The organism is Nitratidesulfovibrio sp. D1, from assembly GCF_051133415.1.
Lineage (GTDB): Bacteria > Desulfobacterota > Desulfovibrionia > Desulfovibrionales > Desulfovibrionaceae > Cupidesulfovibrio.
In genome coordinates this window covers 57,672-114,831 of the sequence record NZ_JBPGNZ010000004.1, presented here as the reverse complement: position 1 = coordinate 114,831, position 57,160 = coordinate 57,672, and the positions used below count along the sequence as shown (strand labels likewise).

At 68.9% G+C, this 57,160-nt stretch carries 46 protein-coding genes and 1 pseudogene (1 of these 47 running past the window's edge); 31 read left to right on the top strand and 16 right to left on the bottom strand.

Annotated elements, in window-relative coordinates:
• Together ACR4XJ_RS08595 and ACR4XJ_RS08590 are read left to right on the top strand one after the other, a co-directional pair.
• A protein-coding gene (locus ACR4XJ_RS08595; RefSeq protein WP_434754841.1) for an AMP-binding protein crosses the window boundary here: on the top strand, nt 1-1,302 show its final stretch. The gene continues 2,133 nt to the left of window position 1, outside the view; only the last 1,302 of its 3,435 coding nucleotides appear in the window; its start codon lies off the left edge, out of view; it ends in the stop codon at nt 1,300-1,302.
• Nucleotides 1,295-2,458: a serine hydrolase domain-containing protein gene (locus ACR4XJ_RS08590; protein WP_434754840.1), complete on the top strand. Its 1,164-nt coding sequence runs from the start codon at nt 1,295-1,297 to the stop codon at nt 2,456-2,458. The genes ACR4XJ_RS08595 and ACR4XJ_RS08590 overlap by 8 nt, the downstream gene beginning before the upstream one ends.
• A gap of 23 nt (nt 2,459-2,481) precedes the next feature.
• On the opposite strand, the gene ACR4XJ_RS08585 is transcribed toward ACR4XJ_RS08590, so the two are convergent.
• The 5 genes from ACR4XJ_RS08585 to ACR4XJ_RS08565 form a co-directional block, all read right to left on the bottom strand.
• Nucleotides 2,482-3,000: a cupin domain-containing protein gene (locus ACR4XJ_RS08585; protein WP_434754839.1), complete on the bottom strand. Its 519-nt coding sequence runs from the start codon at nt 2,998-3,000 to the stop codon at nt 2,482-2,484.
• 105 nt (nt 3,001-3,105) lie between these two features.
• Nucleotides 3,106-4,257 (bottom strand): GGDEF domain-containing protein, encoded by a 1,152-nt coding sequence (locus ACR4XJ_RS08580; RefSeq protein WP_434754838.1) that lies wholly within the window; start codon nt 4,255-4,257, stop codon nt 3,106-3,108.
• 146 nt (nt 4,258-4,403) lie between these two features.
• A complete protein-coding gene (locus tag ACR4XJ_RS08575) occupies nt 4,404-6,032 on the bottom strand; it encodes a Mur ligase family protein (protein ID WP_434754837.1) in 1,629 nt (542 codons plus the stop codon).
• On the bottom strand, nt 6,025-6,903 hold the full coding sequence (locus ACR4XJ_RS08570) for an alpha/beta fold hydrolase (RefSeq protein WP_434754836.1): 879 nt from the start codon (nt 6,901-6,903) through the stop codon (nt 6,025-6,027). The genes ACR4XJ_RS08575 and ACR4XJ_RS08570 overlap by 8 nt, the downstream gene beginning before the upstream one ends.
• Nucleotides 6,904-7,355: 452 nt before the next feature.
• Entirely contained in the window at nt 7,356-8,576 is a 1,221-nt protein-coding gene (locus tag ACR4XJ_RS08565) for a D-alanine--D-alanine ligase (RefSeq protein ID WP_434754835.1), read from the bottom strand.
• A 353-nt stretch (nt 8,577-8,929) separates the two neighbouring features.
• Between ACR4XJ_RS08565 and ACR4XJ_RS08560 the strand changes: the two genes are divergently transcribed.
• Nucleotides 8,930-11,737 carry a molybdopterin-dependent oxidoreductase gene (locus ACR4XJ_RS08560; RefSeq protein WP_434754834.1) on the top strand — a complete coding sequence of 936 codons (2,808 nt, stop codon included), beginning with the start codon at nt 8,930-8,932 and terminating at the stop codon, nt 11,735-11,737.
• Nucleotides 11,738-11,945: 208 nt separating this feature from the next.
• On the opposite strand, the gene ACR4XJ_RS08555 is transcribed toward ACR4XJ_RS08560, so the two are convergent.
• Entirely contained in the window at nt 11,946-13,388 is a 1,443-nt protein-coding gene (locus ACR4XJ_RS08555) for a catalase (protein WP_434754833.1), read from the bottom strand.
• 198 nt (nt 13,389-13,586) lie between these two features.
• A complete protein-coding gene (locus ACR4XJ_RS08550) occupies nt 13,587-14,108 on the bottom strand; it encodes a Fur family transcriptional regulator (RefSeq protein WP_434754832.1) in 522 nt (173 codons plus the stop codon).
• 324 nt (nt 14,109-14,432) lie between these two features.
• Between ACR4XJ_RS08550 and ACR4XJ_RS08545 the strand changes: the two genes are divergently transcribed.
• The 4 genes from ACR4XJ_RS08545 (at nt 14,433) to ACR4XJ_RS08530 (ending at nt 17,884) form a co-directional block, all read left to right on the top strand.
• Entirely contained in the window at nt 14,433-14,558 is a 126-nt protein-coding gene (locus ACR4XJ_RS08545) for a hypothetical protein (protein WP_333506471.1), read from the top strand.
• Between the two features lie 579 nt (nt 14,559-15,137).
• Nucleotides 15,138-15,497, top strand: a complete 360-nt coding sequence (locus ACR4XJ_RS08540; RefSeq protein WP_333506470.1) for a TraR/DksA family transcriptional regulator — start codon at nt 15,138-15,140, stop codon at nt 15,495-15,497.
• A gap of 215 nt (nt 15,498-15,712) precedes the next feature.
• Nucleotides 15,713-17,260, top strand: coding sequence for a fused MFS/spermidine synthase (locus ACR4XJ_RS08535; protein WP_434754831.1), 1,548 nt, complete (start codon nt 15,713-15,715; stop codon nt 17,258-17,260).
• 84 nt (nt 17,261-17,344) lie between these two features.
• Complete coding sequence (locus ACR4XJ_RS08530; protein ID WP_434754830.1) at nt 17,345-17,884, top strand: CreA family protein; 540 nt, start codon at nt 17,345-17,347, stop codon at nt 17,882-17,884.
• Between the two features lie 101 nt (nt 17,885-17,985).
• On the opposite strand, the gene ACR4XJ_RS08525 is transcribed toward ACR4XJ_RS08530, so the two are convergent.
• Together ACR4XJ_RS08525 and msrB are read right to left on the bottom strand one after the other, a co-directional pair.
• Complete coding sequence (locus ACR4XJ_RS08525; RefSeq protein WP_434754829.1) at nt 17,986-18,273, bottom strand: DUF5334 domain-containing protein; 288 nt, start codon at nt 18,271-18,273, stop codon at nt 17,986-17,988.
• A 55-nt stretch (nt 18,274-18,328) separates the two neighbouring features.
• Complete coding sequence (gene msrB / locus ACR4XJ_RS08520; protein ID WP_434754828.1) at nt 18,329-19,183, bottom strand: peptide-methionine (R)-S-oxide reductase MsrB; 855 nt, start codon at nt 19,181-19,183, stop codon at nt 18,329-18,331.
• Between the two features lie 381 nt (nt 19,184-19,564).
• Between msrB and ACR4XJ_RS08515 the strand changes: the two genes are divergently transcribed.
• From ACR4XJ_RS08515 to moaA, 4 genes are all read left to right on the top strand, one after another.
• Nucleotides 19,565-20,500, top strand: a complete 936-nt coding sequence (locus ACR4XJ_RS08515; protein WP_434754827.1) for a formate dehydrogenase accessory protein FdhE — start codon at nt 19,565-19,567, stop codon at nt 20,498-20,500.
• Nucleotides 20,501-21,328, top strand: coding sequence for a formate dehydrogenase accessory sulfurtransferase FdhD (locus ACR4XJ_RS08510; RefSeq protein ID WP_434754826.1), 828 nt, complete (start codon nt 20,501-20,503; stop codon nt 21,326-21,328).
• Nucleotides 21,325-22,092 (top strand): molybdenum cofactor guanylyltransferase, encoded by a 768-nt coding sequence (gene mobA / locus ACR4XJ_RS08505; protein WP_434754825.1) that lies wholly within the window; start codon nt 21,325-21,327, stop codon nt 22,090-22,092. The genes ACR4XJ_RS08510 and mobA overlap by 4 nt, the downstream gene beginning before the upstream one ends.
• Before the next feature lie 83 nt (nt 22,093-22,175).
• Complete coding sequence (moaA, locus tag ACR4XJ_RS08500; protein ID WP_434754824.1) at nt 22,176-23,324, top strand: GTP 3',8-cyclase MoaA; 1,149 nt, start codon at nt 22,176-22,178, stop codon at nt 23,322-23,324.
• Between the two features lie 156 nt (nt 23,325-23,480).
• On the opposite strand, the gene ACR4XJ_RS08495 is transcribed toward moaA, so the two are convergent.
• The 6 genes from ACR4XJ_RS08495 to ACR4XJ_RS08470 form a co-directional block, all read right to left on the bottom strand.
• The gene (locus tag ACR4XJ_RS08495; RefSeq protein ID WP_434754823.1) at nt 23,481-25,292 is read right to left on the bottom strand and encodes a carbon starvation CstA family protein; all 1,812 of its coding nucleotides are present in this window, start codon (nt 25,290-25,292) and stop codon (nt 23,481-23,483) included.
• 375 nt (nt 25,293-25,667) lie between these two features.
• Nucleotides 25,668-27,488, bottom strand: a complete 1,821-nt coding sequence (locus ACR4XJ_RS08490; RefSeq protein ID WP_434754822.1) for a LytS/YhcK type 5TM receptor domain-containing protein — start codon at nt 27,486-27,488, stop codon at nt 25,668-25,670.
• A gap of 12 nt (nt 27,489-27,500) precedes the next feature.
• Nucleotides 27,501-28,283, bottom strand: a complete 783-nt coding sequence (locus ACR4XJ_RS08485; RefSeq protein WP_434754821.1) for a LytR/AlgR family response regulator transcription factor — start codon at nt 28,281-28,283, stop codon at nt 27,501-27,503.
• Nucleotides 28,284-28,478: 195 nt separating this feature from the next.
• Complete coding sequence (locus ACR4XJ_RS08480) at nt 28,479-29,222, bottom strand: response regulator (protein ID WP_434754820.1); 744 nt, start codon at nt 29,220-29,222, stop codon at nt 28,479-28,481.
• Complete coding sequence (locus ACR4XJ_RS08475) at nt 29,203-31,257, bottom strand: ATP-binding protein (protein ID WP_434754819.1); 2,055 nt, start codon at nt 31,255-31,257, stop codon at nt 29,203-29,205. The genes ACR4XJ_RS08480 and ACR4XJ_RS08475 overlap by 20 nt, the downstream gene beginning before the upstream one ends.
• The gene (locus ACR4XJ_RS08470; protein ID WP_434754818.1) at nt 31,254-32,639 is read right to left on the bottom strand and encodes an ABC transporter substrate-binding protein; all 1,386 of its coding nucleotides are present in this window, start codon (nt 32,637-32,639) and stop codon (nt 31,254-31,256) included. The genes ACR4XJ_RS08475 and ACR4XJ_RS08470 overlap by 4 nt, the downstream gene beginning before the upstream one ends.
• 338 nt (nt 32,640-32,977) lie before the next feature.
• On the opposite strand from ACR4XJ_RS08470, the gene ACR4XJ_RS08465 reads away from it, so the two are divergent.
• From ACR4XJ_RS08465 to ACR4XJ_RS08440, 6 genes and pseudogenes are all read left to right on the top strand, one after another.
• Nucleotides 32,978-33,679 carry a TlpA disulfide reductase family protein gene (locus ACR4XJ_RS08465; RefSeq protein ID WP_434754817.1) on the top strand — a complete coding sequence of 234 codons (702 nt, stop codon included), beginning with the start codon at nt 32,978-32,980 and terminating at the stop codon, nt 33,677-33,679.
• Between the two features lie 98 nt (nt 33,680-33,777).
• Nucleotides 33,778-34,659, top strand: a complete 882-nt coding sequence (locus tag ACR4XJ_RS08460; protein ID WP_434755167.1) for a transposase — start codon at nt 33,778-33,780, stop codon at nt 34,657-34,659.
• A 718-nt stretch (nt 34,660-35,377) separates the two neighbouring features.
• The gene (locus ACR4XJ_RS08455; RefSeq protein WP_434754816.1) at nt 35,378-35,614 is read left to right on the top strand and encodes a hypothetical protein; all 237 of its coding nucleotides are present in this window, start codon (nt 35,378-35,380) and stop codon (nt 35,612-35,614) included.
• 74 nt (nt 35,615-35,688) lie between these two features.
• Nucleotides 35,689-38,715: a formate dehydrogenase-N subunit alpha gene (gene fdnG, locus ACR4XJ_RS08450; protein ID WP_434754815.1), complete on the top strand. Its 3,027-nt coding sequence runs from the start codon at nt 35,689-35,691 to the stop codon at nt 38,713-38,715.
• A 2-nt stretch (nt 38,716-38,717) separates the two neighbouring features.
• A complete protein-coding gene (locus ACR4XJ_RS08445; RefSeq protein ID WP_434754814.1) occupies nt 38,718-39,425 on the top strand; it encodes a 4Fe-4S dicluster domain-containing protein in 708 nt (235 codons plus the stop codon).
• 305 nt (nt 39,426-39,730) lie between these two features.
• A pseudogene (locus ACR4XJ_RS08440) lies at nt 39,731-40,450 on the top strand (molybdopterin-guanine dinucleotide biosynthesis protein MobB); the annotation flags it as partial.
• A 629-nt stretch (nt 40,451-41,079) separates the two neighbouring features.
• Here the strand turns inward: ACR4XJ_RS08440 and ACR4XJ_RS08435 are convergent.
• Complete coding sequence (locus ACR4XJ_RS08435) at nt 41,080-42,732, bottom strand: methyl-accepting chemotaxis protein (RefSeq protein ID WP_434754813.1); 1,653 nt, start codon at nt 42,730-42,732, stop codon at nt 41,080-41,082.
• Between the two features lie 293 nt (nt 42,733-43,025).
• On the opposite strand from ACR4XJ_RS08435, the gene ACR4XJ_RS08430 reads away from it, so the two are divergent.
• The 14 genes from ACR4XJ_RS08430 to dctP all read left to right on the top strand — a co-directional run bounded on the left by ACR4XJ_RS08430 (nt 43,026) and on the right by dctP (nt 57,078).
• Nucleotides 43,026-44,519, top strand: a complete 1,494-nt coding sequence (locus ACR4XJ_RS08430; RefSeq protein ID WP_434754812.1) for a sigma-54 interaction domain-containing protein — start codon at nt 43,026-43,028, stop codon at nt 44,517-44,519.
• Nucleotides 44,520-44,572: 53 nt separating this feature from the next.
• Entirely contained in the window at nt 44,573-44,911 is a 339-nt protein-coding gene (locus ACR4XJ_RS08425) for a dinitrogenase iron-molybdenum cofactor biosynthesis protein (RefSeq protein ID WP_333505445.1), read from the top strand.
• A 363-nt stretch (nt 44,912-45,274) separates the two neighbouring features.
• Nucleotides 45,275-45,703, top strand: coding sequence for a histidine kinase (locus tag ACR4XJ_RS08420; RefSeq protein ID WP_434754811.1), 429 nt, complete (start codon nt 45,275-45,277; stop codon nt 45,701-45,703).
• 164 nt (nt 45,704-45,867) lie between these two features.
• Nucleotides 45,868-46,176, top strand: a complete 309-nt coding sequence (locus ACR4XJ_RS08415; protein ID WP_333505443.1) for a hypothetical protein — start codon at nt 45,868-45,870, stop codon at nt 46,174-46,176.
• Between the two features lie 195 nt (nt 46,177-46,371).
• The gene (locus ACR4XJ_RS08410) at nt 46,372-48,351 is read left to right on the top strand and encodes a HAMP domain-containing methyl-accepting chemotaxis protein (protein ID WP_434754810.1); all 1,980 of its coding nucleotides are present in this window, start codon (nt 46,372-46,374) and stop codon (nt 48,349-48,351) included.
• A 295-nt stretch (nt 48,352-48,646) separates the two neighbouring features.
• Nucleotides 48,647-49,168, top strand: a complete 522-nt coding sequence (locus tag ACR4XJ_RS08405; RefSeq protein ID WP_434754809.1) for a chemotaxis protein CheW — start codon at nt 48,647-48,649, stop codon at nt 49,166-49,168.
• 355 nt (nt 49,169-49,523) lie between these two features.
• Complete coding sequence (locus tag ACR4XJ_RS08400) at nt 49,524-49,835, top strand: ArsR/SmtB family transcription factor (protein WP_434755166.1); 312 nt, start codon at nt 49,524-49,526, stop codon at nt 49,833-49,835.
• Between the two features lie 26 nt (nt 49,836-49,861).
• Nucleotides 49,862-50,449, top strand: coding sequence for a DUF3124 domain-containing protein (locus ACR4XJ_RS08395; protein WP_434754808.1), 588 nt, complete (start codon nt 49,862-49,864; stop codon nt 50,447-50,449).
• Between the two features lie 460 nt (nt 50,450-50,909).
• Nucleotides 50,910-51,626 (top strand): FadR/GntR family transcriptional regulator, encoded by a 717-nt coding sequence (locus ACR4XJ_RS08390; protein ID WP_434754807.1) that lies wholly within the window; start codon nt 50,910-50,912, stop codon nt 51,624-51,626.
• Between the two features lie 179 nt (nt 51,627-51,805).
• Entirely contained in the window at nt 51,806-52,825 is a 1,020-nt protein-coding gene (locus ACR4XJ_RS08385) for an alpha-hydroxy-acid oxidizing protein (RefSeq protein WP_434755165.1), read from the top strand.
• Nucleotides 52,826-53,173: 348 nt separating this feature from the next.
• Nucleotides 53,174-53,971, top strand: coding sequence for a sulfite exporter TauE/SafE family protein (locus tag ACR4XJ_RS08380; RefSeq protein WP_434754806.1), 798 nt, complete (start codon nt 53,174-53,176; stop codon nt 53,969-53,971).
• 249 nt (nt 53,972-54,220) lie between these two features.
• A complete protein-coding gene (locus tag ACR4XJ_RS08375) occupies nt 54,221-54,727 on the top strand; it encodes a hypothetical protein (RefSeq protein ID WP_434754805.1) in 507 nt (168 codons plus the stop codon).
• A 334-nt stretch (nt 54,728-55,061) separates the two neighbouring features.
• The gene (locus ACR4XJ_RS08370) at nt 55,062-55,925 is read left to right on the top strand and encodes a YitT family protein (protein ID WP_434754804.1); all 864 of its coding nucleotides are present in this window, start codon (nt 55,062-55,064) and stop codon (nt 55,923-55,925) included.
• Nucleotides 55,926-55,992: 67 nt separating this feature from the next.
• Nucleotides 55,993-57,078, top strand: a complete 1,086-nt coding sequence (gene dctP / locus ACR4XJ_RS08365) for a TRAP transporter substrate-binding protein DctP (protein WP_434754803.1) — start codon at nt 55,993-55,995, stop codon at nt 57,076-57,078.
• Nucleotides 57,079-57,160: the final 82 nt, after the last annotated feature.

Sequence of the window (57,160 nt, the reverse complement as noted above, 5' to 3'; positions counted from 1 at the left end):
GTGCGGCAGGTGGCGGTGGTGGCCGACACCTTCAGCGCCCAGGAGGGCAGGAGCCTTGCGGCCTACGTGGTGGGCGGCGTGGACGCGGCCGCGCTGCGCGTCTACCTGGAAGGGCAGCTGCCCCCGTACTGCGTGCCGGCCCATTACGTGCCCATGGTGGAACTGCCCTTTTCCGTCAACCGCAAGGTGGACAGAAGGGCGCTGCCGTCGCCGCTCGCCGTCAGGCGGACCGTGGAAGGGCGCAGGCCGGAGGGCGCCGTGGAGGAAAAGCTGGCGGTCATCTGGAAACGCCTGCTGGGCGTGGACGTGGCCGATGCCGACGCCAGTTTCTTCACCTTGGGCGGCAACAGCATCATGGCCATCCGCCTCGTGGCCATGGTGGAAAAGGAACTGGGCGTCCACGTGGCCGTCAGCGAGCTGTTCACGCATCCCAGCATCGCGGGGCTGGCCGGGTTCATCGCGGGCAAGGGCGGCGCGCAGGACGGCCCGGTGATCCGGCTGTGCCGCCGCGAGGGGGGAAAGAACCTGTTCCTGTTCCACCCGGTGGGCGGCAGCGTGTTCTGCTACAGCCACCTCGCGGAAATGCTGGGCGGCGTCTGCTCGGTCTACGCCGTGGAGGCGGCGGGGTTCCGGGCGGAACGGACGGCGCTGAACACCGAACTGCACCGGGTGGAAGACCTTGCCGAATACTACCTGGGGGAAATCCTGAAGGTGGAGAGCAGGGACATCATCTTCGGCGGGTGGAGCTTCGGCGGGCTGCTGGCCTACGAGGCCACATGCCGGTACGCGGCCATGGGCAACGATCCGGGGCCGGTGCTGGCGCTGGATTCCGTGGCGGACAACAGCCGGGCCAGGCGCATCGCGGCCAGGGACGACGTGGAACTGCTGAAGATTCTGCTGCGGGACGCCCTGGCCTTCGACGAGGACGTGTTGCGGTCGCTCCCGCGCGAGGGAAAGCTGTCCTACCTCGTCCAGTGCGGCGAGCGCACCGGGCTGCTGCCCGCCGGGTTCAGCGCCGTGCAGATGGACAACCTGTTGCAGACCTACCGGGGCAATGCCATCGCCACGGCGCGGTATGACCGGCCCACGCCGTCGGACCTGCGGGTGCTGCTGGTGCGGGCCCTTGATTTCGCGGGCAATCCGCAGATCGTGCCCGATGACGAATACCAGGGCTGGAGCCGCTTCCTGCGGCGGGAAAACATCACGCTGCGCTGGACCGAGGGGACGCACGAAAGCATGCTTTCTCCCGGCCTTGCGGGCAGTGTGGCCAGACACATACTGGAGTATCTCGGCCATGCGTAGCGTTCCGAAATCCCGTGGCGTTCCCGCCCCGGCGCTTGTTCTGGCGCTTGTTCTGGCGCTGTGCGCGGCGTGCGGCAGCGCCCATGCCCGCCATGACGCGGAACGCCTGCGCCGGGTTGTCACGGAACTGGGCGGCAGGGCCGCCGCCGACCCCGCCATTCCCGGCCTGTCCATAGCGGTGCTGCAAAAGGGCGGGGACGACCCGGTGGCGGTGGCCTTCGGCGTCGCGTGCATCGAGAACGCCACCCCCATGACCACGCAGTCCCGCTTCAAGATCGGGTCGGTCACCAAAGTGTTCACCGGTGCGCTGGTCCATCGGTTCATCGAGGAAGGCAGGCTGTCCTACGACACGGCCATCGACCGGTTTTTCCCCGGTTTTCCCGACGGCGGGGCCATAACCGTGCGCCACCTGCTGGAACACACCTCCGGCATCCTCGACATGTTCGGGCTTGCGGAGGTGCTCGCCAATCCGGCCCGGCAATGGACCCCGGAAGAACTGGTGGCCCTGGTGGAAAAGCAGCCCCTGGCGTTCCGGCCCGGCACGCGGCAGTCCTACTCCAATACCGGGTTCCTCATGCTTGCCGTCATCTGCGAGCGCGTTTCCGGCAGGACGTACGAGGACCTGGTGCGAGAGACGTTCGCCGAAGGGCTGGGCATGAAATCCCTGCTGCCGGGCAACGACACCGCCATCGTCCCCCGTCTGTCGTGCGGCTATGCCGGCGGCCCTGACAACGCGGACAAGGGGGAGTTGCGGCTTCCCGTGCCGGCCAGCCTGACCACGGCAAAGGGCACGGGCAACCTTCAGGCGGCCCCGGCCGACGTGGTGCGGCTGGTCAACCTGGACCGGCTGCTGCGGAACGACGTGCTGGATACCGTGGCGCTGGAACCGCTGCGCTTGCCGGATGGGCAGGTTGCCCTGAAGCCCGATCGGAGCGGGGCCTTCAGCCTGGGTGAACTGGACGGCTGCTCGCTGCTGCTGTTCCGCGAACCTGAAATGGCGCTGGTGGGCAAGCTGGGCCTGTTTCCGGGGTTCGGCACGGCATATCTCTACGACCGCCGGACCCGGATCGCCGTGGCCATCAGCGTGAACAACGAGGGGGCCATGACCGGCATCGTGGAGCTTGGGGCGGCGATACTGAACGCGCTGCGGGACTGACCGTCCGCGTTCAGGCGGCGCGGCTACGGCTCCTGCTTGACGGCCAGCGGAGTGCCCGCCTGCCCGGCGTAGAAGACGATGATCTCGGCGGGCTCGCTGCCGGGGTTGAAGCCTTGATGCGGGGTGTCCACCACCTCCACGATGGGATCGCCCGCCGCGAGGCGCAGTTCCCTGCCGTCTTCCGTGACCACCACCAGTTGCCCGCGCGTCAGCACCCCGGCGTTGATCACCGGATGGCGGTGCAGCGGCAGGCGCGCCCCGGCCGGAATGGTGATGCGCAGGATGGTGACCTGCGGCTGCTCCTGCGGATAGGCGGGCAGCATGACGCCGTCCCAACTGCGTTCCGACTGGACCAACTGGACGGTGCGCACGGCCTGGTAACCGGCCTGCTGACCGGTCTGGACGGCGGCGGGAGATGATTGTGCGTTGGTCTGATGTGCCGCGCAGCCGCCGGTCAACAGCAGGGCGGTCAGCATCAGGGTGGCCAGCATCGGGGTGGAAAGGACGACGGGGCCAGGGAAGGAAGCGTGGGGAGTACGCATGCTGCTCCCGGAAGTACGTTCAGGTGCTGGCCCGGAGCGTGGAACCGGCGGACGGCCGCCTGCCACGCCGGAGCCGTGAAGCCGCCAGGACCGCCCCGGAGGCGGTCAGGCGGCGGTCGCGTCCGCCTTGAGGTGCTTCTGCCGTTTGCGGTCGTACATCAGCGTGTCGCACCGCTTCAACAGGGCATCGACGTCTTCGCCGTCGCGCGAGCAGGCCAGCCCGTAGCTGAAGGCCACGCGGTACGGCCTGCCGGAGGCCGCATCCTGCGCCGCCAGGGTGCTTTCAAGGGCGCAGAGCTTCTCGCAGAGCGCGGTGGGGTCGTTGTCGAACTGGACCACGGCAAACTCGTCGCCGCCGAAGCGCATCACGCGGAACCCTTCACCGAAGGTTGTCCGCAGTCCTTCCGCAAGCGTCAGCAGCGCCAGGTCCCCGGCCGCATGCCCGTACCTGTCGTTGATGGATTTCAGGCCGTCCATGTCCAGCAGGGCCACGCACATCTTCAGTTCCCGCATGCGGCGGGCCTTTGCGATGGCGTTGCGGTACGCTGTCCGGTTGGCCAGCTTGGTCAGTTCGTCGCGCTCGGATGAATTGATGAAGACGGTCACCAGCAGGATGATGCACGAGATGGCCCAGCTGCTCCACATGGTAAGAACTATGAAATATTCCAGCTGGAAGGTCGCCGTGATGGCGGGCAGGGCCAGGGCCGTGGCGAACAGGACCGTTTCTTCCGTCCTCAACCGGTTGCGCTGGCGGATCAGGAAGCCCGCCGCCAGGGCCAGGTAGCCGTAGAACATGGCCGGGGACACGGCGAACCACGGCCCGCGCGAGTAGGTGTTGTCGGGGGCGATGGAGAACAGGAGGCCCGCGTCGTAGCTGAGCACGGCCAGCACCGCGTTGCACGCGAGGGGAAGCGCCCAGGGCAGGGCGGACGACGCGGCAAGGCGCACGCCGGTCCAGTGGTGCAGGAACGTCCACGTCAGGAAGGCGGGCACGGGCACCAGCAGAAAGCCGATGCTGTTCACCAGCTTGCCGAAGGGGACAAGCCGCGCGCTGTCGCGGATCGTGTCGTTGAAGTTGGAATCCAGGACGACACTGGAAACTTCAAGCACCAGCAGCGTGAGGACGCTGGTCATGACCGCAACGAGATGCCTGTGCGCGGAGATGCTTCCGTCAAGTTTCAGGATCGCCACCGCAAGGGCGGGCAGCAACGCGAGGCACATCAGGATATCAACGTGGATCGTGGTCAGGTACGTCATGGAGTGTGTGCCTGTTGTGCGTACGGGGCCAGGTTCCGTTTGCGGGGCCGGATGTTCGTCGCGGAAGGGGCGGCCTTGCTGGCGCTGGTCACCCCGCAAGACCTTGGGTTCCGGAGTGCCGGCTTCTTCCGGCATGTGCGCCCCTGTTACACCCGCACCTTCTTTTCGTAGAGGTCGGGCAGGTCGTTCTCCAGCAGCACGGCGTCGCCGGGGCCGATGTTGGCGGCCAGCCAGGCGCGGGCGGCGGCGAAGTCGGCGCATTCCACCACCAGTTGGTCCGGCCCGGCGGCGGCGCGGAAGGACTCCACCAGGGTGGGAATGCGGGCCGGGGCCACGGCCAGCAGCACGTCGGCGCAGGCCGCGGCGCGCGCGCCCAGTTCCGCGTGGGCGCTGTCGTGCAGGGCGCCCAGTTCCACCATGCCGGGGGTCACCAGCACGCCGCGCCGCCCGGCCTTGCGATATAAATCCAGCAGGTCGAGGGCGGAGGCGAAGCCCGAGGGGTTGGAGTTGTAGGCGTCGTCGATGAGCACGGAGCCGTCGGGCTGGGGCTTCACCTCCAGCCGGTGGGCGATCTGCGGCAGGCTGCGCAGGGCGCTGACCACCCGCTGCGGCTCCACGCCCACCCCGCACGCGGCGGCAAAGGCCAGGGCCACGTTGTCCACGTGGTGCATGCCGTGGATGGGCGCGCGCACCTCGTATTCCTGATCCCGGTACAGCAGGCGGGCGTGGATGCCGGAAAGGTCCTGCCCGGCCTCCAGCACGCGCACTGAGGGTTCACCGCCCACCGTGGCGGGTGCGGTCACGTCCGTTCCCGCGCACAGCAGCACCGCGCCCGCGTTGGCGGCGGCGAAGTCGCGCGCGTGGTCGTATTCCAGCAGGGCGGCGGGCAGCACCACCCGGCCGCCACGGGCCACGGTGGCGTGCGCCAGTTCGAACTTGGCCCGCACCACGGTGGTCAGGTCCTTGAAGCGTTCGTAGTGCGCCGGGCCCACGTTGGTGATGATGGCGAAATCGGGCGGGGCCAGCCTGCACAGCCGTTCGATGGAGCCGATGCCGTAGGCCCCCATTTCCGCGATGAAGAAGCGGTGCGCGTCGGTCAGCTTTTCCCGGATGATGCGCGAGATGCCCATGGGCGTGTTGATGCTGCCCGGCGTCATCAGCGTGGGGTGGTAGCAGCCCAGCACGTGGGCCAGGATGTGCTTCACGCTGGTCTTGCCGTACGAGCCGGTGACCGCCACGACCGTGGGCGCGAGGCGCAGCAGCTTTTGGTGGGCCTCGTTCCAGAAGCCCTGCTGGATGCGCGCCTCCACCGGGGCCAGCGATGCGTTGGCCGCCACCAGCGCCACCGGCAGCGCCTGCACCCCCATGATCCAGAACGGCAGCAGCGCAGCGGGGGAGGCCGGGCACAGGGCCAGGGCCACGGCGTACGCCGCCGTCAGCGCCAGCGCCACGGACAGGATGCGCTTGACCCGCGCGGTGAGCACCAGCTTCTTCTTGGCCGCCCGTAGCGGGTTGTCCTCCACGGCGGCAACGCCCAGCAGGACGAGCCCCGCAGCCCATGCGGCGTAGGCGGCGTGCTCGGGGGCGGCCAGCGCCGCGCCCCAGCAGGCCAGCAGGGGCAGGGTGGCGCGCTTGTCGAAGGCGCGGGCGGCGGCCATCCAGCGGAAGAAGCGCGGGCCGTCGTATTCTTCCTGCTGGAAGATGTGCAGGTAGGTCAGGCAGCGCCGCACGGCGAACACCAGGAACGCCGCGCCGAGAAACAGGGAGCTAGCCACCGAAGGTTTCCTCGCAGAAGGTGTCCAGGGCGTACACGGCCTGATGGCCGCCCGCCGTGAGAATGTCCAGATGCCCGAAGCGCGGCAGCACCTGCAACCGTGCGTGCGGCAGCAGCCGGACGAAGTCTTGCCCCATGGAGGGCGGGGTTTCCGTGTCGTTTTCGCCGTACAGCAGGTGCACGGGGCAGGCCACGCGCGCGGCCACGCCGGACAGGTTTTCGTTGACCACGCTGACGAACACCGGGCGCAGTTCCCCGGCGCTGGCGTAGTCCGCACTGCCGAAGAACCGGCGCACCCGCTCCGCGCCAAAGCCCAGCCAGTGCAGGCGCTTCAGCGTCTTGAACGCGGCGATGCGGCACCCCCGCGTGAACCGTTCCATGGGCGTGCGGCGGCGGGGCAGCCCGGCGGCGGCCATCAGGAACAGCCCGTCCACCAGGTCCGGGTGGCGGGCCGCCAGTTGCAGGCCCACCCGGCAGCCGAAGGAATGCCCCACCCATACCCGCCTGCCGCGCGGCAGGGTGCGCAGCCATACGGCGGCGTGGTCGGCGTAGTCCTGCGTGCCCCAGGTGGCGGGCGGCATGCCGGAGCGGCCGAAGCCGGGCATGTCCAGCAGGTAGTTGTCGCGCCCGTGGGTGCAGGTGGCGGCCAGCGGCAGCAGGTTGGCGTGGGTGTGCATCCAGCCGTGCGCCCAAATGATCTGGGGGGCGATTTGCGGGGCGACGGGTGCGGCGGCCCCGGCGTCCGCGTCGCCGCCGTTGGCCGGTTTATGGCGGACGGGCGCGGCATTGGGCAGGTGCACCACGTGCATGTACGGCCCCGTGGCGGCGGAAGGGGCGGATTGCGGGGTGGCGGTCTGGGGGGCGGAATCCATGCTGGCCTCGGGTGGTGTGTTCGGCGTGGCGCGCCCCGTGGTGTACACCGGGGGCGCGCGAAGGGGCAAGGGGCGGGCGGGCAAGCGAAACGCGCGCCGCCCGGTGGGGACGGCGCGCGCTGCATGCGGGTGAAGGCAGGGGGACACGTATGCCCCAGGCAGTGGCTATTGCCAGAGCGTCAGCTTGTTCGTTGGCAAGGAAAACGAGCCTGCCATGAGGGAGTGCCTCAGCCGTTAGGCGAGCGCGTAGCGCGAGTCTTACGGATGAGGACCGCAGAGCGCGGCAGCCGTTATGCGAGTCTTCGAGCATTACGGATGGCGACCGCAGAGCGTACTCTTATCGTATTCGACCGAGCCTTAGCCGTTAGGTGAGCTTGCGAACCTTACGGATAAGGACAGCAAAGCTATGGCAGGCGAAGCTTGACGTAGCCAACGGGCAAGCTGACGCTCGGCTACCGGCGGGGGAACAGCCGTGCGGCCTCGGGGGTCGGATCCTCCGGGCAGGCGGTGTGGCGGGCCATGGCCCGCGCCTCGTCGATCATCAGCGAGAGCAGCCGGGTGAAGCGCACCGGGGTTTCCGCCGCCTCCCACAGGAAGAAGGCGAACGAGCCGGGGATGGGGTTCACCTCGTTCAGCCACACCTCGTCGCGGGCGGCGTCGTACATGAAGTCCATGCGCGGCACGCCGGTGCCGTCGAAGGCCGCGTAGGTGCGCACGGCAAGGTCGCGGATGCGGCCTTCCAGGTCGGCGGGCAGGTCGGGGTTGATCTCGCGCGTCAGCGAAAGCATGCCCGCGCTGCCGGAATCGCCCGCGCTCTTGGCGCCGCCGCCCGCCTTGCCGCCGGTTTTTCCGCCGGACGACAGGTACTTCTGGCGAAAGTCCAGCAGTTCGCTGTCGCGCTTGGGCCGCTCGATGGCCGAGGTCGCGTGGCCCTCGCCGTCGCGCCGCACCGAAATGTTGTATTCCACGCAGCCGTCCAGGTACGGCTCCACGATGGCCACGGTGTCGTTTTTGAACAGGCCGGGCAGCACCGCCTCGATTTCCTCGATGGAATTCACCTTGGCCACGCCGATGCTGCTGCCGAGGTGCGCGGGCTTCAGGCAGCCGGGCAGGGTGACGCCCGCCAGCGCGGCCTCGATTTCGGCGCGCGGGGGCAGCAGGCCGCCCACCGGTTTGCGCAGCACCGCGCAGGGCAGCATGGGGATGCCCGTGCCGGAAAGGGCCTGCTTGGTGGCCGCCTTGTCCATGAAGATGGCGGAGGCCAGTACGCGCATGCCGGTGTAGGGAATGCCCGCGGCCTCGAACAGGCCCTGCATGCCGCCGTCTTCGCCGTAGGGGCCGTGGAAGGCGGGGATGGCCACGTCGAAGGGGATGCGCCTGGGCTTGCCGAACAGCCTGGACGTCTGCTCCACCAGCATGCCGCCCTTGCCGGGGGCGATTTCCAGCGACACGGCGGGCAGGCCGTCGGCGTCGCGGGCGGGGATGTAGGTGGCGCGGTCCAGCAGCCTTTCGCCGGTGCGCCAGACGCCGCAGCGGTCCACGTAGACGGGCACGGGTTCGTAGAGCGCGGCGTCCAGGGCCTGGATGACCTGCAACCCGGTGACGATGCTGACGTCATGCTCGGGCGAACGCCCGCCGAAGAAGACCGCGACGCGGATTTTGCCGTTGGACATGATGGCTTCCTGTATGGTTTGCGGGCGCGGCGCGTGGCCGGGCGGCCCGCCATGTGGATGATGACGATGATGACAATGGCGGCGGTGATGCGCGGCGCGCGGGACAGCACGGCCGCCGTCATGGTTGTAGCGCCGGGACGCTCCCTTCACAAGGGGATGGCGCATCCCGGACGGGTGGGGGAGGACGGCTGCGGGGCGGACGGCGGTAAGGAGAGGGCGGTTACGCGGGGCACGGGGCCGCTTGCCCCGCCGGGCGGGCTGTGCCATGAACGGGACTGCGGACGCGCGGGCAGGGCGCGCCCATTCCGGCCTTCGGGCCGCCATCCGGGGTTGCGCCACGGGATGGAAACGACATGAACCGCACATCAGTCCGTGCGAGCGGCGCTATTTCGGGGCGTGCTTCCGGCCATGAGCACGGCAAGACCTCCGGCGAGAAACGCATCATCACCAGTTGCACCCGCGACTGCCCCAACAGCTGCGGCCTTGTCGCCACCGTGCGCGATGGCCGCCTGGTCAGGCTGGCGGGCGACCCGGACCACCCGCTGACGCGGGGCAGGGCCTGCGTCAAGGCGCAGCGCTACGTGAAGCGGGTGTACAGCCCGGAACGCATCGTCCATCCGCTGCTGCGCGACCACCGCCACCAGCCCTGGCGTCGCGCCGCGTGGGACGAGGCGCTGGACCGCATCGCCGCGCGCATGGCCGCCATCCGCGACGAATCGGGCACGGAAGCCATCCTGTACTACCAGGGCTACGGCGAACGCACCGCGCTCAAGCTGCTGAACCGCTACTTCTTCAACCTGTTCGGCGGGGTGACCACCCTGCGCGGCTCGTTGTGCGGCGGGACGGGGCAGGGCGCGCAAAACCTCGACTTCGGCCAGCGCGTCTCGCACGACCCGCTGGACCACCACAACAGCAAGTCGCTCATCCTGTGGGGCCGCAACCCGGCGTCCACCCAGATCAGCCTGGTGCCCATCCTGCGCGATATCCGCAAAAGGGGGGCCACGGTGGTGCTGGTGGACCCGGCCCGCAACCGCTCGGCCCCGCTGGCCGACCGGCACATCGCCCCCCGCGCGGGGGCCGACGCCTTTCTGGCCATGGCCGTGACCAGGCTGATCCTGCGCGCCGGGGGCGAGGACCGCGCGTTCATGGAACGCCATGCCGAGGGCGCGGCCGAATACCTGCGCATTCTCGAACGGTACCCGGTGGACGACCTGTGCGCCCGCTGCGGCGTACCCGTGGCCGACGCGGAATTTCTGGCGGACATGATGCTGCGCCAGCGCCCCACGGCCATTCTGCTGGGCTGGGGCATGCACCGGCACGAGGCGGCGCACCTGTCCATCCGCGCCGTGGATGCGCTGGGGGCCATCAGCGGCAACATCGGCGTGCCGGGCGGCGGCGTCAGCCAGGGCTTCGAGGAATACGGCCCCTACGACCAGCAGTACTGGGGCGACGGGCTGAACCCGCCCCGGCGCACCCTGTTGCTGCCCGAGATAGGCCGCGAGATCCTTGCGGCGCGCGATCCGGAAATCCGCATGATCATGGTCACGGCGGGCAATCCGGCCTGCATGGCGGCCGATGCCGGGGCCGTGGCCCGGGCCTTCCGCAAGGCGGAATTCGTGGTCTATTCCGGCCACTTCATGGACGACACGGCGGACCTGTCCCACGTGTTCCTGCCCGCCACGACCTTTGTGGAAGAGGACGACGTCATGGCCAGCTACGGCCACAACTACGTGGGGCCGGTGAACAGGGCCATCGAGCCGGTGGGCGAGTGCCGCCCGGAATTCATGATGTTTCATGACCTCGCGGCGCGCTTTCCCTTTGCCGACAGGTTCCGGCGCGGCGTGGACGAATGGCTGCGCGACCTGTGCGCGCCCATATGGGCACAGGGCTGCACGCCGGAGGCGTTGCGCGGGGGGGCCTTCCGGCTGGATGCGCCCATGGCGCCCTACGCGGACAGGACCTTTTCCACGCCGTCCGGCAAGTTCCGGTTCATGACCGGCTTCGACCCCGCCGGGCTCGGCGCGGTGGACCCGGACTACCCCTACCGCCTGCTGACCATCGCCCCGCACGGGCACATCTGCTCCGAGCGCACCATGGCCGGGCACGACGCCCTGCCCGAGGTTGTGCTGGCCACGTCCGAGGCCGCCCGCCTGGGCTTGGCCGACGGCGCGGTGGTGCGGGTGGAAAGCGGGGTGGGCGCGGTGAAGGCCGTCCTGCGCACCGGGGACGGCCAGCGGCCGGACATCCTGGTGGCCGAGCGGGGCGGCTGGAACAAGGCCGGGCACGGGCTGAACCTGCTCACCCGCGCCCTGTCCAGCAGGGTGGGGCGCGGCACGCCGTACTACGAGACCTGCGTGCGGGTGGCCCCGTGGCCCGACGACGGGCTGACCGGCCTGCGCGTGCTGGAGGTGCTGCACAGCGACGACGCCCCCGGCGGCAACTTCCGCAAGGAACTGGTGCGCTGCGGCGCGGTGTTGACCACCCTGCGACCGGGACAGGGTGATGTCTTGCCTGCGGCGGGCGACACGCTGCCGTCTCTCGACGAAGCCCTGGCCGGGTACGACGCGCTGGTGGTCCTGGGCGGCCCGCAGCACTGCTGGGACGACGCAGGCTCGCCCCATTTCCCGCACCTGATGGACATGCTGCGCGCCTTCGACGCTGCGGGCAGGCCGGTGGCGGGCATCTGCCTGGGGGCGCAGTTGCTGGCGCGCGCCCACGGCGGCAGGCCGTGGACCATGGACGCGCCGGAGTTCGGCTTCGTGGCCTTCAGCCCCACCGGAGCGGGCCTGGCCGACCCTGTGCTGTCTGGCGCGCTGCCCCTGCCGCGCCTGATGTCCTTCCACGAGGACACCTTCGACCTGCCGACAGGGGCCACCCTGCTGGTGCGGGGCGACCGGTGCCGCAACCAGTGCTTCCGCGTGGGCAACGCCTCCTACGGGTTCCAGTTCCATCTGGAGGCGGATTCCGCCATCGTGGAGAACTGGGTGGACGTCTTTCAAAAAGGGCGCAAGGAGCGCAGGGGGGAATACGCCGCCTGCCGGGAAACGTTCGACGACGCGTACTTCGAGGACTTGGCCCACGACATGCCCCTGCTGGTGGAGCGAGCAGAGGCGTTCTGCCGCAAGGTGGCGGCGGCGTGGCTGGCCCTTGCCCGCGCATGACGTACAAGGCCCCCGGCTGACGCCGGGGGCCTTTCCGCGTGGCCGTGCAGGGTGGCCCGCGGGACAGGAGGATGCATCAAGGAACGGATGCATCACGGATACTCCGGCCGGCATTCCGCCGGGCGCGGGATGCAGCCTGCGCCGCCGGACCGCCGGGCCTCCGGAGCCATGGTGCGCGCCCGGCCGATGGGGCCGGGCGGCCTGCGCGCTACATCTTCAGGCCCAGGGCCTTGGCCACGCCCGCGCCGTAGGCCGGGTCGGCCTTGGCGCAGTTGCCCACGTGGCGGCGCTTGATCTCTTCCGGCGCGTCGCCCATGGCGCGGGCGGTGTTCTGGAACAGGGCGTCCTGCTGTTCCGGGGTCATCAGGCGGAACAGGCGGCCCGGCTGGTCGTAGTAGTCGGCGTCGTCCTCGCGGTAGTTCCAGTGCGCGGCGTCGCCCTTGATGGCCAGGGGCGGCTCGGCGAAGTCGGGCTGCTCCTGCCATTCGCCGTAGCTGTTGGGCTCGTAGGCCAGGGTGCTGCCGTGGTTGCCGTCCACGCGCATCATCCCGTCGCGGTGGTAGCTGTGCACCGGGCAGCGCGCGGAGTTGACCGGGATCAGGTGGTGGTTGACGCCCAGGCGGTAGCGGTGCGCGTCACCATAGGAGAACAGGCGGCCCTGCAACATCTTGTCGGGCGAAAAGCTGATGCCCGGCACCACGTTGGCGGGGTTGAACGCGGCCTGCTCCACTTCGGCGAAGTAGTTTTCGGGGTTGCGGTTCAGTTCCAGCACGCCCACCTCGATGAGCGGGTAGTCCTTGTGGAACCACACCTTGGTCAGGTCGAAGGGGTGGTAGGGGCAGGTGTCCGCGTCCTTTTCGGGCATGACCTGCACGTACATGGTCCAGCGCGGGAAGTCGCCGCGCTCGATGCTGTCGTACAGGTCGCGCTGGTGGCTTTCGCGGTCCTTGGCCACGATGGCCTCGGCCTCGGCGTCGGTCAGGTTCTTGATGCCCTGCTGGGTGCGCAGGTGGAACTTCACCCAGTAGCGCTTGTTGTCCGGGCTGATGAAGCTGAAGGTGTGGCTGCCGAAGCCGTGCATGTGCCGGTAGGTGGCGGGAATGCCCCGGTCGCTCATGACCACGGTGACCTGGTGCAGCGCTTCGGGCAGCGAGGACCAGAAGTCCCAGTTGTTTTTGGCGCTGCGCATGTTGGTGCGCGGGTCGCGCTTCACGGCGTGGTTCAGGTCGGGGAACTTCAGCGGGTCGCGCAGGAAGAAGACCGGGGTGTTGTTGCCCACCAGGTCCCAGTTGCCCTGTTCGGTGTAGAACTTGACGGCGAACCCGCGGATGTCGCGTTCCGCGTCGGCCGCGCCGCGTTCGCCCGCCACGGTGGAAAAGCGCACGAACAGGTCGGTCTTCTTGCCGATTTTCGAGAACAGGGCGGCCTTGGTGTACTTGGTGATGTCGTGGGTGACGGTGAAGGTGCCGTACGCGCCGGACCCCTTGGCGTGCATGCGCCGCTCGGGGATCACCTCGCGGTCGAAGTGGGCCAGCTTTTCCAGGAACCACACGTCCTGGAGCAGCATGGGGCCGCGCGGCCCGGCGGTCATGGCGTTCTGGTTGTCGGGTACCGGGGCGCCCGCATTGGTGGTGAGCTTTTGCTTTGTCATGGAATCCTCCTGTTGGGGGCCTGTTGGGGGGAAGTGTGCTGTGATTGATGATAAAAATACTTTTGTAATAATCATTATCCACGAGAGAGGGAATCTGTCAACGAAAATGCAAAGGCCCGGCGAGACCGGGCCTGATTTTTTGTGAAAGAGCACGGAAAATGTATGGATGTTGCCTGGATGTACGGCGCGGGCTGGCGGTCAGCAGGGGCGGTGGTGCCCCGCGCAGGGGGCGGCGGCCCTCGTTTCATCCCGTGCCCTGTCCCGTGCCTCGCCGGGGGACTGCCCGGCGGCGGCGCGGCAGGCCGGGCACAGCCCGAACATGTCGAAGCGGTGGGTGTCCACGGAAAAGCCGGTTTCCGCAGCCATGCGCGCCACCAGTTCGTCCAGCCCCTGCGGCGAATAGTCGGCTATGACGCCGCAGCGGGTGCAGATCAGATGGGGGTGGGGCTCCGGGTGCCTGCCGTCGTAGCGGCTGCCCAGTTCCCCAAAGCCCAGTTCCAGCACCTCGCCGTCCTCCTTGAGCATGGCGATGGTCTTGTACACCGTGGCCAGGCTGGTTGTGGGAAAATCCGACAGGATGGCCTGGTGCAGCTGTTCCACCGTGGGGTGCCCGTCGTGCTCCACCAGGGCGCGGATGATGGCCACGCGCTGGGGGGTGAGCCGGTGCCCGTTGTCGCGCAGGCGGTCCAGCAGGGTGGCGAGGCGGGTGTGGTTGTCCATGCGGGGCTTCCAGGTATTGCGGTGCCGGGCGGGGCCTAGCCCGTAGCGGTTCGCCAAAGGGAAAATGGTTGTTTGCGGATAAAAGATATTCCCGGGCGGTGAGGCTGTCAACGCAGGCATGCGGGCGGGGCGGAAGCAATGGCGGAAGGCGAGCCGCCATCTCATTGCGCAATGTTTTGCACCATGCGGGCAAAAAACGCATTTTGTCTTGCGTGACAGGGCGTCCCGGACTATAGCGCTAGCAACGGGGACCGTATTGCGCTGGCGGGCGTCCTGTGCGCCGCGCCTCGCCACCTTCAACCGTCGCAGAAGGATGTCCGTTCGATGAGGTACTTGTTGCTGGCCATCATCATTCTCACCTCGGCCCTGTTCACTTTCGTCCATGCGCAGAACGAGGTGGCGCGCGGCGCCGCCGCATCCGCGCCCTTCGCGGCCACGCAGGATCGCTGAGCCAGCCGGCGTCCCACGCCGGGCGTGCGCGCCGATTGGCCATGGGGCCGGTCGGCGCGTTCCGTTTTTTCCGGGACGGGGACGCTGCATCGCCGGGCAGGTGTACTGCGCGCCCATCCGAACGCAAGATAATTCATGCTGTTGTGCGAAACCGGCGCGGAACGGCGCGACGCCGGAAAAACGTTGCGCACCGGGACTTGCATTGCCCGCAGGATGATGTATATTGAAACCGTTGCGTCCGAAAAATTTTCTTCGTGAAGCAGACGCACTTCGTCACCAGCAGATGAACAAGGAAGCTCCCATGCGTTTTGTCACCCTTTCCGTCCGCGCCACCGCATTCACCGGCTCCGACCGGTCTTTTGCCCGTGGTGAACGCGTCACCGGGACAGGGGGGGGCGCATAGCGGCAGCATTCCGCACGCACACGCGACACGCGGCCCCGTCCACCACCTGGTAGACGGGGCCTTTTCTTTCACCCCACTTACCCCATTTACCCAACTGGCCCCAAGGGGCATCCGGCGCATGGCCGCCCCCCGCGCACCGCGCGGGCAGGGCCGGGCCGCGCCGAAGGAGGACCGAGATGCGCGAAGAAACCATTGCCGTGGTACGGCGCAGGCTGAAGCAGGAAATCCGCGACCTGCGCGAAGCCCTGGACCGCTGGCGCGGCCTGCAGGGCGTGGAGGACGCCAGCGACCCCGAAGGGCTGCCCGATGTGGAAGGCATGACCTACCGTTCGTGGAAGCAGCGCACCGAGGCGCGCCTGCAGGTGCTGCGCGCTACGCTGGAACGGCTGGACGACGAGGACTTCGGCTATTGCGACGACTGCGGGAACGAGATTCCCGCCGCACGGCTGCTGGCCGTGCCCACCACCACCCGCTGCGTGCACTGCATGTCCGCGCGCGAAGAGCGCGGCGCGCAGGCCCGCCCCGTGGTGTTCTGATAGGGGCTCCGCGCATGCGGAGCCCCCGCCGGGGGCATTGTTGCGAGGGGTTCCGCCATGGCGGAACCCCTTTTGCGTGGGCGGCGGCCTGCCCGCCCGTCCCGTCTTTCCTGCCCGTTCGGCGTTGCCTCGCCGCCCCGCCCCCTGTTACAGCGGAACCACGGCATCTCCGCGCTTCCGCCATCCCTCCCCTTCCCGCCCCTTCAGGAGGCCTCATGCTCGACGCCATCATGTTCCTGTCCGGCACCATGGTCATGGTGCTCGAAATGGTGGGGGCGCGCCTGCTGGCCCCGCACTTGGGCACCTCGGTCATCGTCTGGACCAGCCTCATCGGCGTGGTGCTGGCCAGCCTGAGCGCGGGCTACTGGCTGGGCGGCCGCCTGGCCGACCGCACCCTGTCGCGGCGCACCCTGTCGCGCATCCTGGCCGGGGCCGCGCTTTCCGTGCTGGCCGTGGCCCTGGCGCACGGCAGGGTCGTGGGCTGGGTGGCCGGGGGGCTGGATTCGCTGTACGTGGCCGCCGTGGTGGCCGCCGTGGTGTTGTTCGCCGTGCCGGGCGTGCTGTGCGGCATGGTGTCGCCCTACGTGGTGCGGCTGGCCCTGTCGGACATGGACACCTCCGGCGCGGTGGTGGGGCGGCTGTACGCCGTGTCCACGGCGGGCAGCATCCTGGGCACCTTTCTGGGCGGCATGGTGCTGGTCTCGTGGTTCGGCAGCACGCTGATCCTGCACGGGGTGGCGGCCTGCCTGCTGGGGGCCTCGCTGTTGGCCCACCCCCGCGCGCCGCTGGCCCGGCTGGCCCTGCTGGCCGGGGTGGGCGCGCTGGCCTGGGCCTCGCACGCCTACGCCGCCTTTGCCGAGCGCTATTACGGCGTGCGGGTGACCGAGACCCCGTACAACCACATCCGCGTCTACGACGCCACCCAGGCCGGGCGGCCCCTGCGTCTGCTGGCCACGGATCCCGGCCGCTACCAGTCCGCCGCCTACCCCGACGACATGGCCGAACTGGCCCTGCCGTATACCCGGTTCTACGCCCTGGGACCGGCGCTGGTGCCCGGCGCGCAACGGGTGCTCATGCTGGGCGGCGGCGGGTATTCCGTGCCCAAGTGGCTGCTGTCGGGCCGGGCGGGGCTGGATGCCGGGGGGCTGCGGGTGGACGTGGTGGAACTGGACCCCGGCATGACCGAGGTGGCCCGCCGCCACTTCGGCCTTGCGGACGACGCGCGGCTGCGCATCTTCCACGAGGACGCGCGGGCCTTCCTGAACCGGCGGGCGGCGCGGATCGGGGCGGGAGCAAGCGGAAAAGAGGCCGGCGATGGCCGCTACGACCTGATCTTCACCGACATCTTCAACTCGTACTACTCCGTGCCCTTCCACGTGGGCACGGTGGAGGCGGCCCGCCACATGCGCGCGCTGCTGGCCGACGACGGGGCCGTGGTCATGAACATCATCTCCGCCGCCGGGGGCGAGGACGGGCGGTTGTTCCGGGCCATTCGCGCGGCCTTTGCCGCCTCGTTCGCGGACGTGCGGGTGTACGCCGTGGCCACGGCCGATTCGCAGGACTACGTGCAGAACCTGATGCTGGTGGCGCGCCCGGCGGCGGGGCTGCCGGAGGTGCCCGCCGCGTTCCTGGCGCCGGAGGTGCGCGAAATGCTGGCCCGCCGCCTGAATCTCACCGATGCGGCAAACAACGGCGTGCCGCCCCTGACCGACGAGTACGCTCCGGTGGAGCGGTATGCGCTTGGGCTGGTGCGCTGGCGGTAGGGATACCTTGCATCGTCCGCGCGATGCGTTATCCTGAAAGCTGGTTGCGTTCACCCGACGTCACGAAGCCCAAGGAGCACCGCCATGCACCCCCGTATCCGCACCGTCCGCCCCCGCGCCGTGGCCATTGCCGCCACCCGCGACGACAATGTTTCCGCTTTCCTGCCTGCCTTCATCGTCCTGCTTCTGCTGCTGGGCATGCTGGCGCTGGCCGCGCCCGCGCGCGCCGACGACAGCGAGGTGGGCTGCGTGACCACCGAATGGAAGCTGCTGGGCGCCAACCATCAGGTGTGCGTCTTCGCCTTCCAGGACCCGCGCATTCCCGGCGTGTCGTGCTTCATCAGCCAGGCCAAGACCGGCGGCATCAGCGGCAGCCTGGGCCTGGCCGAGGACCCCTCCAACTTCTCCGTCTCGTGCAGCCAGACCGGGTCCATCGTCATTCCCGACAAGCTGCCCGCCAAGGAAAACGTGTTCAAGGAATCGACCTCGGTGTTCTTCAAGGCCACCCGGGTCACCCGGCTGTGGGACAAGGAGCGCAACACCCTGGTCTACCTGGCGGTAAGCCGCAAGATCATCGACGGCTCGCCGTACAACTCCGTCTCCACGGTGCCCGTGCGGCCGTAGCGCCGTAGCGCCTTGTCCGGCCATACCCGCGAAAAAAAGCCCGTCGCGCAAGCGGCGGGCTTTCATCGTCCAGGGCGGGGAACAGGCAGGCGGGAAGGTTTCTAGCGGGCTTCCATCACCAGGATGCGCGTGCGCCCGGTGTCGGACTCGCGCACGGTGATCTCCACGGTGCGGGCGTTGTTCCTCACGGCGTCCACCATCAGCGTGGCCGTCTCCTTGGTGTCGCAGTCGTACACGTCGATGATCTCGCCGCGCATGGGCACGGCATCCACATCGACTTCCACGAGATGGCCCGATTCGGTGTCGAAACCGTCCCACGCCATGGCGGCGCAGGGCAGGGCAAGGGACAGCAGCGCGGTGAGGACGAGCGGGCGGATGGTGTGCTTCATCCGGCCCGTGTAGCAGAGCCGGAACGGGGCGGCAAGCGCCTATTGTCCCACGCGGTTACGGAAGCATTTTGAGGAAATCCCCGTATCCCTCGGCCTGCATGGCCTCTCGCGGGACGAACCGTAGCGCGGCCGAGTTCATGCAATAGCGCAGTCCCGTGGGGGCGGGGCCGTCGGTGAACACGTGCCCCAGATGCGACCCGGCGATGCGGCTGCGCACCTCGGTGCGCACCATCCACAGGGTGCGGTCCACGTGCTCGGTCACCGCGTCCCGGTCCACGGGCCGGGTGAAGCTGGGCCAGCCGGTGCCCGAATCGTACTTGTCGGACGAAAGGAACAACGGCTCGCCGGATACCACGTCCACGTAGATGCCCTCGCGCTTTTCGTCCCAGTATTCGTTGCGGAAGGCGGGTTCGGTGCCTTCCTGCTGGGTGACCTCGTATTGCAGCGGGGTAAGGCGGGCGTGCAGTTCCTTGTCCGCGGGTTTGGCAAAACCTTGCCATGGTGCGGGTGCGGTCATGGCGGTATCTCCCGTGGCCCCTGGCGCGCCGGGGGCGGCGGAGCCTTGCGTCTGGAGGGTTGCGGCGACGGTGCCCGATGTGGCTGATGCGCCGGATGCACCGGACGCGTCCGGACCGGCAAGGGTCGGCTGCCCGGCCAGCAGGGCGAACAGCAGCACGGCCAGCACCAGCCACAGCAGGTCCGGCAGGCCGTCGCGCCCGCGAATGCGGCGGTATCCGGCGCGGGGTGCGGGCGGGGCCGCCGGTTCCGGATGTTCGGGGCGGGGCCGCCGGGCACGCGGCAATCGGGCGGCAACACGCGAGAGCAGGCGGGGCAGGGCGCCCGGCGTGCGGCACACGCGACCCGCCGCCGAGCGGCAAACGCGAAGCGCACTGACACGTGGAATGGGCATGACGGCCTCCCGGCGGCGCGTCCGCGCCGTCTCCGGATGCCCGCGCGCGAACCGGTGATGTATTCCCGAACCGGTGACGTATTCCCAACGCGGCGGGCCTCTCCGAAACAGGTAGAGCTTGCCGGGGGCGTGTCAAGACGGGCAGGCGGACTGGCTGGTTCGGGCGGGAAATACGCCGGGATGGTTCACAGGGGCGCGGAACATGGTTACCGTAACCTTCCGGACCGGAGACGGACCACCCGGAGCGGAGCCGGTCCGGTGCAAGACCTTGCGCAGGAACCCCGGTCATTGAAGGGGGACGCCAAGGGCGCTAGGGTGATTTCCAACGGGTGCACCGCCTGCCGGCACCGCACCCCGTTCACGTTCCACTCAGGAGAACGCATGACCGCCGATTTCGACCGCGAACTGCAACGCCTTGAGGGCAAGCTGAAGGCCCTGCGCAGCAAGGAATACATCCCCGACGCCCTGCTGGAGATCGTGGCGCGCACCGCCGCCATCCAGTTGGAGGCGCGCGCCGCTGCCCAGGCGGACCAGCCCGCCGTTTCTTCCACCGAACTGGCCGCCGGGCTGGCCACGCCGGAAGCCCACGCCCAGGGCGCGCCGCTGCTCCCGCGCGACGCCTTCACCTACGACCGGGCGCGCACGGCGGCCACCTTCGGCCGCCTGCTGGCCATGATGCGCGCCGCCGGGGGCAGCCTGGGGGCCGCCGCCGAAGTGGTGCGCGAGGCCATGGAAAAGGGCGAACTGGCTGTGGAGGACGCCTGCGACGCGGCCCTGCGCGACGACGTGGCCTGGTTCGACGCCTGGGCCCTGCGCCTGAACGACGCGCCCAGCCTGGTCCGCTTCCTGGCCATGGGCAGCGTGGTGCCTTCGGTGGAGGCGCTGGCCTTGGCGGTGGCGGCGGAACACGCCCGCCGTACGGGCGCGGACCAGCCGGGAGCCACCCCGGTGGTCTGGCAGCACGGCCACTGTCCGGTGTGCGGCAGCGCGCCGCTGGTTGGGCGGCTGGTGGGCAAGGAAGGGGCGCTGCACCACACCTGCTCGTTCTGCCGCCACGAATACCGCGCCAAGCGGTTGCAGTGTCCGTTCTGCCTGGAGAACGAGTCGAAGAACCTCGAATACTTCACCGCCGACGGCGAGCCCGGCTTCCAGGTGCACGTCTGCAAATCGTGCAAGGGCTACATCAAGGTGGCGGACTTCCGCGAGTTCGACCGCATTTCCATCCCGGTGCTGGACGACCTGGAGTCGCTGGCGCTGGATATCGTGGCGCGCCGGCAGGGCTACGCGCGGCCCACGGCGTCGGCCTGGGGGTTCTAGATGGCCGGGCGCGACGCGACCCAATTGCCTGAAGGGGCCATCCCGCGCCAGGTTTCCGTGCGCCGCTACAAGGACGCGGCCTGGGGCGACGTGGACGACGTGCTGAGCCGCGAGGTGCCGGTGCGCGTGGAATGGCATCCCGAACCGGACGCGGCGGGCATCGCCGCCGGGGCCACCCGGCTGTGGGCCTGGCCGCACGGTCTGGCCGACCTGGCCCTGGGCCACGTGCTGCTGGACCGGGTGCACCCCGCCGTCACCGGGCAGGAGCCGGGGGCGTGGGGCATCCGCCACGCGGGCACGGTGACTGAGGTGAGCCCCGACGTGAACCCGGACATGAGCACGGCCGGAGGGCTTGCCTTCCACGTGGCCCTGCACGCGTCGCCTCCCGCCTCCGCGCCGCAGCCGCCCATGCCCATGCGGGCCGCCGTCCTGCTGGACGCCATGCGCGCCTTCATGGGCGAGGAAGGACTGTGGGACGGCACCGGCTGTTTCCACCGCGCGGGCGTGTACGACCCCGTGCAGGGCCGCCTGCTGCGCCGGGCCGAGGACATCGGCCGCCACAACTGCATCGACCGCCTGGCCGGCTGGGCCGCGCGCGAAGGGGTGGACCTGGCCCCCCGGCTGCTGCTGGTTTCCGCGCGGGTGACGGCCAGCCTGTTCGCCAAGGCGCGCAGGGCGGGCTTTTCGTTCATCGTCAGCCGTTCGGCCGTGACCACCGCCTCGGTGGACATGGCCACGGAGCAGGGAGTGACCCTGGTGGGCTTCGCGCGGGACCGCGAGGAGCGCTTCACCGTGTTTGCCGATGCCGGGGGCAGGGTGCTGGAATGAGCCGCCACCGGGGCACGGAGCACGCGCCGGGCATGCCGGAGGAAGGGGCGGACGCCGCTCCCGGCGCGCCTGCGGACGTGGCCGTGGCCGAAGCCCCCGCAGCCCCCGCAGCCTCCGCAGCTCCCGCAGACCCCGATGACGCCGCGCACGGCGTCATCGGCGTGGTGCTGGCGGGGGGGCTGTCCACCCGGCTGGGGCAGGACAAGACCCGGCTGCATCTGCACGGCGAGACCGCGCCGGGCCTGCTGGCCCGCACGGCGAAGCTGCTGCGCTCCGTCACCGGCGAAGTCTGGATATCCTGTCGGAGCGGCCGCCCCTGCCCGGTGGCCGAAACGGGCGTGGATGGCCCCTGCTACCGCCTCAACGACGAGGTGGAGGGCATGGGCCCGTTCGGCGGGGTGATCACCGCCCTGCGCGTGGCGCAGGGGCCGGTGCTGGTGCTGTCGTGCGACCTGCCGTTCATGGAGCGCGCCGTGCTGGAACGGTTGCTGGCCCACCGGGCCGCACGGCGGCCGGGCACGGTGATGACCACCTTCCGGCAGGTGGAGACCGGGTTCATCGAATCGCTGGTGGCCGTGTACGAATTCGAAGCCCTGCCGCTGTTCCGGCAGGCGCTGGAGGACGGAGAACGCAAGCTGAGCAGGGTGGTGCCGCCGGACCTGCGCGAGCACATTCCCTACTCGGTGCGCGAAGCCTTGCCGTTCTTCAACATCAACTATCCCGCCGACCTCGAGATGGCCCGGCGGATCATCGGCGCGCCGTAACCGGTGCGCCGTCCGGGCAGGGGGCGCCGCACGGGCCTTCCCCGGCAAACGTCATGCACGGCAACGCCGTGACCGGAAATGCCATGACCAGAACCCCCGTGATGACCAGAGACGCCGACGCCCCCTCCGGTATCGCCGCGCCCGGCTCCGCTCGGGACGCGGCGGCGGACCGCGCCAGCCTGACCGACGCGCACGGCCGCAGGGTGCGCTATCTGCGCCTGTCCGTCACCGACCGCTGCAACCTGCGCTGCTCGTACTGTTGGGGCTGCGCCGAAATGCGCTTCATCCCCCACGACGACGTGTTGCGCTACGAGGAAATGGCGCGCATCGTGGACGTGGCCGTGGAAGAGGGCGTGGAAAAGGTGCGCCTGACCGGGGGCGAGCCCTTCGTGCGCAAGGGGCTGACCGGGTTCGTGGCCATGCTGCACCAGCGCCACCCGGCGCTGGACATCCGCATCACCACCAACGGCACCCTGCTGGCCCCGCACGTCGCCGCACTGCGCGGCCTTGGCGTGAGCACTGTGAACATCTCGCTGGACACCTTCCGGCGCGACCGCTTCGCCGCCACCACCGGGCGCGACATGCTGCCCCTGGTGCTGGAGGGCATCCACGCCGCGCTGGACGCGGGCCTGGCCGTGAAGATCAACGCCGTGGCCCTGAAGGGCGTCAACGACGACGAACTGGCGGCCTTTCTCGACTTCGCGCGCCGGAATCCCGTTGACGTGCGGTTCATCGAGTTCATGCCCATGGGCGGCGGCACCAGTTGGACCGAAGACCAGTTCTGGGGCGCGCCGGACATCCTGTCGGCGGCGGAACGGCTGGCGGACCTGGTGCCCCTGGCCCCCGGCGAGCGGCGCAAGGGCCCGGCCAAACTGTGGGGCATCGCTGGGGGGCTGGGCCGCTTCGGGCTCATCACGCCCCTGTCCGACCACTTCTGCGGCGACTGCAACCGCCTGCGCGTGACCCCCGACGGGCGGCTGCGCACCTGCCTGTTCTCCGACCGCGAATACCGCCTGCGCCCGCTGCTGCGCCACCCCAAACTCGGCGTGGACGCGGTGCGCACGGTGCTGCGCCTGGCCAACCGCCGCAAGCCCCTGGGCTACCAGTTGCTGGCCAGGGTGCGCGCGGGCCAGCTGGCCGAACTGCGGGGCGAACCGTCCGGGGTGGCCAACGCCCCGTGCGAGGGCGGCACCGCCGTGGCCAACCGCCGCATGAGCGCCATCGGCGGGTAGACCTCCGGGAGCCGGGCCGCTGCACGCCCCTCCGCCACCACGTTTCCCCGGCGCAACGATGCGAGGCCGGAACCCCGAAGGGTTCCGGCCTCGTCGTGTCTTCGGACCGCTGTAGGGTGCGGCGCGCGGGCTGCCCCGCGCGCCGCGGATTTGCGGTTATTCCGTCACCACTTCCAGCACTTCGTCGCCGTCCTCGTCGGTCACGGTCTGCTGGATGGCCAGCAGCTGCATCCAGCGCTTCACCGTGCCCACGATGACCACGGCCATCAGGCACATGACGATGATGGCCAGCGTGGCGAGCAGGTACAGCCCCTTGGGCAGGTAGTTGTTCATCACGTTCAGGTAGCCGGCCCAGAAGGTGATGCCCACCATGGACAGGCCGGGCACGGCGGTCATCCATGCGTACCTGGCCTTGTTCATGCGGATGATCATGGTGGTGCCGATCAGAAGGCCCACGGCCGCCAGCAACTGGTTGGACATGCCGAACAGGGGCCAGATGGTCGAGATGTCGCCGGTGTACACCAGGTAGCCCCACGACGCCGTGAACAGGCCGCTGGTGATCAGGATGCCGGGCATCCAGCGCTTTTCCGCGAACCTGGGAATCACCGTGCCGATCATTTCCTGCAGGAAGAAGCGGCCCACGCGGGTGCCGGTGTCCACGGCGGTGAGGATGAACACCGCCTCGAACATGATGGCGAAGTGGTACCAGTACGACATCAGGTGTTCCATGAACGGGATGGACGAGAAGATGTGCGCCATGCCCACGGCCAGCGACACCGCGCCGCCGGGACGGCCCTGGATGTTTTCGCCCACGGCCTGGGCCAGGTAGGGCAGGTCCACGGGGGTCATGCCAAGCTTGGCGAACACGGCGGGGGCGGTGTTGATGGCGAAGTAGTCGGCGGGCACCAGCACGCAGGCGGCGATCAGGGCCATGATGGCCACGAAGCCTTCGGTGAGCATGGCGCCGTAGCCCACGAACAGCAGGTCGCGTTCGCTGCCGATCATCTTGGGGGTGGTGCCGGTGGCGATGATGGCGTGGAAGCCGGACAGCGCGCCGCAGGCGATGGTGATGAACAGGAACGGGAACACCGCGCCGGGGATGATGGGGCCGCCGCCGCTCACGAACGGGCTGATGGCTTCCATCTGCAGGGTGGGATGCACCCAGAAGATGCCCACGGCCAGCGCCACGATGGTGCCGATCTTCAGGTAGGTGGACAGGTAGTCGCGCGGGCACAGCAGCAGCCACACGGGCAGCACCGACGCGGCGAAGCCGTACACCGGGATGGACAGCGCGATGGTGTGGCGCGACATGTTGAACCACGAGGACAGCACCGGGTGCTCGACCACGTACGGACCGGCCAGGATGGCCAGGGCCAGCAGCACCACGCCGATGATGGACGCGCCCTTCACGTCGCCGTCGCGCCACACGTGCAGGTACACGCCCATCAGCAGCGCGATGGGAATGGTGGCGAACACGGTGAAGGTGCCCCAGGCGCTGTCGTGCATGGCGTTGACCACGGCGATGGACAGGCCCGCCAGGGTCAGGATGAGGATGAACAGCACCGCGAACGAGGCCACCGAACCGGTGAACTTGTCGATCTCCTTGCCCGCGATGTAGGCGAGGCTCTGGCCCTTGTGGCGGATGGAGGCGAACAGCACCACGGTGTCGTGCACCGCGCCCGCCACCACACAGCCCACCAGGATCCACAGCGTGCCCGGCAGGTAGCCGAACTGCGCGGCCAGCACAGGGCCAAGCAGCGGGCCCGCGGCCGCGATGGCCGCGAAATGGTGCCCGAACAGCACGTATTTGTTGGTTTCCACGTAGTCGTGGCCATCGGCCATGCGCACCGCCGGGGTCGGCCGGCCGGGCTTCACGCCCAGGACCGTACGGGTCAGGAACAGCCCGTAGAAGCGGTAGGCGATGGCGAAGACGCACAGTGCCGCGAAGACCAGCGTCAAAGCGTTCATCGTTTCCTCCGTGTGATGCGGTTGATTCGCCCGTGGCGCCCGTGACGCCCGTGGTCGATGTTCCGGGGGCGCGCCTTGCGCGCAGTCCCCGCGCCCGGCCCCATATTCGGAGAAAAACGGCGTGTTGCAATGCGGGTGGCGGCAACGGGTACCTTTTGCGGAGCGAGCGGTAGGAAAACGGTCCCGAAATGCAGGGGGTGCGTGACGGGGTGCGGCGGAGGCGGTCCGGGTGGAGGAACCGGGGGCCGAAGCGCACGCGCAAGGGGGCGGATGCGGGGACGCCGGGCGCGGAAAAGCGCCGGCCCGTTCCCTGCGGCGTGCGCGGAACGGGCCGGATTTTCCGCTCTTTTCCGGCGGGTGGCGGCGAGGCGGGGGCTACTGCAACTGCTGGCGGGGAATGCGGAACGAGATGCGCGTGCCCCGGCCGGGTTCGCTGTCGATGCGCATGGCGTACGAGGGGCCGTAGAGTTGCACCAGACGCTGGTTGCAGTTGCGCGCGCCGATGCCGTCGTTCAGGCTCTCGCCCGTGACGTCGGCGCAGGTCTGGAGGTGGGGGCCGGGGTGCGGGCCGAGGTGTGAGTCGGGCTGGGGCGCGGGGGGCGCGTAGGGCGAAAGGTCGCTGGCGGCGGGGGCCAGGATGGCGTTGCGGGTGTCGTCGTCCATGCCCGCGCCGTCGTCCTCCACGGTCACCAGCAGGTGGTCGTCCTCGGCGTGGGCGGACAGGCGCACCAGCCCGCCCTCCTCGCGGGCCAGGATGCCGTGGCGCACGCTGTTTTCCACCAGGGGCTGGATGAGCAGGGGCGGGACCAGCCAGTCGGCCGTGCCGGGGGCCAGGTCGATGTCGGCGCGGATGCGGTCGCCGAAGCGGGCCTGCTCGATGACCAGGTACGAGCGCACCTGTTCCAGTTCTTCGGACAGGCGGATGGCCCCCCGGCTGGAATCGAGGTTGCGGCGCATGTACCGGGCCAGGTCCAGGATCAGGTCGCGCGCCTGGCCGGGTGCGGTGCGGCAGAACGAGGCCACCGTGTTCAGCGAGTTGAACAGGAAGTGCGGGTTGATCTGGGCCTGCAACCGCCGGATTTCCGCGCGGGCGATGAGCTGGTTCTTGATGCCGATCTCCTCCAGCTCGATCTGGGTGGAGAACAGGTCGGCCAGCCCCTTGGCCAGTTCGAAGCGGGTCTGGTCCAGCGGGCGGTTCTTGACGCCGTACAGCTTGAGGCAGCCGAGGATGTCCCCGCCCTTGCGCAGGGGCACGATGATGGCGTCGGTCAGCGGGCAGCCGGGCTGGCGGCAGCCGATGGATTCGCGGTCGCGCACGAAGAGCGGTTCGCCCGTTTCCGCCACCTTGCGGGTGGCCATGGTGCGCACGTGGAACCCGGCCAGGTGGTGGTCGGACCCGGCGCCCACGTGGGCCAGCACCATGTCGCCCCCGGTCAGGGCCACGGCGGCCACGTGGGTCTCGTCCAGGATGATTTCCGCCGTGGCCTGCGCGGACGAGCGCGTGAGGCCCGAGCGCAGGTGGGTCAGGGTCTGGTTGGCGATGGACAGGATCTGCCGGGCCTGGGTGGAGTCGCGCAGGTCGCGGAAGTGCAGTTGCAGGCGCAGGGCCTGCACGAACAGCGCGGCGCCCATGGCGTTGATGAGGATCATGGGCAGGCTGATCACCCGCACCAGTTCCACGGCCTCGGTGAAGGGCACGGCCAGCCACAGCACAAGGCCCATGTGGTAGGTTTCGCCCACCAGCCCCAGGGCCAGCGCCGTGGCCCAGTCCAGCCGCCGGTCCGGAAAGCGCCACGCCACCAGCCCCGCCAGCACCCCTTCGCTGAGCGTGGCCAGGCCGCACGGCAGCGCGCTGAACCCGCCCACGTCGATGAGGTAGCGGTGCCCGGCGGCGATGAGCCCCGCCCCCGCGCCCACCACCGGCCCGCCGAACAGCCCGGCGGTGATCACGCCCATGGCGCGCAGGTTGGCGAACGACTGGAACACGAAGTTGCCGGTGTAGGTGCCGAGAATGCCGAACAGGCCGAACATGACCACCAGCAGGGCCGTGGCCCACAGCGGGCGCGAACGGCCCGGCCCCACCTTGTCCAGCGGGGCGAAGGTCATGATGGCGAAGCCCCCGGCCAGCAGCAGGCCGAAGCGCTGGGTAAGGGTGATGAACAGTTCCGGAACGTGCGGGGAAAGTATCGGGTCCATGCGGCCCCCCTGCTAGACGCCCAGCCGGGCGCGGAAGTCCCGCGCGCGGTTGCGGCTGACGGTGACCTCGGTACGGTCCGCGTCGTTCATGACCAGATGGTACTTGCCGTTGATCCACGGCGAAAACTCGGCGATGCGCTCCAGATTCACCAGCACGGCCCGGTTCACCCGGAAGAACGGCAGCCCGGCCAGGCGTTCTTCCGCGCGGGCCAGGGTGTTCATGTTGTGGCAGGGCAGGCGGCCTTCGCCGGTGACGGCCACGATGCGCTTTTCCTCGGCCTCGATCATCACCACGTCGCGCGTGGGGATGAGGCTGATGCGCCCGCCGTGCTCGACAGCCAGACGTTCCACCGGCTTGGAGTGCCCCAGCGCGCCCAGCAGGGTGGCCACGGCGTTCTGCAACGGCCGGGCGCCGTCGGTGGCCAGGCGACCGCGCACCCGGTCCAGGCAACGGGCCAGCCGGGCCGGGGCCACGGGTTTCAGCAGGTAGTCCAGGGCGTTTTCCTCGAAGGCGCGGATGGCGTGCTCGTCGAAGGCGGTGACGAAGACGAACAGCGGCGCGGCCTCGCCCGGCTGGGCCTGGGATTGGGCCTCGCGCATGACGTGGAAGCCGTCGTGCCCCGGCATCTGGATGTCCTGGAAGACCAGGTCGAACCTCTCGTCGGCCAGCTTGCGCAACGCCTCGCCAGCCGATGCGGCCTCGGCGGCCTCCACGTCGGGGTAGGCCGAGAGCAGGTAGGCCAGTTCGTCCCTGGCGGGGCGTTCGTCATCGACGATGAGGGCGCGGATGGTCATGGTGAACCTTTCCGTGGGGGCGAGCTTTCCGTGGGGCGGACTTCCGTGGGGCGTGCGGGCCTGCGCCAGGCCGCAACGCCCATGGCCGCCGGAGCGCGTGGCGCGGCGGCGGTGGCCCTTTGCGCCTATCTAGCGCCGGGGAGGGGGCATGTCCAGAGGGGTGCCGGGCGCGCGCCGTGGCCCGCCCGCTGTCGCTTATTCGAGGGGGCTGGCCGCCTCCACCGTGGCGTTGTGGGCAATGCCCACCACGTCGAACACGGTGGACAGGTTGGCGGATACCCCGGTGATGCGCACCGCGCGCCCCAGGGTGCGGGCGTGGCGCACCAGTTCTGCCAGCACGGCGATGCCCGCGCCGTTCACCGACACGGACGGCTCGAAGTCCAGCACCACCGTGGGCGCGCCGGTCAGCAGCGCTTCTTCGAACACGTGGCGCAGCACCGGTTCCGCCGGGCTGTTCACCGTGCCGCGGATGCGCACCACGGCGGCCCCGTCCTGTGCCGCGTCTTTTATGGCATCCGGCCCCGCATCCACCCCCGGCCCGGCCACCAGACGGATTTCCTCCTCCTTGGCGCGCTTCAGGCGGATGCGTTCCTCGGCCCGCGACAGGGCGTGCTCCAGCGCTTCGCGCCGCACCGGCTTGTTGATGAAGTCGGTGGCGTCCAGGTGCAGGGCCTCTATGGCCAGTTCGGTGTCGCCGTGGCCGGTGATGACGATGACCTCGATGCGGGGGTCCGCTTCCTTCAGGGCGCGCAGCACGTCCATGCCGTCGATGCCGGGCATCTTGATGTCGGTCAGCACCACGTCGGGGCGTTCCCGGTCGAAGCTGATCAGCCCTTCCTCGCCCGATTCGGCGGTGACGGGCGCATGGCCCAGCGCTTCCAGCAGCAGGCCGAACATCTTCAGGGTGGGCACCTCGTCGTCAATCACCAGGATGCGCATGGCTGTCGTCCTTTTTTCCGCCGTGGGGCGGGGTATCGCGGTGGGCGGGCAGGCGCACGTGGAACGCGGTGCCCTTGCCCTCGGTGCTTTCGATGCGGATGTCGCCGCCGTAGTCGCGCACGATGCCGTACACGATGGACAGCCCCAGGCCCATGCCCTGGCCCGTGACCTTCGTGGTGAAGAACGGCTGGAATATCTGCTCGCGCAACGCCTCGGGGATGCCCGCGCCGTTGTCGGCCACGGTGGCCACCACGGTGTCGCCCTCGGCCCGGGTGGAGATGGTGATCACCCCGCGCAGGCCGCCGTCGGTGCGGGCGCGGTCCAGGATGGCGTCGCGGGCGTTGGTCACCAGGTTGAAGAACACCTGCTGCAACCGGTTCTCGTGGGCGCGCACCGGGGGCAGTCCTTCGGCCAGATCCAGCTTCACCTCCACGTTCTGGAGCAGGAACTGGCGTTCCACCAGCGGCAGCACGGCCCGGGTGGGCCGGTTGACGTCCAGCGGTTCGATGACCGCGTCGGACTTGCGGCCGAACGAGCGCAGGGTGTTGATGATTTCCGTGGCGCGGTCCACCTGGGCGCAGATGTCGCGGGCCACCTCGTGCAGGCGCGACTGCGGCACCGGCAGCCCCTGCTCGATGACCAGCGACAGGAAGTCGCTGCCCATGCGGATGGCGTTGAGCGGCTGGTTCAGTTCGTGGGCCACCCCGGCGGACATTTCGCCCAGCGACTTCATCTTGGCCGCCTGGATGATCTGGGCGTCCTTGTCCATCATTTCCGTGATGTCGGTGGTGGACACGATGATGGCGGGCCGCCCGCGATAGCTGATGGGGCAGGCGTGCAGGTTGACGTGGAACACGCTGCCGTCCTTGCGCACCTGCATGGCCTTGGGAATGTTCAGGCAGCCGCCCGCCGCGTCGCCGCCGTCGAACACGGTGTCGAACACGGCGCTGCATTCGCGTACGGTGTCGCCGCCCAGCACGGTGAGCGGCAGGCCGTCCAGTTCCGCGCGGGTGTAGCCGTACATCTCCACGGCGCGCGGGTTGGCGTCCAGGATGCGCAGGTCGGTGCAGTCCACCACGAAGATGGGGTCCGGCCCGCTGTCGAACAGCGAGCGGTACTTGCCCTCCGATTCCTGCAACCGCTTGCGGTACAGGCGGATGGACCACACCATGTTGCGGAACGAGTCGGCCAGCTGGATCACCTCGTCCCCGCCGCGCTTGCGGTAGAACACGCAGGTGGCGCAGCGGTGCAGCTTTTCCGGCGTCTGCCGCGCCCCCCGAAGCTGCTCGTCGAAGTGCCAGCACGGCAGGTCGGTGTCGCTGTAGGCCGGACAGTCGTGGATGTCCCATCCGGCGTGGGGCACGTCGAGGTCCACTGCGGTGTTGAAGTTGCCGCGCGAAAGATCGTCGGAGATGCGCGTCAGCCGCGTGACCGGCGCGGTGATGTACCGGGCGAGGTAGTGGCTGATGAAGAAGGTGATCACCACCACCGCCGTGATGAACCCCAGGAAGGTCACCCGCAGCTTGCCCACCAGGCTGTCCATGTGGTCCTTGCTCAGGCCCACGTGCACGTCGCCGATGCGGTACAGCCCTTCCTTCACCGGCACGGCGATGTCGTAGGCCGACATGCCCATCACGTCCACCAGTTCCACGCTCTTGGCCACGCCGTCGGGCAGGGGGTTGGCCATGCGCAGGTATTCGGGGAAGGGCTTGATGAAGGTGTGGGCCAGCACCGTGCCCTGGGGGTCGGTGACGAAGATGTAGGCGATGAACTGGTGCCGCTCGCGCAGCTGGGCCTCGTCGAAGATCAGCCCCACGAGCTGCGGCACGTCGTTGTCCAGGATGTAGCCCGCCCCGCGCGCGGCCACGCTGTGGGCGATGGCCGCCCCGCGCAGTTCCAGTTCCGCCGTCAGGCCGGAGACCAGGATCCACCGGGCCAGCAGTGCGATGGTGCCGCTGATGGCCATGATCACCACCAGGATGGTGATGAAGAACTTCTGTTGCAGCCCCAGGCGCTGGAAGCGGCGCAGGATCATGGCAGCGCCTCCGCGTCGGGGTGGGCGGGGGGAGCGGAGTGGACGGAGGACAGCGCGGCGGCGGGCTTGCCGGGCGTCAGCGCAGGGGCGGGGGCAGGGGCGGGCGCGGGCAGGGGGCGCACCTCGCGGAAGTCGCGGATCAGCTCGAACTGCTCGTCATGCAGCCGGGTGAAGTACACCTGGTTCATGCCCTGCCTGCTCTCGGGCGAAAAGGACACGTAGGTGCTGCCGCCCAGCGGATAGTCGCGCAGCGATTCCAGGGCCTGCACGAAGCTCTCGCGGGTCAGGTCGCGCCCGGCGCGGCGCAGCCCTTCCACCAGGATGCGCGCGTTGACGTATCCTTCAAGCCCGATGGTGTTGGGCGTCTCGTCGGGAAAGTAGCGGTGCAGCAGCTGCACGTAGTCCGCGGCGGCGGCCAGCAGGTCGGGGGTTTCCTTGGCGCGGGGCGGCGGCACCACCTGCGACATGGTCACCGGGTTCACCGGCGAATCGCCCAGCAGGCGGGCCAGTTCTTCCGCCCCGGTGAACGACAGGCAGTGGAACACCGCGTGCAGGCCCGCCTGTTCCGCCAGGCGGATGAACCGGGCCGAGGGCTCGTAGGTGCCCACCATGACCACGGCCTGGGCGTCGGCCGCCAGGATGCGGCGCAGCCCTTCCTCCACCTTGGTGGTGCCGCGCACGTACGATCCGCGCGCCACCGGGGCCAGCCCCAGTTCGCGCAGGGCGATTTCCGTGCCGGTCAGCCCGTCGAAGCCGTAGGCGTCGTACTGGTAGAACACGGCGATGCGCGTTAGCCCCAGGTCGCGCACCAGGTGACGCACGGCGGCGGCCGTCTCCTGGTAGTACGAGGCACGCACGTTGAACACGTAGCGGTTGAAGGGCTCGCGCAGGCCGTTGGCCCCGGTGAACATGCCCACCAGCGGGATGCGCGCCTCTTCCACCAGCGGCAGCACGCGCATGGTGGTGGGCGTGCCCACGTAGCTGAACAGGGCGAACACGTCGCCGTCGATGAGAAAGCGCTGGGTGTTGGCCAGGCAGCGGGGCGGGTCGTAGCCGTCGTCGGCGGCGGTGAGCATGATGCGCCGCCCGTGCACGCCGCCGGTATCGTTGACGTGGTTGATGTACGACAGCGCGCCGCGCAGGGTCTGCACGCCCAGGTAGCTGGCATGCCCGGTAAGGGCCAGGGACGAGGCGAGGTGGATGGCCTCGTCGGTGACGCCCGGCGCGGCCGCGTCTTCCGGCTGGCGGGGACTGTCCGTGCCGCAGGCGGCCAGCAGGAGGGCCAACGCCAGCAGCACCAGCACGGGCAGGCGGCGCCACGCGGGGCGGCGGCAGGCCGGATGCCGGGCGGCGGCGCGCGATGCTGCGGTGCGCGTGGTCACACTTGCTCTCCCTGCTCTCGGGGCGTTGTCCCGCGGAGTCCCGCGCGGAATCTGGGGCGGAATCCGGGACGGATGCGCGCGGCGGCGCCGCGCCGTGCGGACTGTAGCCCGACGATGGCGGAAAGTTCAAGGGTGCGCGAGACCGGAAGAAAAGGGGGCGGCATGACGCCGAAACGGCCGCGCTGGCGCGGAAAGCGGCGCGGCTGGCCGGTCTCCGGGCGGAGGGCGCGCCGGTGCCCCGTTGTCAGAACTGCGGAGCGTGGCTACACTTTTTAAAGGTGTCACGAAACGCGGCCCCACACCATCCTCCACCTGCCGCGTCGCACATGGGAGTCCGGATGACGTCGTTTTTTTCGCGCATGGCCGTGAGAGTTCGCCCGTGCGGCCTGCTGGCGGCGGTCTGTCTGCTGGCGTTCGCCGTATTTCCGGCCCATGCCGTCCATGCGGAACAGGGTGCGGCACCGGCGGAACAGGCGGGCGTGGCGGAGGACGGTCTGGCGAATGTCTGGCCCGCCGGGGCGCGTTTTCCGGACATTCCCCTGGCCTCCCCTTCGCCCGAAACCGGCTGGGGCGGCGGCCCGGACGTGGCCATGCCCGCGCCCGTGGCTGGCGAACCGTTGCCGGACCGCCTTTCCGGCCTGCGCGGCCAGGTGTTCATCGTGAACATGTACAGCTGGTTCTGCGCCCCCTGCCAGGAAGAGGCCCCGGCCCTGCGCGCCCTGTACGCGCGGATATCGTCCGCCGGTTCGGGCAGTTCAGGCAGCCTGGCCGGGCGGGTGCGCATCGTGGGCATTGCCGCCGGTGACGGCTGGAACCTGGTGCAGTCCTTCCGCCAGCGGCACGGGCTGGTCTTTCCCCTGTTCGCCGACCCGGAACTGACGGTGCACGAACAATTGGGCGGCCTGCCGGTGCCGTTCACCTGGGTGCTGCGGCGCGAGGCCGACGGGTTCCGGGTGCTGTTCACCCATGCCGGGGCGCTTGCGGGTACCCCGGCCGAGTTCCTGGACCGCGTGCTGGCGGCGGCGGGGCCGTTGCCATGAGCACCAGGGAGGCCATGCGCCGGGTGGTGCGCGCCGGTCAGACTGAGGGGGCGGGGGGTGCATTGCGCGCACCGGGCGAGTTGGGCTACCAGACTGTCATGGATGCATTTCCGGAAGAGCCGTGCCTTGCCTCGGAAGAGGCGGCCCTTGCCCATCTGCTGGAACATTGCTGGCCGGGCGGGCGCAGCTTCTGTCCGCGTTGCGGCGGCGGACGGCTGTACGAATTGTCGGCCGGGCGCTGGCGCTGCGCGGGCTGCAAGTACACCTTCCATCCCTTTTCCGGCCGCTGGATCAACAACGGCAACCTCACGCCGCTGACCTGGCTGCGCCTGCTGCACCTGTACGCGGGCGAGGCCACGGTGCACACCCTGGCCGCCGAACTGGGCCTTTCGTACAACGCCGCCTACAAGGCCGTGACCACGGCGCGCTTCGCCATCCTGGCCCACGCCCCCGACGCCCGGCAATTGCTGGGGCCGGAAACCGGCCTTGGCAGCTACCTGAAGGGCAAGAAGCTGACCGGAGAGCCCAAGGGCGGGGGAGGGCAGGTGCCCATTCCCGTGTTCGGCATCCTGGAGCGCAACGGGTGGGTGTTCATCGACCTCGTGTCCGGCCTGTCCGCCGAGACGGTGTTCCACTTCAACCACAATTTCCACCTGCGCATCGAGCGGGCGGGCAACCTGGTGCACACCGCGCCCTACCGCCACTACGACGCGCTGGTGCTATGCGGCGACGATTCGCTGCCCTACGAGTACATCCGGCGGCGGGCCGACGGCCCGGCGGAACCGCAGAGCGAGTTCTGGAAATTCGCCGGGGGGCGGCTGCGCGCCTTCAAGGGCGTGTCGCCCCAGCGCTTTCCGCTGTACCTCAAGGAACTGGAATTCCGCTTCAACCACCGGCGCGAAAACCTGTTCGCCACGCTGGTGCGCTACCTGTGCGACATGGTGCCGGACGTGCCGGAGCTGGACGAATCCCGCCCGTAGGGGGGCTGGATTGTCTTTTCGCCCGTTGGCGGCGTCAAACTTCTCCTGCCATAGCTTTGCTGTCCTTATCCGTAAGACTCGCGCTGCGCGCTCGCCTAACGGCTAAGGCTCGGTTGAATACGATAAGAGTATGCGTTGCGGTCGCCATCCGTAAGGCTCGCAAGCTCGCCTAACGGCTGCCGCGCTCTGCGGTCCTCATCCGTAAGACTCGCGCTGCGCGCTCGCCTAACGGCTGAGGCACTCCCTCATGGCAGGCTCGTTTTCCTTGCCAACGAACGAAAATCCTAATCCAGAAACACCCCTTGGAAATGCCCGCCAGCCCCCATCACGCCGGGGTGCCCGACCTCCTCCACTGACGATTCGTCACCGTTTCGCACCTGATTCGTGATTTTTCGGCCCGTGCCCGGTTTTCCGGGTGTGGGTCTTATCTTTTGTATTCCGGTATGTTGCTGAAAACACGCAGGCTCCCGGTGCGATACGGCTTGGTGCCAAACCGTTATTATATGCTTTCTGACATCATGTAACGGGTGCGAATGATGGCACAAAAAAATCCGCGCCAGTGCAGGAACGTGCGCAGGAAACAGGCCGTTGCCGCCGTGCATGGTCGCGTCTAACACCCTGCTGTAACAGGAAAGATGTCTCGTTTGCGCCGCCGGGAACGGCGCGGAGGGGGCAGGGGCCCGGCATGGTGCCGGGACCACAGGGAAAGGGGACGACCATGTTCGCATGCCCTGCAACACATGAGGTGCCGGGGGATACCCCGCTGCCGTTCTCGGGCCTGGGACACGACCTGGCGCTCGCGGCGTCGCGCGCCCGCCTGCTGGCATGGATTCCCGTGCGGCGGATGCGCGATGCCCGGCCGCACGCGGCGTGGCGGCGCGGCGTGGAACGCGCGCCCCGCCGCGCGGGCTATGCGCTGCTGGTGGAACTGGGACGGGAAATCAGGGGGCGCTGAACGCGGAGCGCCACCGGCGCATCCGCATCCAGGCGCCCTGCGGCAACGGTGTATCCGGTACGCAAGGAGGCAAGATGACTGTCAATCGCAGACAATTTCTCAAGCTGGGCGCGTCGGCCACCCTGGTCAGCGCGTTCGGCGGGCTGGGGATCAGCCTTGCGCCCTCGGTGGCGCGGGCCGAACTCCAGAAACTTCAGTGGGCGAAGCAGACCACCTCGATCTGCTGCTACTGTGCGGTGGGCTGCGGGCTCATCGTCCACACCGCCAAGAATGGCGAGGGCCGCGCCGTCAACGTGGAAGGCGACCCGGACCATCCCATCAACGAAGGCTCCCTGTGTCCCAAGGGCGCGTCCATCTTTCAGCTGGGCGAAAACAACGCCCGCTCGCCCAAGCCCCTGTACCGCGCGCCGAACAGCGGCGAGTGGAAGGAAGTGGAATGGGATTGGGCGCTGACCGAAATCGCCAGGCGCGTCAAGAAGACCCGCGACGAATCCTTCCAGCTGGCCAACGCGGCCGGTGAAACGGTGAACCGGACCGAGGCCATCGCCTCGTTCGGCTCCGCCGCCATGGACAACGAGGAATGCTGGGCCTACCAGGTCATCCTCAGAAGCCTCGGCCTGGTGTTCATCGAACACCAGGCGCGGATCTGACACAGCCCCACTGTACCGGCTCTGGCAGAGTCGTTCGGTCGCGGCGCGATGACGAATCACTGGAACGATCTTGCGAACAGTGATTGTGTGTTGATCATGGGCAGCAACGCTGCCGAAAACCATCCCATTTCCTTCAAGTGGGTGCTGCGCGCGCAGGACAGGGGCGCAACGCTGGTCCACGTGGACCCGCGTTTCACGCGTACTTCCGCAAAGTGCGACATCTACGCCCCCATCCGTTCGGGCGCGGACATCCCCTTCCTTGGCGGGCTCATCAAGTACATCCTCGAAAACAAGCTGTATTTCGAGGAGTACGTGCGCGAGTACACCAACGCCTCGCTCATCGTGGGCGAGAAATTCTCGTTCAAGGACGGCCTGTTCAGCGGCTACGACGCGGACAAGCGCAAGTACGACAAGTCGCAGTGGGCCTTTGAACTGGACGAGAACGGCGTGCCCAGGCGCGATCCGTCGCTGAAGCACCCCCGGTGCGTGTTCAACCTGCTGAAGAAGCACTACGAGCGCTACACCGTGGACAAGGTGGCCGACATCACCGGCACGCCCAAGGACCTGCTGCTGAAGGTCTACAAGGCCTACGCGGCCACGGGCAAGCCGGACAAGGCGGGCACCATCATGTACGCCATGGGCTGGACGCAGCATTCCGTGGGCGTGCAGAACATCCGCGCCATGGCCATGGTGCAGTTGCTGCTGGGCAACATCGGCGTGGCGGGCGGCGGGGTCAACGCGCTGCGCGGCGAATCCAACGTGCAGGGCTCCACCGACCAGGGCCTGCTGGCCCACATCTGGCCCGGCTACAACCCCACGCCCACCACGAAGCAGGCCACGCTCGACGCCTACAACGCGGCCACCCCGCAGTCCAAGGACCCCATGAGCGTGAACTGGTGGCAGAACCGGCCCAAGTACATGGCCAGCTACCTGAAGGCCCTGTACCCGGACCTGGCCCCGGCCGACGCCTACGGCATCATGCCCAAGCTCGATGCGTCCAAGCCCGCCACCTACTACTTCTGGCTGAACATCTTCGACAAGATGGACAAGGGCGACGTGAAGGGCTGCTTCGCGTGGGGCATGAACCCCGCCTGCGGCGGCGCCAACGCCAACAAGAACCGGCGCGCCCTGGGCAAGCTGGACTGGCTGGTGAACGTGAACCTCTTCGAGAACGAGACCTCGTCGTTCTGGAAGGGGCCGGGCATGAAGCCCGAGGAAATCGGCACGGAAGTGTTCTTCCTGCCGTGCGCCGTGTCCATCGAGAAGGAAGGTTCCGTGGCCAACTCCGGCCGCTGGATGCAGTGGCGCTATCGCGGGCCCAAGCCGTGGGGCGAAACCAAGCCCGACGGCGACATCATGCTGGAGATGATGCACAAGATCCGCGACCTGTACGCCAAGGAAGGCGGCGTGCACGCCGACCCCATCCTGAAGCTGAACATCAAAGACTGGGAAGAACACAACGAGTTCTCGCCGGTCAAGACCGCCAAACTGATGAACGGCTACTTCCTGAAGGACACGGAAGTGGGCGGCAAGCAGTTCAAGGCCGGGCAGCAGGTGCCCTCGTTCGCCTTCCTGACGGCGGACGGCTCCACCTGTTCCGGGAACTGGCTGCACGCCGGGTCGTTCACCGACGCGGGCAACCAGATGGCCCGCCGCGACACCGCGCAGACGCCGGAGCAGGCGCGCATCGGCCTGTTCCCCAACTGGTCGTTCTGCTGGCCGGTGAACCGGCGCATCATCTACAACCGCGCCTCGGTGGACAAGACCGGCAAGCCGTGGAACCCGGACAAGGCCGTCATCGAATGGAAGGACGGCAAGTGGGTGGGCGACGTGGTGGACGGCGGCGGCGACCCCGGCGCCAGGCACCCGTTCATCATGCAGACGCACGGCTTCGGCGCGCTGTACGGCCCCGGCCGCGAGGAAGGCCCCTTCCCCGAGCACTACGAACCGCTGGAGTGCCCGGTTTCCAAGAACCCGTTCTCGAAGCAGCTGCACAACCCGGTGGCCTTCAAGATCGAGGGCGAAAAGGCGGCGGTGTGCGATCCGAAGTTCCCCTTCATCGGCACCACCTACCGCGTCACCGAACACTGGCAGACCGGCCTGATGACCCGCCGCTGCGCCTGGCTGGTGGAGGCGGAGCCCGAGATCTTCGCCGAGATCAGCAAGGAACTGGCCAAGCTGCGCGGCATCGGGAACGGCGACCGCGTCAAGGTTTCGAGCCTGCGCGGCTCGCTTGAGGCCGTGGCCATCGTCACCGAACGCATCAGGCCGTACAAGGTCATGGGCGCCGAAATCCATATGGTGGGCCTGCCCTGGCACTATGGCTGGATGGTGCCGCGCAACGGCGGCGACACGGCCAATCTGCTCACGCCGTCGGCGGGCGACCCGAACACCGGCATCCCCGAGACCAAGGCGTTCATGGTCGATATCCGCAAGGTGGGAGGCAAGTAGTCATGGGAAAGATGTTCTTCATCGACCTTACCCGGTGCACCGGCTGCCGTGGCTGCCAGATAGCCTGCAAGCAGTGGAAGAACCTGCCCGCCGAGGAAACCCGCAACACCGGCTCGCACCAGAACCCGCCGGACCTCTCGTACGTCACCCTGAAGACGGTGCGCTTCGAGGAGGGCGTGTTCGACAAGAAGATGGACTGGCTGTTCTTTCCGGAACAGTGCCGTCACTGTGTCGAGCCCCCCTGCAAGGGCCAGGCGGACGTTGACCTTGAAGGCGCGGTGCTCAAGGACGAGGAGACCGGAGCCGTCATCTTCACCGAACTCACCGCCAAGGTGGACGGCGAGATGGTGCGCGCGGCCTGTCCGTACGACATTCCGCGCCGCGACGAGGCCACCGGCCTGCTGTCCAAGTGCGACATGTGCAACGACCGCGTGCAGAACGGCCTGCTGCCCGCCTGCGTGAAGACCTGCCCCACCGGGTGCATGAACTTCGGCGACGAGGCGGACATCATGGCCATGGCGGAACAGCGCCTGGCCGAGGTGAAGAAGAAGCACCCCAACGCCGTCCTTGGCGACCCCGACGACGTGCGCGTGGTGTACCTGTTCCAGCGCGATCCCAAGAGCTACTTCACGCACGCCGTGGCGGAGCTTGAATCCGGCCCGCTTACCCGCAAGCAGCTGTTCGCCAAGCTGTTCCGGGCGCGCGCGTAGCCCGGCGGACATACCCCGGCCCGCCGCGCCGCGTTTTCGGCAAGGCGCGGCGGGCCGATGTTTCCCGTATCATCCCTGCCTCCTTCGGGTGGCGGGGACGGTTCCCGCCTGTCCCCGCCGCGCAACGAGGCACCCTGCGCCGTCCGCCGCGTCCGTGTTCCCCTGCCGGGAAAACGGGCGCGCGGGCGGCGCTCCTTTTTCCGGGACCGGCTTGTGCCGGAACCGGGGCGACGCTAGGATGGAAACCAAAGAGACCACACGCGGAACGGCGCGCGGGACCGCGCGTTGGCCACACCAGTCATACGGAGGACGCCGTGAAGGCAGTGAGCATCATCGGGTTCAAGAATTCGGGCAAGACCACCTGCACCGCGCTGCTGGCCGACGCGCTGGAGGCGCGCGGACTGACCGTGGCCGTTGCCAAGCACACCCACCACAGCCTGGACAAGGCGGAAACCGACACCGCCCGGCTGATGAAGCCGGGGCGCACGGTCATCGGCATCGCCGAGGGCGAGTGCGCGGTGTTCTGGTCCACCCGGCGGCACCTGGCCGACCTGCTGCCGCTGGTGCGGGCCGACGTGCTGCTGGTGGAGGGCGGCAAGAGCCTTGGCTGGCTGCCGCGCGTGCTGTGCCTGCGCGAGGCGGGCGAGGCCCAGGCCCTGGACAGGGGGCTGGCGCTGGCCACCTTCGGCCCGGTGGGCGCGGAAGGGCTGCCCCGGTTCGACGCGGCCAGCGTGGACGCGCTGGCGGAACTGGTGGCCGAACGCGGCTTCGTGCTGCCGGGGCTGGATTGCGGCGCCTGCGGGCAGCAGGACTGTGCCGGGCTCGCCCGCATGGTGGTGGCCCATCAGGCCGCGCCGGGCGACTGCTGTTCCGTGGACGGGCCTCTGTCGGTGACGGTGAACGGGCACCAGTTGGGGCTGAACCCCTTCGTGGCGCGCATCGTGTCCGGCGCGCTGAAGGGCATGCTGGCGGAACTGAAGGGCTATTCGCCGGGGTCGGAAGTGGTCATCCGTCTTGCGGAGTAGGAATTGCCGCCAACGCATGTGCCCACTGCCGGGAGCGTCAGGGGGGGGGTAATATGCCGGGATGATTTGCTAAAAAAATCACGAAAAGCTACGGCGAAATGCTGGACTCCTGCCAGGAACTCGACTAAGCAGGAATTGTGTCTGGTTGGTCGCACAGTTTGCGGGCTGGCCGGTTGTACGTCCCGGCTGCCATGCGCAGCCATGGCGCAGAGAAACGAGAGTACCCGCGTCCCCAACGGCGGGCCGCCGCCCTGCCGGGGACGATTTGAGAGACGAGAACAACGGGGCCAATGCTCCCGGCTCCGCCGATCATGCCTGTCCGGTTCTCCCTCTTGCCCCGAGGGGCCAGGGACGCCCACATCCCTGGCCCCCCCCCTCTTCTCCCCGCCGCCCCTTTCGTGACGGCGCGAAGTTCCGAATCGCCCTGCCTCCACACGGCGAATCCGCCCTTCGCCCGGCCCGGCATGTCGGCAGTCCCGGACCGGTTCGCGACAGGCGGTGCGCGTCCGCCGCTTCCCGGTTTCGCTCCGGCGGAACAGGCGAGACGACGCAGGACAGGCCCGGCGCTCAACGCGCCGGGCCTGTTGCCTTTTCCGGATCCCGGTAGCGGGTGCCGCGTGCGCCCGATATCAGCGCTTGCTTCCGTCCATCTGCTGGATGATGGTGCGCAGCCGCCCGGCCATGGCGGCCAGGGCGCGCACGGCCTCGCTGGCCGCCTCCATGCCCCGCGCCGATTCGGCGGCCACGTCGTTGACCTCGGTGACGGCGCGGCTGATCTGGTCCGACGCGGCCGACTGCTCTTCGCTGGCGGCGGCGATGGACTGCACCTGCCCGGCGGTGTTGTCCGCGAACTCCACGATGCGCCGCAGCGCCCCGCCCGATTCGTCGGCCAGCCCGGTGGCGTCGCCCACGGCCTGGGTGGCCGTGTCCATGTTGCTCACGTTGCGCTGGGCGGCGGTCTGGATGGCCGAGATGCGCGTTTCCACTTCCTTGGTGGCGTTGGTGGTCTTTTCGGCCAGCTTGCGCACCTCGTCGGCGACCACGGCGAATCCCCGTCCGGCGTCGCCCGCGCGGGCCGCCTCGATGGCCGCGTTCAGCGCCAGCAGGTTGGTCTGGTCCGCGATTTCGTTGATGACGTTGATGACCTCGCCGATGGATTCGGCGTCGCGCCCCAGCGACTGCATGTCCGCGCGCAGGCGGGTGGCTATCTCGTGCACGCGCGAAATGGACCGCCCGGCGTTTTCCACCACCTGCGCGCCCTTCTGGGCCTCTTCGCGGGTGGACCTGGAGGCGTCGGCGGCCAGGGTGGCGTTGCGGGCGATTTCCATGACCGTGGCGTTCATCTGGTCCATGGCGGTGGCGGTCTCGGCCATGCGGGCGCGCTGCACCTCGGCCCCGGCGCTGACCTGCTGGGTCTGGGCGGCCAGTTCCTGCGAGGCGTCGGTAAGGTCGCCCGCGATGGCGGCGGCCTCTCCGGCCACGCGGCGCATGGTTTCCACCAGCGCGCTCACTTCCTGCTCGCGCGCGGTGGCCGCCTGCATGGCGGTGCGGGCCTGCTCGGCCTGGTGGCTGGCCTCCTGGCCCTTGGCGGAACAGTCGTTCAGGGTTTCCTTCAACCGGCCGACCATGGCGGTCAGGTCGTCGCGCAGCAGGCCGAACTCGCCCGCCAGGTTGCCGCTGGCCGTGGCGTCCAGCCTGCCTGCCGCCACCTCGCGCGAGAAGGACTGCAAGGCGGCCAGCGAACGGGTGATGCCCGAGATCACGGCCAGCACGAACAGGGTGATCAGCACGCCCATGCCCGCCTCGATGACCGTGTTCACCGTCTTGACCAGGCCGGAAATCTCGTCGGCCTTTTCCTCGTAGGCCTTGCGGATGTCGGCCAGCGCCGGTTCCACGGACCGCCCGGCCTGGATCATGGCGTCGGTTTCGGTCACCGTGCGGAACACCTCGTCCAGAGAGGCGTTGTAGCGGGCCAGGGTGGACCGGCCCTTGTCGCACATGGCCGCGTTGCCGGGGTCGGCCGCCGCGATGCGTTGCAGCAGCGAATCCACCGTGGTGATGTGCTTGCGGGTCTTGTCCGCCCACTGCTGTTCCTTGCGCATGAGGAAGTTCTTTTCCTGCCGGCGGGCCTGCAACAGCTCCGTGTTGGCGTCCACGGCCAGGGCCCGCAGTTCCAGGGCCCGCTCGACCTTGGCCGAGCCCACCCAACTGGCGGCCACGATGGCGGCCAGGGCCACGAGAACGGAAGCGAGCAGCAGGTACAGTCTGGTCTTGATCCCCATGAAGGTGCTCCTCATTTGAAAACGGCGTCGACGGCGGCACTGCCCCCTGCGGTGTGCGCTCGCGGTGCGTCGGTTCAGGATCAGGGCAGGAGCAAGCTTCGTTCCATAATTCACATATCGTTGTAGCCCTGTTATTTCAATATGTTGTATGTTTTATGCAAGGTCCTGCTTGCTCCGGTGCGGTGAATGGGCTAGCCTTGTGAAAGATTTTGCAACGTTTTGCATCGTTGTTGTTTCGCACACCGGCCAGGGTGGGGAGCGGGGCAACGGACCCCAAGGGAACGGGAGCGGTGATGGCCGAGGGAGCGGGGCAGGGCATGGGCGCGGCGCTGGTGCCGCTGTTGCAGGGGCTGTTCGACCAGCCGGTGGCGGCGCGCACCCTGCTGGATCGCATTCCCCTGCCGCTGGCGCTGGTTTCGGCCGAGCGGCGGGTGATATTCCTGAACCAGGCCGCCTGCGCCCTTACGGCCATGTCGCGCGAGCGGGCCCAGAACCTGCCGTGCCGCTACGTGTTTCGGTGCAGCCTGTGCACCGGCGGCTGCCCGCTGGACGTGGTGGACAAGTCGCCCCCGGCCGCCGTGGCCCCGGTGGCGCGCGAGGCGGACATCGTCAACGCCGACCGGGCGCGCATCCCCGTGCGGGTGACCTGCGGCGCGCTGACCGCCCCCGACGGCAGCCGGGTGGGCTATTTCGAAACGCTGGAGGATCTGCGCCTGTTCCGCCCGGCCGAGGCCCGGCCCGAATGGCCGCAGGGCTTCGGCGACATGCTGGGGCACAGCCCCGAGATGGAGCGGGTGTTCCGGCTGCTGCCCGGCATCGCCCAGACCGATTCCTCGGTGCTGGTCACCGGAGAGACGGGCACCGGCAAGGACCTGCTGGCCGAGGCGGTGCACAACGCCTCCAGCCGGGCCAAGGGGCCGTTCGTCAAGGTGAACTGCGGCGCGCTGCCGGAAAGCCTGCTGGAATCGGAACTGTTCGGGCACCAGAAGGGCGCCTTTACCGGGGCGTCGGAGAACAAGCCCGGCCGGTTCCGGCTGGCCCACAACGGCACGCTGTTCCTCACCGAGGTGGGCGACCTGCCCCTGCCGTTGCAGGTCAAGCTGCTGACCTTTCTGGACGACAAGATCATCCACCCGCTGGGCTCCACGCGCGGGGTGCACGTGGACGTGCGCATCATCGCCGCCACCCACCGCGACCTGCGCCACATGGTGCGCGAGGGGCGCTTTCGGGAAGACCTGCTGTACCGCCTGAACGTCGTCCGGTTCCACCTGCCGCCCCTGCGCGAGCGGGGCGACGACGTGTCCCTGTTCCTGGCGCACTACCTCAAGGTGTACGCGGGCATGTTCGGCAAGCGGCTGGCCGGGTTCACCCCGGCGGCGGAGCGGGCGCTGCTGCGCCACGCCTACCCCGGCAACGTACGCGAGGTGCGCAACATCGTGGAATACTGCGTCAATGTCTGCCAGGACACCCATGTGGACCTGCCGCACCTGCCCCGCTACCTGCTGGAGGAAACCGGCGAGCCCGATGGCCCCGATCACGGGGGCGGCCAGGACGGCACGGGCGGCGCCGGGCCGGTGGGCAAGGGCGGGGGCGCGGTTGCGTCTCCGGAATTCCCGGCCGTGGACGATGATGCGCGGGCCGACGCCACGTGGGCCGAGGCGGAGCGCCGCCTGATCATGGATGCCCTGGTGCGGGCGCGCGGGCGGCGTGGCGCGGCGGCGGCGGAACTGGGCTGGGCCCGCACCACGCTGTGGCGCAAGATGCGCCAGTACGGGCTGGACAGATGAGCGGCGCCACGGGCAACGCAACGCCGCCAAGGGCGGCCGCCAGGGAGAACGCCATGCGCGGCAACGTGCTCGTGGCCCTGCACCGCGATGCGGTGGCCCCCCGGTTCGACCGGGCCACCGAGGCGTGGCTGGGCCGCATCGACGGCGAGGGCGGGCTGGCCCGCTCGCGCACCATGGTGCTGGCCAGCGCCACGGCCGAGGAATTGTGCCGGATCATCCTGACCGAGAACGTCACCACCGTGGTCTGCTGCGGCATCGAGCAGGAATTCCACGACTATCTCACCTGGAAGCGCATCACCGTGCTGGACGGTGTGGTGGGCGGGCGCGACGCGGTCATCGGGGCGCTGCTGGCGGGCACCCTGAAGGCCGACGCCGTTCTGGGCGGGGTGTAGCGCCCGCGCCGGGGCGTGTTCTTCAGTTTCTTCACGCGTTCCTTTTCTCCACGTGCTCCTTTCGCGTGCGTTCCCTGCGCCGCGCCGATGATGCAAAGTGTTGCATAATGATGCGTGGCGCGCTCTTTCGGGCGCGCATCCGCCGCAGGCGGGCAGGCCAACGCGAAGTATGCGGTCGCCAACATGCCGCGACAATGCGGGAAATGCAGCTGGAACGAGCCTTGCTATCGTTTTCACGAGGCATTGCCGTATGCGCGCGTGAGCACTGTCTTCAACCTGCAACCCCCGCCCGGCGACGGGCGACGACATGTCCGGGCCGGATGTCGCTTCCGGCCGGGACAACGGGACAAGGGCCGGTGCATCATGTGGATGACCTCGGTGCTGGTGTTCGATACCGATACCGCCTTCGCCCGGCACGTGGCCGAACTGCTGGGCGGCGGCGGCAGCGCCTGCGTGGTGGCGGCGGAGCCCGACGACGCCCGCCGCCTGCTGGCCACGGGCGGGTTCAGCGTCTTCGTGTTCGGCTGCGCCGAAGGGCCGCCCTGCCCGCTGGGCCTGCTGGATTCGGCGCGGCGGCTGGCCCCGCACATGGGGGTCATCCTGATGGTCCGCCCCGACCAGGTGCGGCTTTCCATCCAGTGCATGAAGCGGGGCATCGACGACGACATCCTGATTCCCTTCGACATGGACTCCATGCTGCGCAAGGTGGCCTCGGTGGCGCAGCGCCGCCGTCTGGCGCCCGCGCCGCAGGCCACGGGGCGCGGCGCGCCCGGCCCGCGCGACGCATCCTGAGGGCGGTGTTGCGGCCCTGCGGCGGCATTGTCCCGCTCCGGCGTATAGACTCGCGGATGGGGCCGCATCGGCGCGTTTTCCTGCATTCGCTTGCGTCTGCGGGCCCTGCGGCGTAGGGTGTGACGCCCGGCGTCGCCGGGTATCACAGGAGAACGCGACGAAATATGAACCCACGTGTACTTGTGGCCCTCAGGAAATTTCTGAAGATTGCCGATCATACTCCCGGCAGGCTGCGGCTCAAGGTGGACCTCGCCGTCCTCCGGCATCCGGCCGCCGCGCAGTTGCGCGCCCTGACGCCCGAAACGTGGCCGGGCCTGCGCGGGACACGCTTCGACGTGTTCACCTCCACGCTCACGCTGGACTACGATCCGGGGGTGCTGCCGGGGGAACTGTTCGAGGAACTGCTGGCCACGGCCGACGAGGACCGGGCCGCGCTGCTTGCGGAAAGGCTGTGCGGCGCCACGTCCGCCTGACCGCAACGGGGAAAATCATGTCGCGCAAGCGGGGGCATGACTAGGCTGGACAGGCTGCGTGGGCTGCCTGGGCAGAACGGGGCTGGGGTTGGTTGCAGTGGGCCGGATTGGGCACCGTGCCCGCCAGCGTGCGGAATGGGCGGGGCTGCCGGCCCGTGACGCCGTGACGTCAACGTTCCGGACGGGAGAAGACACATGACGCTCGCCAAGAAGCTGATTCTGGGATTCGGTCTTGTTCTTGTGCTGCTGGTGGCGATGGGAGCCATTTCCTACAAGGCGCTGTCGGACGCCACCTTCGGCTTCACGGACTACCGGCGCACGGCACGCGGTTCGCTCATGAGCGGGGGCATCATGACCCACATGCTGCAAATGCGCCTTGGCGTGCTGAGCTACATGAACACCTCGTCCGAGGCGGCCCTGCGCACCTACGAGGAAGCCCGCGCGGAACTGGCCAAGGGCCTGGACGAGGCCGACAAGACCATCAGGAATCCCGACCGCCGCAAGCATCTGGCCACCGTGGCCGAGGCCCTTGCCCAGTACACCGACGGCATGGCCGAACTGCGCAAGCACGACCAGGCGCGCCTGGTGGAAATCAGCGCCCTGAACGCCATGGGCCCGCAACGCGTGCAGGCCCTTGCCCAACTGGCGGAAGCGGCCCAGCGCGAAGGCGACACGGTGGGCGCCGCACGGGCCGAGGCGGTCATCCGCGCCATGCTGGAACTGCGCGTGACCGTGGTCAAGATGATGGCCGACACCGACGTCAAATGGCTGGAACAGGCCAAGCAGGATGCCGTGCAGGTGGGCGAGTCCTTCAACCGGCTGGTGGCGGACGTGCGCAACCCCGTGCTGCGTGACCGGGCGCGCGAGTTGCACCAGCAGCGCACCGACTATTTTTCGGCGTTCGAGCGCATGTCCGCCGCGGCCCTGAAGCGCGACGCCGTGTTCAACGACCGCCTGGTCAAGCTGGGCCCGGCCATCGCCCAGGCTTGCGACGCCATCCAGAGCAGCTACGAAACGGAACAGCGCGAGATCGGGCCGCGCGTGCAGGCGGCCAACGAGCAGGCCCAGTTGCTGACCGGGGGCATCGCCGTGGTGGCCGTGGTTGCGGGCGTGTTCATCTCGTGGCTGCTGATCCGGGTGGTCATGGCCCAACTGGGCGCGGACCCGGCGGCGCTGGGCGCCGTCACCCGGCGCATCGCCGCCGGCGACCTGGACGTGTCCTTCGACGCGGGCGGCGGCAGGCTGCGCGGCGTGTACGCCGACATGAAGGAGATGGTGGACGGCCTCGTCTCGGTGATCACCGAGGTGCGCTCGGGCGCGGAAAACGTGGCCTCGGGCAGCGAAGAGCTTTCCGCCTCGGCCGAAACCCTGTCGCAGGGCGCTACGGAACAGGCCGCATCCATAGAAGAGATATCCTCGTCCATGGAAGAGATGGCGTCCAACATCCGCCAGAACATGGAAAACGCCCGCCAGACCGAGACCATCGCCGTGCAGGCCGCCAACGACGCCGAAGGGGGCGGCAAGGCCGTGGGCGATACCGTGGGCGCCATGCGCGAGATCGCGGCCAAGATATCCATCATCGAGGAAATCGCCCGCCAGACCAACCTGCTGGCGCTGAACGCGGCCATCGAGGCGGCCCGCGCCGGTGAACACGGCAAGGGCTTTGCCGTGGTGGCGGCCGAGGTGCGCAAGCTGGCCGAACGCAGCGGCGAGGCGGCGGCCGAGATCAGCGAGCTTTCGTCGTCCAGCGTGGCCGTGGCCGAGCATGCCGGAGAAATGCTGACCAAGATGGTGCCGGGCATCCGCCGCACCGCCGAACTGGTGCAGGAGATCGCCGCCGCCAGCAACGAGCAGAACGTGGGCGCGGAACAGGTCAACAAGGCCATCGCCCAGCTCGACCAGGTCATCCAGCAGAACGCCTCGGCCTCGGAGGAAATGGCCTCCACGTCCGAAGAACTTTCCAGCCAGGCCGAGCAGTTGCAGGCCACCGTCTCGCGCTTCCGCGTGGCCTCGCTGGACGGGGGCGTGACGCGCGCGCCGCGCCGGACCCAGTCCCCGGGGGCCCAGCGCGCCGTGGCGGCCCAGGCGCCGCGCAAGGCGGTGTCCGGCAAGGGCGGCAACATCGCCCTGGACATGGGCGCGGATGCGGACGACAGCGAGTTCGAGCGCTTCTAGGGGCTGTTTCTAACTTAGGATTTTCGTTCGTTGGCAAGGAAAACAAGCCTGCCATGAGGGAGCATGCCTCAGCCGTTAGGCGAGCTTGCGAGTCTTACGGATGAGGACCGCAGCGCGCTCTTATCGTATTTGACCGAAAGGGCAGACGAAGTTTGACCGCGTTGCGCTCGATGCCCGTAACACTCGCAAGCTCGCGTAACGGGCACGCTTCGCGCCCTTCGGGTCGGTCAGCCAACGGGCGAAAGGACAATTTAGAAACAGCCCCTAGCGCTTGGCACTTTCAGGAGGCAGCATCATGTACGAGACCAGCCAGTATCTTACCTTCACCCTTGGTGAAGAGGTGTTCGCGCTGGACATAAGCACCGTGCGCGAAGTGCTGGAACTGACCGCCATCACGCGCATTCCCCGCACGCCGGAATTCATGCGCGGGGTCATCAACCTGCGCGGGCGCGCCGTGCCCGTGCTGGAGTTGCGGCGCAAGTTCGGCATGGAGCCGGTGGCCGACACCGTGAGCACGTGCATCATCATCGTGGAGGCCGAACTGGAAGGCGAGGGGGCCGTCATCGGCGCGCTGGTGGATTCGGTGCGCGAGGTCATCGAGATCCCGGCCGAGGCCATCGAGCCCGCGCCGCGCATGGGCACCGCCGTGCGCCAGGACTTCATCAGGGGCATGGGCCACCGCAACGACGGCTTCGTGATCATCCTGGACGGCAACCGCATCTTCTCGGTGGAGGAATTGGCCGCCACCGGGGCGCTGCCGGGCGAGGACGCGGCCCCCGTGGCCGCCACGGCCGGTGGCGACGGCGCGCCCCTGTAGCACGCCGGAACGGCGCACACGCGGGATACACAACGGGCCGGACGCATGCGTCCGGCCCGTTTTTTGTCTGGCCTATTTTTTCGTTTGGCCGCGCTTCCGTGCCGCATGGGTCGGGTGCCGCCGGGATGGCCTTGCGTCGCCCCGGTGTTCCGGGTAGCCTTGCGTACACCCGCAACGGGCGGCACGCCGCCACAGGAGTCAGCAACCGGTGAGCGCCACAGACGCCACGCAATCCACCAGTTCCGGTGCAGGTTCCCGCCCCGGACGCACCAGCGCCCGCAAGGCCGACTGCGCGCCCGGTGCCGATTTCGACGACGCCCCGGTATGCCAGCAACACTGCGAGCATGCCGACGTCATCGCGCGGGTGCGCGCCCGGCTGGCCCCGGACGAGGACATGGCCGAACTGGCCGCCACCTTCCGGCTGCTGGGCGACCGCACCCGGGTGCGCATCCTGGAGGCGTTGGCCTGCGACGAGTTGTGCGTGTGCGACCTGGCCGCCGTGGTGGGGCACAGCCAGTCCGCCGTCTCGCACCAGTTGCGCCTGCTGCGCGCGGCCAAACTGGTGCGCGTGCGCCGCGACGGCAAGAACGCCTTCTACACCCTGGACGACGACCACGTGCGCGACCTGTTCCGCCAGGCGCTGGATCACGTGCAGGAAAGCCGCTGACCCGGCGGGGCAAGGAGCATTTTTCCATGTCCCAGTTGTCCCAGCTGTCCCGGACATTCCGCCCCGCCGTGCCCCGGCCCTCGGCCGCCCGCCCGCGCGGGCTTGCCCTGCGCGTGGCCGCCTGCCTTGCGCTGTGCTGCGGCCTTGCCGCGCTGCCCGTGCCCGCGCGGTACCTGCCGACGCCGGCTCCGTCCATCCTGCCCGGCGAGGCCCGGGCGGAGATGAACGTGGGCCAGACCATCTACGTGCCGGTATATTCCTCGGTGGTGTACGGCAACCGGGGTCGCGCCCTGAACGTCACCGCCATGCTCTCGGTGCGCAACACCGACCAGCGCGTGCCCATCACCCTGATGGAGGTGCGCTACGTGGACGAGCACGGCCAGACGGTGCGCAACTACCTGGACGGGCCGCGCCAACTGCCCCCGCTGGGTTCCGCCCGGTTCGTGGTGGAGGAATTGGACACCCTGGGCGGTTCAGGCCCCGCCTTCCTCGTGGTGTGGCGCGCCGCCGCGCCGGTGTCGCAGCCCCTGGCCCAGGGGGTGATGCTTGGCGCCATGTCGTCGCAGGGCATTTCATTCATTACCGAGGGGAAGGTGGTCGGCGGCGTGAGGTGACCGTCGGCGCAAGGGGCTTTTTGTTTCTGGCTACGTCATAACGATTTTTCATTCCGGTCACGTACCAAAGAAGTACGCGTTGCTGTCGCCATCCGTAACATTCGCGCTGCGCGCTCATGTAACGGCTGCCGCGTTCCCTCCATGAAAAAAAACGTTCTTCCTTGCCAGAGAACAAAAATCCCTCTTGCGCCGCGAGACCAATCTGGCGCGGTTTTGCCCTAGAGGTGGGAGTGCATATTTTTGGTGAATCGCGCGGTCCTTCGGGGCCGCGCGTTTCGTTTTTCACTCGCGCAACCGCACCGAACCACACCGCAACCGCGCTGTATCGCCCGCCGTGCTCCGTCCGGCGCGGATTTTCGTTGACAGCGGGGGCACGTTCGGGTGAATTGGTTCAACCAGTGAATGGTTGTACCAATTTTCCGGCCATTCGCGCATCCCACTGCCCCGGGAGGGCCGTTGCGTGAAAGCGCAGATGACCCCCGCCTTCAAGCCCGCGCGCCGCATCCGCCTGCACGAGGAAATCGTGGGGCAGATCCGCGACCTCATCGAGAAGGGCGAACTGAAATCCGGCGACAAGCTGCCCCCCGAACGCCGCCTGGCCGAGCTGTTCGGGGTGTCGCGGCATTGCGTGCGCGAGGCCATCCGGTCGCTGGAGCAGCAGCGCATCGTCACCAGCCGCCTCGGCGACGGCACCTACGTGCTGGACGACACCGAAGAGACGCTCATCGAACCCCTGGCCGCCATCATCGAACAGCGCCGCGCCAAGCTGCGCGAGGTGCTGGAATTCCGCCGCCTGCTCGAACCGCAAATCGCCGCGCTGGCCGCGGCCCACGTCAGCGACGGCGACCTCGCGGCCCTGCGCCGCGCCCTGGACGCCCAGATCGCCGAGATAGACGGTGGCAACACCGGGTCCGACGCCGACGTGGAATTCCACATGATCATCGCCCGCGCCACCCGCAACACGGTGGTGCAGGAAGTGCTGACGCGCCTGCACGACATCCTCAGCGACAGCCGCGACTTCACCTTGCAGACCGAAGACCGCCGCCAGTGGGCCGTTTCGACCCACGCCAACATCCTCGCCGCCATGGAGGCGCGCGACCCCCAGGCGGCCTTCCGGGCCATGCACGAACATATTCTGCACGTCGAGGAGATAGCCCTCGAATGGTCGGGGGAATGACCCCCCATGGGCAACCAGGCATGACCACGCAGGCGGCACTACCACTCAACGCGCGCTCCGGCGCATCCGGCGCACCCGGAGTTTCCGGCGCGCATCACGCCAACGACGTCCGGGGCGAAGCATGCCCGGTGCGAGCCAGGCCCGCGCCGCCCATGTTCGCCTGGCAACGGAGGGACATGATGAAGGAAGTTCGCGACAAGGCACGCCAACTGATGAAGGGCTACTGTCGGGTCTGTCCGGTGTGCAACGGCAAGGCATGCTCGGGCGAGGTGCCCGGCATGGGCGGCCTGGGCACCGGCGCCACGTTCGCCGCCAACCTTGAAGCGTTGGCCGCCGTGCGCCTGAACATGCGCCTGGTGCACGACGTGAACGAGCCCGACACGTCCGCCACCGTGTGCGGCATCGCGCTGGACATGCCGGTGCTGGCCGCGCCCATCGGCGGGGTGTCCTTCAACATGGGCGGCGGTGTGAGCGAGGAAGACTACGCGGCCGCCGTGGTGGGCGGCTGCGCCGAGCGCGGCATCATCGGCTGCACCGGCGACGGCGTGCCCCCGTTCATCATCGACGCGGGCTTCGCGGCCATCACCGGCGCGGGCGGGCGGGGCATCCCGTTCATCAAGCCGTGGGACGGCGCGGAACTGGACGAAAAGCTGGACCGCGCGCTGGAACTGGGCTGTCCGGCCCTGGGCATGGACATCGACGCGGCGGGCCTCGTCACCCTGCGCAAGATGGGCCGCCCCGTGGGACCCAAGACCCCGGCCGAACTTTCGCGCATCGTGGCCAAGGTCAAGGCCAGAGGCCTGGCGTTCATCCTCAAGGGCATCATGACCACCACCGACGCCAGCCTGGCCGTGGAGGTGGGGGTTGACGGCATCGTGGTGTCCAACCACGGCGGCCGCGTGCTCGACCACGCGCCAGGCACCGCCGAAGTGCTGCCCGAAATCGCCGACGCGGTGAAGGGCCGCATCGCCATTCTGGCCGACGGCGGCGTGCGCGACGGCGTGGACGTGTTCAAGATGCTGGCCCTGGGGGCCGACGCCGTGATGCTGGGCCGTCCCTTCTCCATCGCCGCCGTGGGCGGCCTGAAGGACGGGGTGACCATGCTGGTCGATTCCATCAAGGGCCAGCTGGTGCAGGCCATGGTGCTGACCGGCAGCGCCAACGTGGCGTCCATCGGTAGGCACGCCCTGCGCATGTAATTGCAAATGGTCTTTTCGCTTGTTGGCTTTGTCAAACTTCACCTGCCATAGCTTTGCTGTCCTTATCCGTAAGGTTCGCTTCGCTCACCTAACGGCTAAGGCTCGGTCAAATACGATAAGAGTATGCGTTGCGGTCGCCATCCGTAAGGCTCGCAAGCTCGCCTAACGGCTGCCGCACTCCCTCATGGCAGGCTCGTTTTCCGCGCCAACAAGCGAAAATCCTCATTTGCAACCCTGACGGATATCCGGTCCGGCGGCCGCCCGAGCGGCGGGCCGCCGGACCATCAGCCCCGCGCCACGGCGGGAACCACGCGGGCCGCGCAGTGCCCGCAACGCGGAGAGCCTTTCATGATCCTCACCCTCGCGCTCTACCTCCTCGTCGGCGCCATCGCGGGCATCCTTGCCGGGCTGCTCGGCGTGGGCGGCGGACTGGTCATCGTGCCCATGCTCAACTTCGCCTTCGCGTTGCAGTCCATTCCGAACGAATACATGCAGCATCTGGCGCTGGGCACGTCCATGGCCAGCATCATGTTCACCTCCATCTCCAGCTTCCGGGCGCACCACAAGCGCGGCGCGGTGCTGTGGAACGTGGTGTGGCGCATCACCCCCGGCATCATCACCGGCACGCTCGTCGGCACGTGGGTGGTGGCCCAGCTTTCCACCAATTTCCTCAAGGGCTTCTTCGTCTGCTTCCTGTACTGGGTGGCGGCGCAGATGCTGCTGAACCTCAAGCCCAAGCCCTCGCGCGAACTGCCCGGCGCCATGGGCATGTTCGGCATGGGCAACCTCATCGGCGGGGTGTCCAGCCTCGTGGGCATCGGCGGCGGCACGCTGTCGGTGCCGTTCATGGCGTGGTGCAACGTGGCCATGCATACGGCCATCGGCACCTCTGCCGCCATCGGCTTTCCCATCGCGGTGTCCGGCACCGTGGGCTACATAGTTAACGGGCTGGCTACCCAGGGCCTGCCCGCGAACACCTTCGGTTTCGTTTACCTCCCCGCTCTGGTCGGCATCGTCTGCGCCAGCGTGCTCACGGCCCCCCTTGGCGCCCGGCTGGCGCACAGCCTGCCGGTGACCAGGCTCAAGCGCATCTTCGCCGTGCTGCTCATCGTCATGGCCACGCGAATGCTGATCGGCCTTTTGTAGACGGGTCTCTCTCCCACCGAAGGTATTCTCACGCACGGCCCCCGGCACCCCTACGCCGGGGGCCGCCGCGTTGGCGGGGGAATCTCCGGGCGGTTGCGCGCGGCGGGGGTTGCATTCGCCGGGCCGGGCATATAGAGGGGCGGAATGCCATCATCCCTTTACAAAACTTTACATTCGCCGCGCGTGGGTGCGGCGGGCGTGCCCGGCGTGGCCCGTCGCGGGACGTGGGGCCCTGCCCCGGCCGCGTGGTTGCCAGTCGCGTGGGCGCCAGCCGCGTGGATACTGGTCGCGTGCCTGCTGTTGTCCGGCCCCGAGGCGCGGGCGGCGGACAGCACGCCGGGGCAGAGCGCCAACGCCGTGGAACGGTTCATCCGCGCTGGCGTGGAGCTTGCCGACGCCTACGCCGCCGGGCCGGTGTGCGGCCGCATCGACGGGGACGTGGAGCGGGTGCGGGGCGCGCGCGCCGGATCCGAGGCGGCCATGAAGTGGCTGCTGCTGGTGGAGAACGACCCCAGGCAGGAAATGCTGCGCGGCGCGTTCCGCCGCGCCAACGAGTCCGCCTTGCGGCTGGAGCGCACCCTGGACGGCGCCGGGGCCGTGTGCCGCCAGGGGGGCGATGCGCGCATGGACGCCACGGGCTACCGCCTGCGCCTGGAAAACGAAGCGCTGTTCCTGGCCGAGAACGGCCGCACCCTGTGCCGCACCCTGCGGGCGGAGGTGCCCGGCATGGTCTGGCCCGATTGCGACCGGCCCTGACCGGTCCTGCCGGTCCTGCCCATATCTGACAGGTCCTGGCAGGTCCTGACAGGTCCTACTGGTCCCGGTCACGCGCTTGACGCTCCGCTTCATTCCCCCGCGCGGGGCGGGCCGGGCACAACATCTCCCCGCCGCGCCCGGTGTCATCTGGCCGCGCCGCCACCCTTGCCCGCGCGGCGCATCCGGGGTAGAGGCACGGCCAACGCGGTCCCCCGGCTTCACGGCCCCGGCGGCGCGCGGTGATCCGGGCGCGCCGCCGCATGGCGGGCGTGCCCCGTTTTTTCATGTCGGTCCGCGTGCGCTCCGGGTGCGGGGCCGGGCAGGGAGGTTGTGCATGTTCACCCGCAAGGAACTGGCCTATTCGGTTCGCTGGAACCTGCTGCTGCTCACCGTGGGCTCGGCGCTGTTCGCCCTGGGGGCGCAGGGCATCGTGGCCCGGCACGGGTTTCTCACCGGCGGCATCTACGGCATCGCGCTGCTGTCGTGGTACCACACCCACCTGCTGTCCCCGGCGGCGTGGTACCTGCTGTGCAACATCCCGCTGTTCGTGCTGGGGTGGCTGCACGTGGGGCGGCGGTTCCTGCTCTACAGCCTGTACGGCATGCTGGCCACCACCCTGTTCGCGGAGGTGTTCAAGGCCGTGGACCTCGGCGTGCACGACCAGTTATACGCCGCCGTGGCCTCGGGGGTGATCTGCGGGGCGGGCAGCGGCATCATGCTGCGCTCGCTGGGGTCCGGCGGCGGGCTGGACGTGGCGGCCATCATCCTGCACCAGAGATTCGGCCTCGGCATCGGGCGGTTCGGGTTCTGCTTCAACGTCGTGCTGTTCGCGGCCAGCCTGGCCGCCATGCCGGTGGACACGGTGATCGCCTCGCTGATCCAGGTGTTCATCGCGGCGGTGACGCTGGAATACGTGCTGGCCCTGTTCAACCAGCGCAAGGTGGTGTTCGTCATTTCCGAGCACAGCCGGCGCATCGGGCACGACCTGGTCACCGAACTGGGGCAGGGGGCCACCTTCCTCCAGGGGCGGGGCGGCTATTCCGGTGACGACCGGGAAATCGTCATGACCGTGACCAACAACGTGCAGCTGAAGCGCATGGAGGAGTTGGTGTTCACCGTGGACCCCGACGCGCTGTTCATCGTGGAGAACACCTTTACCGTGCTCGGCGGCCAGTTTGCTCGAAGAAAGGTGTACTGACGCAGGCGGTTGTGTCATACTGGAAGACACGCAAGCGCCGCTTCGACATCGCCTTGGGGGAGGCTGCATGACCGACATGGTTCCGCGTATCCGGACCGCGCGCCGCGTGGGCCTGCTGGCCTGCGTGGCGCTGTGCGCGCTGCTGGCCGCCGCCGTGCCTTGGGCGCGGGCGCAGGACGCCGCCCCCACGCCGGGCGTGCCGGTGCTGCGCATCTCCGTGGAGAACGGCCCCACGCATTTTCAGGTCAAGGCCCTGCGCCGGTTCGCGGAGGACGTGCGGCAGCGTCTGGCCGGGCGGCTGCGGGTGGAGGTGTACGACAACGCCAGCCTGTACCGCGACCGCGACGTGTTGCAGGCGCTGAATCTCGGCCGCGTGGAAATGGCCCTGCCCGGCACGTGGGTGCTGCATTCGGCGGTGCCCGACTGCGGGGTGTTCATGCTGCCCGCCCTTTACGGCGCTCCGGCCCGCGCCAGCCTGGCCGTGGCCGACGGGCCTCCGGGGCGCATCATCGACGCGCGCATCGAGCGCAACCTGCGCGTCGCCGTGCTTGGCCGCTGGCTGGAACTGGGGCACGCCAACCTGTACCTGGTGGACCGTGCCGTGCACCGGCACGAGGACCTCGCGGGGCTGCGCATCCGCGTGGCGGGCGGACCCGCCAACGAGCTGCGCCTGGCGGCCATGGGGGCAAGGCCCCTGGTGGTGCCCTGGCCCGACCTGCCGCACTGGTTGCAGGGCGGCAACCTGGACGGGCTGATGACCACCCACGAGACGGCCGTGTCCGGCCAGTTGTGGCGCTACGGGGTGTCGCACGTGTTCGAGGACCACGCCTACTTCGCCATGTACGTGCCGCTGGTCAGCCGGATGTTCTGGGAACGCCTGTCCGGGGACATGCGTGACGCGCTGCGCGACGCCTGGGAAGCCCACGTGGACGAGGCGCGCGCCCTGGCCGCCGAAGCCCAGGCCGAGGCCCGCGAGACGCTGCGGGCGCGGGGGCTGGTGTTCGCCGTGCCCGACGAGGCCGTGCTGCGCCGCTGGCGCGAACGGCTGCGCCTTGGCGAGCGGGAGGTCGTGGATTTCGTGGGGGTGGACCCCACATTGTACGAGACCGTGAAGACGGCGGCGTGGCAAGCGGAGCAGGCATCGCCGGACTAGCGGCCGGGATGCCGGTGTGTTGCGCGGGTAGCGCGCGGGCATGCGCCCGCAGCGGGACGAAGCCGCAATGGCGGAATGCAGG

Coding starts and splice junctions, on each gene's coding strand:
- ACR4XJ_RS08480 (WP_434754820.1), bottom strand. CDS start 29,222: ATGCGCATCCTGGTGATTGACGACGAGGTGCCCACCCTGAAGATGTTC.
- ACR4XJ_RS08550 (WP_434754832.1), bottom strand. CDS start 14,108: ATGGACAACCACACCCGCCTCGCCACCCTGCTGGACCGCCTGCGCGAC.
- ACR4XJ_RS08385 (WP_434755165.1), top strand. CDS start 51,806: ATGAAGGAAGTTCGCGACAAGGCACGCCAACTGATGAAGGGCTACTGT.
- ACR4XJ_RS08445 (WP_434754814.1), top strand. CDS start 38,718: ATGGGAAAGATGTTCTTCATCGACCTTACCCGGTGCACCGGCTGCCGT.
- ACR4XJ_RS08475 (WP_434754819.1), bottom strand. CDS start 31,257: ATGATCCTGCGCCGCTTCCAGCGCCTGGGGCTGCAACAGAAGTTCTTC.
- ACR4XJ_RS08420 (WP_434754811.1), top strand. CDS start 45,275: ATGTGGATGACCTCGGTGCTGGTGTTCGATACCGATACCGCCTTCGCC.
- ACR4XJ_RS08430 (WP_434754812.1), top strand. CDS start 43,026: ATGGCCGAGGGAGCGGGGCAGGGCATGGGCGCGGCGCTGGTGCCGCTG.
- ACR4XJ_RS08565 (WP_434754835.1), bottom strand. CDS start 8,576: ATGTCCAACGGCAAAATCCGCGTCGCGGTCTTCTTCGGCGGGCGTTCG.
- ACR4XJ_RS08435 (WP_434754813.1), bottom strand. CDS start 42,732: ATGGGGATCAAGACCAGACTGTACCTGCTGCTCGCTTCCGTTCTCGTG.
- ACR4XJ_RS08405 (WP_434754809.1), top strand. CDS start 48,647: ATGTACGAGACCAGCCAGTATCTTACCTTCACCCTTGGTGAAGAGGTG.
- moaA (WP_434754824.1), top strand. CDS start 22,176: ATGACCAGAACCCCCGTGATGACCAGAGACGCCGACGCCCCCTCCGGT.
- ACR4XJ_RS08560 (WP_434754834.1), top strand. CDS start 8,930: ATGAACCGCACATCAGTCCGTGCGAGCGGCGCTATTTCGGGGCGTGCT.
- ACR4XJ_RS08410 (WP_434754810.1), top strand. CDS start 46,372: ATGACGCTCGCCAAGAAGCTGATTCTGGGATTCGGTCTTGTTCTTGTG.
- ACR4XJ_RS08585 (WP_434754839.1), bottom strand. CDS start 3,000: ATGCGTACTCCCCACGCTTCCTTCCCTGGCCCCGTCGTCCTTTCCACC.
- ACR4XJ_RS08510 (WP_434754826.1), top strand. CDS start 20,501: ATGGCCGGGCGCGACGCGACCCAATTGCCTGAAGGGGCCATCCCGCGC.
- ACR4XJ_RS08590 (WP_434754840.1), top strand. CDS start 1,295: ATGCGTAGCGTTCCGAAATCCCGTGGCGTTCCCGCCCCGGCGCTTGTT.
- ACR4XJ_RS08415 (WP_333505443.1), top strand. CDS start 45,868: ATGAACCCACGTGTACTTGTGGCCCTCAGGAAATTTCTGAAGATTGCC.
- ACR4XJ_RS08370 (WP_434754804.1), top strand. CDS start 55,062: ATGTTCACCCGCAAGGAACTGGCCTATTCGGTTCGCTGGAACCTGCTG.
- msrB (WP_434754828.1), bottom strand. CDS start 19,183: ATGCCCATTCCACGTGTCAGTGCGCTTCGCGTTTGCCGCTCGGCGGCG.
- ACR4XJ_RS08530 (WP_434754830.1), top strand. CDS start 17,345: ATGCACCCCCGTATCCGCACCGTCCGCCCCCGCGCCGTGGCCATTGCC.
- ACR4XJ_RS08395 (WP_434754808.1), top strand. CDS start 49,862: ATGTCCCAGTTGTCCCAGCTGTCCCGGACATTCCGCCCCGCCGTGCCC.
- mobA (WP_434754825.1), top strand. CDS start 21,325: ATGAGCCGCCACCGGGGCACGGAGCACGCGCCGGGCATGCCGGAGGAA.
- ACR4XJ_RS08580 (WP_434754838.1), bottom strand. CDS start 4,257: ATGACGTACCTGACCACGATCCACGTTGATATCCTGATGTGCCTCGCG.
- ACR4XJ_RS08490 (WP_434754822.1), bottom strand. CDS start 27,488: ATGGACCCGATACTTTCCCCGCACGTTCCGGAACTGTTCATCACCCTT.
- ACR4XJ_RS08460 (WP_434755167.1), top strand. CDS start 33,778: ATGGATGCATTTCCGGAAGAGCCGTGCCTTGCCTCGGAAGAGGCGGCC.
- ACR4XJ_RS08555 (WP_434754833.1), bottom strand. CDS start 13,388: ATGACAAAGCAAAAGCTCACCACCAATGCGGGCGCCCCGGTACCCGAC.
- ACR4XJ_RS08495 (WP_434754823.1), bottom strand. CDS start 25,292: ATGAACGCTTTGACGCTGGTCTTCGCGGCACTGTGCGTCTTCGCCATC.
- ACR4XJ_RS08485 (WP_434754821.1), bottom strand. CDS start 28,283: ATGACCATCCGCGCCCTCATCGTCGATGACGAACGCCCCGCCAGGGAC.
- ACR4XJ_RS08455 (WP_434754816.1), top strand. CDS start 35,378: ATGTTCGCATGCCCTGCAACACATGAGGTGCCGGGGGATACCCCGCTG.
- ACR4XJ_RS08380 (WP_434754806.1), top strand. CDS start 53,174: ATGATCCTCACCCTCGCGCTCTACCTCCTCGTCGGCGCCATCGCGGGC.
- ACR4XJ_RS08535 (WP_434754831.1), top strand. CDS start 15,713: ATGCTCGACGCCATCATGTTCCTGTCCGGCACCATGGTCATGGTGCTC.
- ACR4XJ_RS08525 (WP_434754829.1), bottom strand. CDS start 18,273: ATGAAGCACACCATCCGCCCGCTCGTCCTCACCGCGCTGCTGTCCCTT.
- ACR4XJ_RS08570 (WP_434754836.1), bottom strand. CDS start 6,903: ATGGATTCCGCCCCCCAGACCGCCACCCCGCAATCCGCCCCTTCCGCC.
- ACR4XJ_RS08545 (WP_333506471.1), top strand. CDS start 14,433: ATGAGGTACTTGTTGCTGGCCATCATCATTCTCACCTCGGCCCTGTTC.
- ACR4XJ_RS08540 (WP_333506470.1), top strand. CDS start 15,138: ATGCGCGAAGAAACCATTGCCGTGGTACGGCGCAGGCTGAAGCAGGAA.
- ACR4XJ_RS08425 (WP_333505445.1), top strand. CDS start 44,573: ATGCGCGGCAACGTGCTCGTGGCCCTGCACCGCGATGCGGTGGCCCCC.
- dctP (WP_434754803.1), top strand. CDS start 55,993: ATGACCGACATGGTTCCGCGTATCCGGACCGCGCGCCGCGTGGGCCTG.
- ACR4XJ_RS08515 (WP_434754827.1), top strand. CDS start 19,565: ATGACCGCCGATTTCGACCGCGAACTGCAACGCCTTGAGGGCAAGCTG.
- ACR4XJ_RS08465 (WP_434754817.1), top strand. CDS start 32,978: ATGACGTCGTTTTTTTCGCGCATGGCCGTGAGAGTTCGCCCGTGCGGC.